Annotated in this window: 55 protein-coding genes (2 of these 55 only partly in view); 33 read left to right on the top strand and 22 right to left on the bottom strand. The window is 69.1% G+C overall.

The window, feature by feature from the left end:
• Both AMD30_RS03415 and AMD30_RS03410 read right to left on the bottom strand, forming a co-directional pair.
• Positions 1-328 carry the 5' portion of an HNH endonuclease gene (locus AMD30_RS03415; protein WP_055474703.1) on the bottom strand. It extends 35 nt beyond the left edge of the window, so only the first 328 of its 363 coding nucleotides appear in the window; its start codon is at positions 326-328; its stop codon lies beyond the left edge, outside the window.
• A 39-nt stretch (positions 329-367) separates the two neighbouring features.
• Positions 368-1,075 carry a TetR/AcrR family transcriptional regulator gene (locus AMD30_RS03410; protein ID WP_055474702.1) on the bottom strand — a complete coding sequence of 236 codons (708 nt, stop codon included), beginning with the start codon at positions 1,073-1,075 and terminating at the stop codon, positions 368-370.
• A 64-nt stretch (positions 1,076-1,139) separates the two neighbouring features.
• Here AMD30_RS03410 and AMD30_RS03405 point away from each other — a divergent pair, with 64 nt between their 5' ends.
• The 5 genes from AMD30_RS03405 to AMD30_RS03385 all read left to right on the top strand — a co-directional run bounded on the left by AMD30_RS03405 (position 1,140) and on the right by AMD30_RS03385 (position 4,952).
• The gene (locus AMD30_RS03405; RefSeq protein WP_055474701.1) at positions 1,140-1,457 is read left to right on the top strand and encodes a hypothetical protein; all 318 of its coding nucleotides are present in this window, start codon (positions 1,140-1,142) and stop codon (positions 1,455-1,457) included.
• A 66-nt stretch (positions 1,458-1,523) separates the two neighbouring features.
• Complete coding sequence (locus AMD30_RS03400; RefSeq protein WP_014926527.1) at positions 1,524-2,357, top strand: thymidylate synthase; 834 nt, start codon at positions 1,524-1,526, stop codon at positions 2,355-2,357.
• Positions 2,354-2,881, top strand: coding sequence for a dihydrofolate reductase (locus AMD30_RS03395; RefSeq protein WP_055474700.1), 528 nt, complete (start codon positions 2,354-2,356; stop codon positions 2,879-2,881). Before AMD30_RS03400 ends, AMD30_RS03395 begins: the two co-directional genes overlap by 4 nt.
• Positions 2,881-4,110: a winged helix-turn-helix domain-containing protein gene (locus AMD30_RS03390; RefSeq protein WP_055474699.1), complete on the top strand. Its 1,230-nt coding sequence runs from the start codon at positions 2,881-2,883 to the stop codon at positions 4,108-4,110. Before AMD30_RS03395 ends, AMD30_RS03390 begins: the two co-directional genes overlap by 1 nt.
• Before the next feature lie 62 nt (positions 4,111-4,172).
• The gene (locus AMD30_RS03385; RefSeq protein WP_035716973.1) at positions 4,173-4,952 is read left to right on the top strand and encodes an HAD-IIB family hydrolase; all 780 of its coding nucleotides are present in this window, start codon (positions 4,173-4,175) and stop codon (positions 4,950-4,952) included.
• Between the two features lie 12 nt (positions 4,953-4,964).
• Here AMD30_RS03385 and AMD30_RS03380 read toward each other — a convergent pair whose 3' ends face one another.
• Complete coding sequence (locus tag AMD30_RS03380) at positions 4,965-6,638, bottom strand: alkaline phosphatase D family protein (protein WP_055474698.1); 1,674 nt, start codon at positions 6,636-6,638, stop codon at positions 4,965-4,967.
• A gap of 159 nt (positions 6,639-6,797) precedes the next feature.
• Between AMD30_RS03380 and thyX the strand changes: the two genes are divergently transcribed.
• From thyX to AMD30_RS03360, 4 genes are read left to right on the top strand one after another with little or no spacing between them, the layout of a single operon-like run.
• Positions 6,798-7,550: an FAD-dependent thymidylate synthase gene (gene thyX / locus AMD30_RS03375; RefSeq protein WP_010840828.1), complete on the top strand. Its 753-nt coding sequence runs from the start codon at positions 6,798-6,800 to the stop codon at positions 7,548-7,550.
• Positions 7,551-7,588: 38 nt separating this feature from the next.
• Positions 7,589-8,494 carry a 4-hydroxy-tetrahydrodipicolinate synthase gene (dapA, locus tag AMD30_RS03370; protein ID WP_010840829.1) on the top strand — a complete coding sequence of 302 codons (906 nt, stop codon included), beginning with the start codon at positions 7,589-7,591 and terminating at the stop codon, positions 8,492-8,494.
• Positions 8,494-10,482, top strand: a complete 1,989-nt coding sequence (locus AMD30_RS03365; protein WP_055474697.1) for a ribonuclease J — start codon at positions 8,494-8,496, stop codon at positions 10,480-10,482. The genes dapA and AMD30_RS03365 overlap by 1 nt, the downstream gene beginning before the upstream one ends.
• A gap of 47 nt (positions 10,483-10,529) precedes the next feature.
• On the top strand, positions 10,530-11,162 hold the full coding sequence (locus AMD30_RS03360) for a TIGR03085 family metal-binding protein (protein WP_014926532.1): 633 nt from the start codon (positions 10,530-10,532) through the stop codon (positions 11,160-11,162).
• A gap of 68 nt (positions 11,163-11,230) precedes the next feature.
• On the opposite strand, the gene AMD30_RS25375 is transcribed toward AMD30_RS03360, so the two are convergent.
• Positions 11,231-11,512, bottom strand: coding sequence for a hypothetical protein (locus tag AMD30_RS25375; RefSeq protein ID WP_044506521.1), 282 nt, complete (start codon positions 11,510-11,512; stop codon positions 11,231-11,233).
• 16 nt (positions 11,513-11,528) lie between these two features.
• On the opposite strand from AMD30_RS25375, the gene AMD30_RS03350 reads away from it, so the two are divergent.
• Together AMD30_RS03350 and AMD30_RS03345 are read left to right on the top strand one after the other, a co-directional pair.
• Complete coding sequence (locus AMD30_RS03350; RefSeq protein ID WP_055474696.1) at positions 11,529-14,252, top strand: FtsK/SpoIIIE family DNA translocase; 2,724 nt, start codon at positions 11,529-11,531, stop codon at positions 14,250-14,252.
• Between the two features lie 221 nt (positions 14,253-14,473).
• The gene (locus tag AMD30_RS03345) at positions 14,474-15,514 is read left to right on the top strand and encodes a TerC family protein (protein ID WP_055474695.1); all 1,041 of its coding nucleotides are present in this window, start codon (positions 14,474-14,476) and stop codon (positions 15,512-15,514) included.
• Positions 15,515-15,548: 34 nt separating this feature from the next.
• Here the strand turns inward: AMD30_RS03345 and AMD30_RS03340 are convergent, their stop codons facing one another.
• Entirely contained in the window at positions 15,549-15,833 is a 285-nt protein-coding gene (locus AMD30_RS03340) for a YciI family protein (RefSeq protein WP_004021860.1), read from the bottom strand.
• Between the two features lie 2 nt (positions 15,834-15,835).
• Positions 15,836-16,351 carry an amino-acid N-acetyltransferase gene (locus AMD30_RS03335; protein ID WP_055474694.1) on the bottom strand — a complete coding sequence of 172 codons (516 nt, stop codon included), beginning with the start codon at positions 16,349-16,351 and terminating at the stop codon, positions 15,836-15,838.
• A gap of 188 nt (positions 16,352-16,539) precedes the next feature.
• Between AMD30_RS03335 and pgsA the strand changes: the two genes are divergently transcribed.
• The 7 genes from pgsA to AMD30_RS03300 all read left to right on the top strand — a co-directional run bounded on the left by pgsA (position 16,540) and on the right by AMD30_RS03300 (position 21,920).
• Positions 16,540-17,241, top strand: a complete 702-nt coding sequence (gene pgsA / locus AMD30_RS03330; RefSeq protein ID WP_010840836.1) for a CDP-diacylglycerol--glycerol-3-phosphate 3-phosphatidyltransferase — start codon at positions 16,540-16,542, stop codon at positions 17,239-17,241.
• A 142-nt stretch (positions 17,242-17,383) separates the two neighbouring features.
• Entirely contained in the window at positions 17,384-17,761 is a 378-nt protein-coding gene (locus AMD30_RS03325) for a helix-turn-helix domain-containing protein (protein ID WP_010840837.1), read from the top strand.
• A 122-nt stretch (positions 17,762-17,883) separates the two neighbouring features.
• The gene (gene pspA / locus AMD30_RS03320; protein WP_010840838.1) at positions 17,884-18,699 is read left to right on the top strand and encodes a phage shock protein PspA; all 816 of its coding nucleotides are present in this window, start codon (positions 17,884-17,886) and stop codon (positions 18,697-18,699) included.
• Between the two features lie 29 nt (positions 18,700-18,728).
• Positions 18,729-19,937, top strand: a complete 1,209-nt coding sequence (locus AMD30_RS03315; RefSeq protein ID WP_055474693.1) for a glycosyltransferase — start codon at positions 18,729-18,731, stop codon at positions 19,935-19,937.
• Positions 19,928-20,122, top strand: a complete 195-nt coding sequence (locus AMD30_RS03310; protein ID WP_055474692.1) for a DUF3046 domain-containing protein — start codon at positions 19,928-19,930, stop codon at positions 20,120-20,122. Before AMD30_RS03315 ends, AMD30_RS03310 begins: the two co-directional genes overlap by 10 nt.
• Positions 20,123-20,319: 197 nt before the next feature.
• Positions 20,320-21,363, top strand: coding sequence for a recombinase RecA (gene recA / locus AMD30_RS03305; RefSeq protein WP_055474691.1), 1,044 nt, complete (start codon positions 20,320-20,322; stop codon positions 21,361-21,363).
• A gap of 8 nt (positions 21,364-21,371) precedes the next feature.
• Positions 21,372-21,920, top strand: coding sequence for a regulatory protein RecX (locus AMD30_RS03300; protein ID WP_055474690.1), 549 nt, complete (start codon positions 21,372-21,374; stop codon positions 21,918-21,920).
• Between the two features lie 10 nt (positions 21,921-21,930).
• Here AMD30_RS03300 and AMD30_RS03295 read toward each other — a convergent pair whose 3' ends face one another.
• From AMD30_RS03295 to AMD30_RS03280, 4 genes are read right to left on the bottom strand one after another with little or no spacing between them, the layout of a single operon-like run.
• Entirely contained in the window at positions 21,931-22,821 is an 891-nt protein-coding gene (locus tag AMD30_RS03295; protein WP_014926543.1) for an amino acid ABC transporter permease, read from the bottom strand.
• Positions 22,818-23,495 carry an amino acid ABC transporter permease gene (locus AMD30_RS03290; RefSeq protein ID WP_010840844.1) on the bottom strand — a complete coding sequence of 226 codons (678 nt, stop codon included), beginning with the start codon at positions 23,493-23,495 and terminating at the stop codon, positions 22,818-22,820. The genes AMD30_RS03295 and AMD30_RS03290 overlap by 4 nt, the downstream gene beginning before the upstream one ends.
• A 15-nt stretch (positions 23,496-23,510) precedes the next feature.
• The gene (locus AMD30_RS03285; protein ID WP_055474689.1) at positions 23,511-24,503 is read right to left on the bottom strand and encodes a glutamate ABC transporter substrate-binding protein; all 993 of its coding nucleotides are present in this window, start codon (positions 24,501-24,503) and stop codon (positions 23,511-23,513) included.
• 1 nt (position 24,504) lies between these two features.
• Complete coding sequence (locus tag AMD30_RS03280; RefSeq protein ID WP_197282737.1) at positions 24,505-25,233, bottom strand: amino acid ABC transporter ATP-binding protein; 729 nt, start codon at positions 25,231-25,233, stop codon at positions 24,505-24,507.
• A gap of 134 nt (positions 25,234-25,367) precedes the next feature.
• On the opposite strand from AMD30_RS03280, the gene miaB reads away from it, so the two are divergent.
• Positions 25,368-26,900, top strand: coding sequence for a tRNA (N6-isopentenyl adenosine(37)-C2)-methylthiotransferase MiaB (gene miaB, locus AMD30_RS03275; protein WP_055474728.1), 1,533 nt, complete (start codon positions 25,368-25,370; stop codon positions 26,898-26,900).
• A 21-nt stretch (positions 26,901-26,921) separates the two neighbouring features.
• Complete coding sequence (locus AMD30_RS03270; RefSeq protein ID WP_231632631.1) at positions 26,922-27,572, top strand: Rv2732c family membrane protein; 651 nt, start codon at positions 26,922-26,924, stop codon at positions 27,570-27,572.
• Positions 27,573-27,593: 21 nt separating this feature from the next.
• Here the strand turns inward: AMD30_RS03270 and AMD30_RS03265 are convergent, their stop codons facing one another.
• Entirely contained in the window at positions 27,594-29,009 is a 1,416-nt protein-coding gene (locus AMD30_RS03265) for a DUF349 domain-containing protein (protein ID WP_197282731.1), read from the bottom strand.
• Positions 29,010-29,286: 277 nt separating this feature from the next.
• Between AMD30_RS03265 and AMD30_RS03260 the strand changes: the two genes are divergently transcribed.
• The 4 genes from AMD30_RS03260 to hflX are packed head-to-tail and all read left to right on the top strand — an operon-like array spanning position 29,287 to position 33,403.
• Positions 29,287-30,039, top strand: a complete 753-nt coding sequence (locus AMD30_RS03260) for a hypothetical protein (RefSeq protein WP_055474686.1) — start codon at positions 29,287-29,289, stop codon at positions 30,037-30,039.
• A complete protein-coding gene (gene miaA, locus AMD30_RS03255; protein ID WP_055474685.1) occupies positions 30,036-30,956 on the top strand; it encodes a tRNA (adenosine(37)-N6)-dimethylallyltransferase MiaA in 921 nt (306 codons plus the stop codon). Before AMD30_RS03260 ends, miaA begins: the two co-directional genes overlap by 4 nt.
• Positions 30,957-30,966: 10 nt before the next feature.
• A complete protein-coding gene (gene dapF / locus AMD30_RS03250) occupies positions 30,967-31,878 on the top strand; it encodes a diaminopimelate epimerase (protein ID WP_055474726.1) in 912 nt (303 codons plus the stop codon).
• Between the two features lie 52 nt (positions 31,879-31,930).
• A complete protein-coding gene (hflX, locus tag AMD30_RS03245; RefSeq protein ID WP_055474684.1) occupies positions 31,931-33,403 on the top strand; it encodes a GTPase HflX in 1,473 nt (490 codons plus the stop codon).
• An 18-nt stretch (positions 33,404-33,421) separates the two neighbouring features.
• Here the strand turns inward: hflX and AMD30_RS03240 are convergent, their stop codons facing one another.
• The 4 genes from AMD30_RS03240 to AMD30_RS03225 form a co-directional block, all read right to left on the bottom strand.
• Positions 33,422-33,682, bottom strand: a complete 261-nt coding sequence (locus tag AMD30_RS03240; RefSeq protein WP_010840854.1) for an HPr family phosphocarrier protein — start codon at positions 33,680-33,682, stop codon at positions 33,422-33,424.
• A gap of 110 nt (positions 33,683-33,792) precedes the next feature.
• Positions 33,793-35,898, bottom strand: a complete 2,106-nt coding sequence (locus AMD30_RS03235) for a PTS fructose transporter subunit IIABC (RefSeq protein ID WP_055474683.1) — start codon at positions 35,896-35,898, stop codon at positions 33,793-33,795.
• A gap of 74 nt (positions 35,899-35,972) precedes the next feature.
• Complete coding sequence (gene pfkB / locus AMD30_RS03230) at positions 35,973-36,938, bottom strand: 1-phosphofructokinase (protein WP_055474682.1); 966 nt, start codon at positions 36,936-36,938, stop codon at positions 35,973-35,975.
• Complete coding sequence (locus AMD30_RS03225) at positions 36,935-37,705, bottom strand: DeoR/GlpR family DNA-binding transcription regulator (protein WP_055474681.1); 771 nt, start codon at positions 37,703-37,705, stop codon at positions 36,935-36,937. Before AMD30_RS03225 ends, pfkB begins: the two co-directional genes overlap by 4 nt.
• A 150-nt stretch (positions 37,706-37,855) precedes the next feature.
• Between AMD30_RS03225 and AMD30_RS03220 the strand changes: the two genes are divergently transcribed.
• Entirely contained in the window at positions 37,856-39,565 is a 1,710-nt protein-coding gene (locus AMD30_RS03220; RefSeq protein WP_010840858.1) for a phosphoenolpyruvate--protein phosphotransferase, read from the top strand.
• On the opposite strand, the gene lexA is transcribed toward AMD30_RS03220, so the two are convergent.
• On the bottom strand, positions 39,543-40,247 hold the full coding sequence (gene lexA / locus AMD30_RS03215; RefSeq protein ID WP_010840859.1) for a transcriptional repressor LexA: 705 nt from the start codon (positions 40,245-40,247) through the stop codon (positions 39,543-39,545). The genes AMD30_RS03220 and lexA overlap by 23 nt on opposite strands.
• A 267-nt stretch (positions 40,248-40,514) precedes the next feature.
• Between lexA and AMD30_RS03205 the strand changes: the two genes are divergently transcribed.
• The gene (locus AMD30_RS03205; protein WP_010840861.1) at positions 40,515-41,054 is read left to right on the top strand and encodes a LysM peptidoglycan-binding domain-containing protein; all 540 of its coding nucleotides are present in this window, start codon (positions 40,515-40,517) and stop codon (positions 41,052-41,054) included.
• A 99-nt stretch (positions 41,055-41,153) separates the two neighbouring features.
• Positions 41,154-41,645 carry a transcriptional regulator NrdR gene (gene nrdR, locus AMD30_RS03200; protein WP_010840862.1) on the top strand — a complete coding sequence of 164 codons (492 nt, stop codon included), beginning with the start codon at positions 41,154-41,156 and terminating at the stop codon, positions 41,643-41,645.
• Here the strand turns inward: nrdR and hrpA are convergent.
• Complete coding sequence (hrpA, locus tag AMD30_RS03195) at positions 41,619-45,608, bottom strand: ATP-dependent RNA helicase HrpA (protein WP_055474679.1); 3,990 nt, start codon at positions 45,606-45,608, stop codon at positions 41,619-41,621. The two genes, nrdR and hrpA, sit on opposite strands and share 27 nt — an antisense overlap.
• 83 nt (positions 45,609-45,691) lie before the next feature.
• Here hrpA and AMD30_RS03190 point away from each other — a divergent pair, with 83 nt between their 5' ends.
• Positions 45,692-46,945 carry an aminotransferase family protein gene (locus tag AMD30_RS03190; RefSeq protein ID WP_035716976.1) on the top strand — a complete coding sequence of 418 codons (1,254 nt, stop codon included), beginning with the start codon at positions 45,692-45,694 and terminating at the stop codon, positions 46,943-46,945.
• Between the two features lie 77 nt (positions 46,946-47,022).
• Here the strand turns inward: AMD30_RS03190 and AMD30_RS03185 are convergent, their stop codons facing one another.
• Both AMD30_RS03185 and AMD30_RS03180 read right to left on the bottom strand, forming a co-directional pair.
• Entirely contained in the window at positions 47,023-47,556 is a 534-nt protein-coding gene (locus AMD30_RS03185) for an alkyl hydroperoxide reductase (protein ID WP_010840865.1), read from the bottom strand.
• 11 nt (positions 47,557-47,567) lie between these two features.
• Positions 47,568-48,155, bottom strand: coding sequence for a peroxiredoxin (locus AMD30_RS03180; RefSeq protein ID WP_010840866.1), 588 nt, complete (start codon positions 48,153-48,155; stop codon positions 47,568-47,570).
• A 125-nt stretch (positions 48,156-48,280) separates the two neighbouring features.
• Between AMD30_RS03180 and AMD30_RS03175 the strand changes: the two genes are divergently transcribed.
• Positions 48,281-49,213 carry a hydrogen peroxide-inducible genes activator gene (locus AMD30_RS03175; protein WP_010840867.1) on the top strand — a complete coding sequence of 311 codons (933 nt, stop codon included), beginning with the start codon at positions 48,281-48,283 and terminating at the stop codon, positions 49,211-49,213.
• Here AMD30_RS03175 and AMD30_RS03170 read toward each other — a convergent pair.
• Positions 49,210-51,201, bottom strand: a complete 1,992-nt coding sequence (locus AMD30_RS03170) for a DUF3516 domain-containing protein (protein WP_231632630.1) — start codon at positions 51,199-51,201, stop codon at positions 49,210-49,212. The genes AMD30_RS03175 and AMD30_RS03170 overlap by 4 nt on opposite strands.
• 158 nt (positions 51,202-51,359) lie before the next feature.
• Complete coding sequence (locus AMD30_RS03165; RefSeq protein WP_010840869.1) at positions 51,360-52,331, bottom strand: PAC2 family protein; 972 nt, start codon at positions 52,329-52,331, stop codon at positions 51,360-51,362.
• A gap of 223 nt (positions 52,332-52,554) precedes the next feature.
• Between AMD30_RS03165 and AMD30_RS03160 the strand changes: the two genes are divergently transcribed.
• Together AMD30_RS03160 and AMD30_RS03155 are read left to right on the top strand one after the other, a co-directional pair.
• Positions 52,555-53,217: a hypothetical protein gene (locus AMD30_RS03160; RefSeq protein ID WP_051129750.1), complete on the top strand. Its 663-nt coding sequence runs from the start codon at positions 52,555-52,557 to the stop codon at positions 53,215-53,217.
• Positions 53,218-53,310: 93 nt separating this feature from the next.
• Entirely contained in the window at positions 53,311-54,435 is a 1,125-nt protein-coding gene (locus tag AMD30_RS03155) for a DUF4192 domain-containing protein (RefSeq protein WP_055474725.1), read from the top strand.
• Between the two features lie 35 nt (positions 54,436-54,470).
• Here AMD30_RS03155 and AMD30_RS03150 read toward each other — a convergent pair whose 3' ends face one another.
• Positions 54,471-55,166: a metal-dependent transcriptional regulator gene (locus AMD30_RS03150; protein ID WP_010840872.1), complete on the bottom strand. Its 696-nt coding sequence runs from the start codon at positions 55,164-55,166 to the stop codon at positions 54,471-54,473.
• Positions 55,167-55,351: 185 nt separating this feature from the next.
• Between AMD30_RS03150 and AMD30_RS03145 the strand changes: the two genes are divergently transcribed.
• Both AMD30_RS03145 and AMD30_RS03140 read left to right on the top strand, forming a co-directional pair.
• Entirely contained in the window at positions 55,352-56,596 is a 1,245-nt protein-coding gene (locus AMD30_RS03145) for an acetoin utilization protein AcuC (protein WP_010840873.1), read from the top strand.
• On the top strand, positions 56,589-57,210 hold the 5' portion of the coding sequence (locus AMD30_RS03140; protein WP_156354133.1) for a bifunctional acetate--CoA ligase family protein/GNAT family N-acetyltransferase. It continues 2,216 nt past the right edge of the window; 622 of the gene's 2,838 nt are visible here — the first part of the coding sequence; the start codon lies at positions 56,589-56,591; its stop codon lies beyond the right edge, outside the window. Before AMD30_RS03145 ends, AMD30_RS03140 begins: the two co-directional genes overlap by 8 nt.

Raw genomic sequence — 57,210 nt, 5'->3', positions numbered from 1 at the left:
TGCTCACCTCGAATTGCCGGACCAGGAACGCCTTCTCGTCGAGCTTCTTGCGCCGCATCCACGTCGTGACCTCGGAATTGCACTTGCTGGCATTGCACGGACCGCAGCAGGGCACGACGTTGGCGACGGTGTACCGGCCGCCCCGGGAGATGGCCAGCATGCAGTCGCGCTGCAGGGCGACTCCGACGGCGCCGCAGTACGCGCACCCTCCCCAGGCCCGCTGCAGAGCGAGCCACTGGGTGTCGGTGAGGTCGTTGTCACGGGACGCGACCCGCTTGCGACGTCGCTTCGCGTAGCGGTTGGCGCGGGTCGTGCTGCGGGTGGCCACGAGAGCAGACTACCGCGAGGGCCACAGGAGTCACAGCAGTCACACGGGATGGGTGGGATCGCTGAGTAGTAGTCGGCACCACGCGTCGTGCAGCCAGTTCGAGAAGCGGTCCGGTGTCCAGCCGCGGTCCGTCACGAGCATCGAGTAGTACTCGGAGGAGTTCATCGTCCAGACGATGTCGGCGATCTCCTCGACGGTCAGATCCGTACGCGTGGCGCCGGTCGAGGCGAGGTCTGCCGCGAGCCGACGCATGTTCTCCGCGCGCCGCTCGGTGATCTCCTCCCACAGATCCCGCAGGTCGGTGTCGAGGGCCGCGGCGTCCCGAAGGACGAGAAACAACGGTGCGAGCCGTCCTTGGATCGCGGTGACAGCGTGGGCGTAGATCGCCAGTTTCCGGCGCGCGTCGTCCTCGGCGAGCATGCGTGCGACATAGTCGCGCTGCGTGCCGGGAACTGGTTGGTCGGTACCCGACAGCGCGAGTTCGATCAGTTCCCGGAACATCGCCGGTTTCCGGCCGACGACGGTGTAGACCGTGTCGGGCGAGACTGCGGCACCGCGCGCTATCGCGGCGACGGTCGTCGCCGCGTAACCCTGGGACAGGAACAGTCGACGAGCCGTGTCGAGGATGCGCGAACGGGTCTGCGCGGCCGCCGCGCGGCGACGGCTGGTGTCGTACCGGCGGGTGTGTTGACCTGGGGATCGGGATGTGGCCGCCCCGTCGGACCGGCCATTGACTGCGTCGGGCATCGGACCTAGTCTAGGGGCACACGAATTAATCCGATACATACTCGGATGAATTAAGGGGCGCACGATGGCATTCTTCGCATGGACCCAGGACGTCCCGATCGACGCCGAGATGTACGGGGAGATCGCCGACCGAATCGGGGACACCCCGATGCCGGGGCTGCTCGTCCACCTGGCGCTCGAGAACGCGGACAAGAGCGTGAGCTACCTCGACGTGTGGGAGTCCGAGGAGAGCTGCTTCGCGTCGCTCCAAAAGGTGGTCCACCCCGCGGTGCACCCGGTTCTCGAGGCTCGGGGCATCCATCCGCCCGGCGAACCGCCGCGCACGCCGGCCACTGTCCTCGAGGTGCGGTTCGGCGACGGGACGGCGCAGCGCCCGTCGTAGACCCGCGGGTCGGGTGGGGGTGCGGCCTCCGAGCTGTGGTGCGGGTCGGGCCGTAGACTGTCCCCCGTGAGTACGGCGATCCGCGACATGTCATCGACCGGGACCATTCCGACTCCGTACGAGGACCTGTTGAGCCTCGTGATGGAGACCGGGACACCGAAGGCCGACCGCACCGGTACCGGGACGCGCAGCCTCTTCGGCCGACAACTGCGTTACGACCTCGCCGAGGGTTTCCCACTGATCACCACCAAGAAGGTGCACCTCAAGTCGATCGTCTACGAGTTGTTGTGGTTCCTGCGCGGTGACTCCAACGTGCGATGGCTGCAGGACCGCGGTGTGACGATCTGGGACGAGTGGGCCGACGAGAACGGTGAACTCGGTCCTGTCTACGGCGTGCAGTGGCGGAGCTGGCCGACCCCGTCGGGCGAACACATCGATCAGATCGCTGCCGCCCTCGACCTGCTCAAGACCAATCCCGATTCGCGCCGGAACATCGTGTCCGCGTGGAACGTGGGGGAGATCCCGCAGATGGCATTGCCGCCCTGCCACGCGTTCTTCCAGTTCTACGTCGCCGACGGCAAGCTGTCGTGCCAGCTGTACCAGCGCAGCGCCGACCTCTTCCTCGGTGTGCCGTTCAACATCGCGTCGTACGCACTGCTGACGCACATGATGGCCCAGCAGGCGGGTCTCGAGGTCGGCGAGTTCGTCTGGACCGGCGGCGACTGCCACATCTACGACAACCACGTCGACCAGGTGACGCTGCAATTGTCGCGCGAGCCGTACCCGTACCCGAAACTGGAACTGCGCAAGCGGGATTCGATCTTCGACTACGAGTACGACGACATCACCATCGTCGACTACGAGTCCCATCCCGGGATCAAGGCGCCGGTGGCGGTGTGACGTCGGACCTCACGGGGGAGGGGTCGCGCTCGGTGCGACTGGTCTGGGCGCAGGGACGAGGCGGGGCGATCGGCCGGGACAACACGATCCCGTGGCGGGTCCCCGAGGACATGGCGCGGTTCAAGGAACTGACGGTCGGACATCCCGTCGTCATGGGCCGCCGGACATGGGATTCGCTGCCGCCGCGCTTTCGGCCGCTGCCCGGCCGAACCAATGTCGTCGTGACCCGCAATGCGGGTTGGTCCGCCGACGGTGCGGTCGTCGCGGGATCGGTCGCCGAGGCGCTCGACCTGGCCGGCGATGACCGGATCGGAGTCATCGGCGGCGGTGAGATCTACCGGTTGGCAATGGAGTTCGCCACCGAGCTCTGCGTCACGGAGATCGATGTCGAGGTCGACGGCGCCGACGCGTTCGCGCCGCCGATCACCGACGACTGGGCGGTGGCCGAACACGGCGAGTGGCAGACCTCGACGAGCGGGATCGACTACCGGTTCGTCGACTACCGGCGCGCCCGGCAGGTCTGATGCCGCCGGATCGTCTCTCGCTCGCGCAGGCACGTCGAACCGCCCTGGCCGCACAGGGTTTCGCCGACCGCAGGCCCGCTGGAGCGCCCACCATGACGCACCTGAAGCGGGTCGTCGGCCGGACGCGACTGTTGCAGATGGACTCGGTCAACATCGCCGCGCGCGCCCACTTCATGCCCCTGTACTCACGACTCGGTCCATACGACCCGGACCTGCTGCACCGCGCCGCCTGGCAGCCCGGGCGCGGTCGACGGCTGCTCGTCGAGTACTGGGCTCACGAAGCCGCGCTGATCCCGGTGACCGACTGGCCGCTGTTCCGCTGGCGGATGGACGACTTCGCCGACGGCCGGTACCGGCACACACGAGACGTGATGCGTCGCAATCGATCCCTGGTCGCTGACGTCCGAGCGGTGATCGAGGCCCTCGGCGCGACCACGCCCCGTGCCATCGAAGCGGAACTGGGCATCGAACGCGAACCCGGCGCCGCGGGCAGCTGGTGGCAGCGCGGGGAGGTCAAGCACCTGTGCGAGGCCATGTTCGCCGCCGGTGACCTGTCGGCGGTGCGCAACGGGAACTTCGTGCGCCACTACGACCTCACCGAACGGATCGTCGGCGCCGACATCGTCGCGCAGCGACCCGGCCGTGCCGACGCCCACCGAGAGCTCGTCGGCCGGGCCGCGCAGTCCCTCGGTGTCGCCACCGTCGCCGATCTCGCCGACTACTACCGGATTCGTCCGGCCGATGCGCGACCGGCGGTCGCCGAACTCGTCGAAGCCGGTGCGCTGCACGAGGTCTCCGTGGACGGCTGGCGGGACCCGGCCTATCTGGCCGCGGGTGCGCCGATGCCCCGGCGCATCGACACCTCGGCCATCCTGTCGCCCTTCGACCCGCTGGTCTTCTTCCGTCCGCGGGCCGAGCGTCTCTTAGACTTCCACTACCGCATCGAGATCTATGTGCCCGAACACAAACGGGTACACGGCTATTACGTGCTGCCCTATTTGCTGGGCACCGACATCGCCGCGCGCGTGGACCTGAAGGCCGACCGCAGGAATCGCACCCTGCTGGTCCTCGGGGCGTACTGCGAGCCGGGGCAGTCGCGCGACCTCGTCGCCGAACGGCTGTCCGCCGATCTGCGGACGTTCGCCGGCTGGCTCGACCTCGACGACGTCGTGGTCGCTGGGCGTGGTGACCTCGCGCCCGACCTGCAACGGATGGTGCACGCCGGGTGAGGCAGGCCGGGTGATGCAATGCTGATGACCGAGAATTCACGACCGCGATGGGAGACGAAGCGATGACCGTGTCGTATGAGGGCAACGACTACCGACTGGTGATGTTCGATCTCGACGACACCCTGGCGCCGTCGAAGAGCCCGCTCGACGACAAGATGGTCGAGCTCCTGCGTCGCATGCTCGACGTGAGTCTGGGCTGCATCATCTCCGGCGGCAACTTCACCCAGTTCGAGAAGCAGGTTCTCGCGCGGCTCGGCAGTTTCGACAGCGTCGGGAACCTCCATCTCATGCCGACCTGTGGAACCCAGTACGTGCGGTGGTCCGGCGCCGAGTGGGAGACGGTCTACGCCGAATACCTCACCGACGACGAGAAGCAACGCACGCTCGACGTGCTGGAGACCGGCGCGAGAGAACTCGGACTGTGGGCGAGCGAGACGTGGGGTGACATCCTCGAGGACCGCGGCAGCCAGATCACCTTCAGCGCGCTGGGGCAGAAGGCTCCCGTCGAGGCGAAGGCCGCCTGGGACCCCGACGGAGCGAAGAAGGAGTCGTTGCGTGCCTACGCCGCGGAGCGGCTTCCGGACCTCGAAGTCCGCAGTGGCGGCTCGACTTCGGTGGACGTCACCAAGAAGGGCATCGACAAGGCGTACGGCGCACTGAAGCTGATGGACATCCTCGGACTCAGCACCGCCGACATCCTGTTCTTCGGCGACAGGCTCGACGAAGGCGGCAACGACTACCCGGTCAAGGCCCTGGGGATCACCTCGATCGCGGTCCACGGCTGGCCCGACACCCACGCCAAGTTGTCGGCCCTGCTGGACCAGGTCGACCCCGTCGGCTGACAGGCCGGCCGGCTAGGAGACCGGCCCGCCCGCCGGAACGACCCGCTGGGTGCCGTTGGCGACCCGGTAGGACTTCGCGTAGTACTGGCCGGACCGTGGGTTCGTCTTGTCGTGCACGAAATACCAGTCCATCTGCGTGGCCGCCGGGGTCACGGTCAGGACCGAGTAGCCGTGCGCGTCGAACTCGCTCCAACGCACGTGGTGGTTGGTGGCGCCGAAGGCCGAGGACACCGCGACCCCCGCGGTGTTGGCGGGCACGTTCAGCATGTCGTCGATGTTGGTCGACGTGATCGACGTGCCGACCAGTTCCGTCGCGACGCTCCCGCCGCCGGGATAGTTCGCCGGGTCGGCCGGGATGTCGCAGGCCCACGACGAGTGGATGTCACCGGTGATGAACACGACGTTGTCGACACGGTCGCGCCGGAGCGATTCCAGCAGCCGTCGGCGATCGGCCGCGTAACCGTCCCACTGATCGGCGTTGTAGGGGATTCCCTCGCGCGGGACGCCCAGCAGCGCGGTGACCGCGCCGGTCGTCTGCGGGTCCAGCGGCGGGATCAGCACCGGGGCGATCATCACCGGGTTGCCGACGATCTTCCAGCGGGTCTCCGACGACGTGAGTCCGTTGGTCAGCCAGGACATCTGGGCGCGGCCGAGGATCGACCGGGCGGGATCGTCGATCGCCGCCGATCGGGAGCTGACCTGGAGGTCGCGGTAGGAACGCAGATCGAGCATGGACAACTCGAGGAGACGGCCGAAGCGGAGCCTGCGGAACAGGTGCCGGCCGGCGGCGTCGACGGCGGGGCGGATCGGCATCCACTCGGCGTACGCGCGCAGCGCCGCGGCGCGGCGCGCGGTCCAGGAGCCCTCGCCCGGCTGATGGTTCTCCGCACCGCCCTGCCACGTGTCGTTCGACGACTCGTGGTCGTCCCAGATGCAGATGAACGGCACCTCCCGGTGCAACCCGGCCAGATCGGGGTCGGTCTTGTACTGCGCGTGACGCGTTCGGTAGTCGCGCAGCGTGGTGATCTCGTGCCGGGGGTCGTGCGGCCGGACCGTTCCGGTCTTGCCGGTGTAGCGGCCGGTCTCGTATTCGTAGAAGTAGTCGCCGAGATGGACCACCGCGTCGAGCCCGGGCTGCGCGGCCAGATGACGATAGGCGGCGAAGTACCCGGCCTCCCAGTTCGCGCACGAGACGACGCCGAACCGGATCTTCGCGACGTCGGCGCCGGTCGCGGGCGCAGTGGATGTGTGTCCGACCGGCGACACCGCACCGGCGGCCGGACCGGACACCACGGTGAAGCGGTAGTGGTACCGGGTCCGCGGGCTCAGACCGGCGACATCGACCTTCACCGTGTGGTCGGCGTCCGCCGAGGTGCGGGTCTCGCCCGACGCCACGACAGCGCCGAAGCCGGGATCAGCGGCGACCTCCCAGCGGACCAGACTCTCCGGCCCGATCCCGGAACCGGGCGCCGACGCCGGGGTCGGCGTGAGTCGTGTCCAGAGGATGACGCCGTTCGGAAGCGGGTCGCCCGACGCGATGCCGTGGCGGAAGACCTCCGCGGACCCGGGTTGTGGAGACCCGGATCGGGGCGTCCCCGGCGCGGCCTGTGCGGCCACCGCGGGTGAGGCGAGCGCGGTGCCGGTCACCACCGCACCGGTGCGCAGAAAACCGCGTCGTGTCGTCATCGCATCCCACCCCCGGTCATCACGCACGCCTGCAGGGACTCTACCCGCGGACTGAGCCGGACGGAGCCCGAAAGTGCGGTACGGAGGCGGTGGGGGAGAATCGGGTACCGCAGGGCACGCGCAGGTGTGGCCGGACGTGAGGGACGACAGGAGACATGCGTGTCCGAATTGGTGCCGCTGAAGGTGCAGATGGTGGCGATGACCCAGTTCACCCCTCCGGAGGACGTGCCGTGGAGCACCGACGCCGAGGGCGGTGAGGCACTGGTCGAGTTCGCCGGCCGGGCGTGCTATCAGAGCTGGGACAAGCCCAACCCCCGTACCGCGACCAATGCCGGGTATCTGCGGCACATCCTCGAGGTCGGTCACCTGTCGCTGCTGGAGCACGCGTCGGTGACCTTCTACATCAGTGGCATCTCGCGTTCGTGCACCCACGAGCTGATCCGCCACCGGCACTTCTCGTACTCGCAACTGTCCCAGCGGTTCGTGCCAGAGCACGACTCCAACGTCGTGGCCCCACCGGCGATCGTGGGTGACCCCGAGCTCGAGGAGCTGTTCACCGCGGCGACCGACGCGAGCCGGGCGGCCTACACCGAGCTGCTCGCGGCCCTCGAGGCGAAGTTCGCCGACGTCCCCAACGCCATCTTGCGGCGGAAACAGGCACGTCAGGCCGCTCGTTCCGTGCTGCCGAACGCCACCGAGACCAAGATCGTCGTCACCGGCAACCACCGGGCCTGGCGGCACTTCGTCGGCATGCGGGCCACCGAGCACGCCGACGTCGAGATCCGCCAGCTGGCGGTGGAATGTCTACGCCAACTGATGCGCGTGGCGCCCACCGTGTTCGGCGATTTCGAGATCGGCACGCTGGCCGACGGGACCGAGGTCGCGACCTCACCATTCGTGCTGGAAGGGTGAGGATCGTCACGGACAGGGAGGCGGTAGCCTTGAGCACCATGAACGCAGTCCAGGAACCGCTTCACGAGCATCCCTTCGGGACGAACGTGGTTGCGATGGTCACCCCCTTCCACACCGATGGAAGCCTCGATCTGGACAAGGCCGCGGTCCTCGCCGACCACCTGGTCTCGAAGGGCTGCGACGGTCTGGTGGTGTCCGGCACGACCGGTGAGTCGCCGACCACCACCGTGCCGGAGAAGCTCGAGCTGCTGCGCGTCGTCCTCGACGCGGTGGGCGACCGGGCTCGAATCACCCAGGGCGCAGGCAGTTACGACACCGCCGAGAGTGTCCGGTTCGCGATCGAGTCCGAGAAGATCGGCGCGCACGCGCTCCTCGTCGTGACCCCGTACTACTCCAAGCCGCCGCAGGCGGGCATCCTCGCGCACTTCCGCACGGTCGCCGACGCCACCGCGCTGCCGGTCCTGCTCTACGACATCCCGCCGCGCTCGGTCGTCCCCATCATGAACGAGACGATGCTCGCCCTCGCCGAGCACCCGAACATCCGGGGTGTCAAAGACGCCAAGGGCGATCTGCATTCGGCCGCGGGCCTCATCGCGAGCACCGGTCTCGAGTACCTCTCGGGCGAGGACGCGCTCAACCTGCCATGGCTGTCGATCGGTGCAACCGGATATGTCAGCGTCATCGGGCACCTCGTCCCGGATCGGTTGCGGGACATGCAGATCGCCGTCGAGAAGGGTGATCTGCACGCGGCGCGCGCGATCAACACCTCCATGCTCCCGCTCGTCAACGCCATGGGCCGGCTCGGCGGGGTCACGATGGTGAAGGCGGCACTGCGCATCCTCGGGCTGGAGGTCGGCGACCCGCGCCTGCCGCAGGTACCCGCGAACGCGGCGCAGATCGAGGAACTGATCGTCGATCTCCGAGCGGCAGGTGTGCTGGTCTGATGACGGACAACGACAACACCGGCCCCGATGCCGGGACCGACCGCCCCCGGACCCGACGCCGGGCGGCCGCCCGCAAGGCCGGCCCGCCCAGTCCGCCGCCGGCCGTGACCACGCCGCCGGCCGTGAGCACGCCGCCGGCTGTGACCACGCCGCCCGCCGGTGCCTCGCAGCAGAAGTCCGACGCGAACGCGCCGAAGCACGCGGCCAAGCGTCCGGCGAACCCCGGTTCGAATGCGCGCCGCCCCCGCCACGAACGTGGCGACGCGCGTGGCGGCCGCCGACCCGAACCGGCGACCCCCGCGCCCGTGGACCGGCTGGGCACGCCGCGGCGACTGCCCAAGGGCGGTCTGCGTGTGGTGGCGCTCGGCGGCATCGGCGAGATCGGCCGCAACATGACCGTCTTCGAGTACAACGGCCGGCTGCTGATCGTCGACTGCGGCGTGCTGTTCCCGGAGGACCAGCAGCCCGGCGTCGACCTGATCCTGCCGGACTTCAGGTACATCGAAGACCGCATGGACGACGTCGACGCGGTGATCCTGACGCACGGTCACGAGGATCACATCGGCGCCATCCCGTTCCTCCTACGGCTGCGCAGCGACATCCCGGTGATCGGGGCGAAGTTCACGCTCGCGCTCGTCGACGCGAAATGCCGTGAGCACCGGCTGCGGCCGAAGCTCGTCGAGGTGATCGAGGGGCAGACGACCTCCCACGGCCCGTTCGAATGCGAGTACTTCGCGGTCAACCACTCGATCCCGGACGCACTCGCGGTCGCGATCCGCACTCCCGCCGGGGTCGTGCTGCACACCGGCGACATCAAGCTCGATCAGCTCCCGCTCGACGGCCGACTCACCGACCTCGCCGGATTCAGCCGCCTCGGTGACGAGGGTGTCGACCTGTTCCTCGTCGACTCGACCAACGCCGAGGTGCCGGGCTTCGTGACCCCCGAACGCCAGATCGGCGGGGTCCTCGACCAGGTCATCGGCAAGGCCAAGCAGCGTGTCATCGTGGCCTCGTTCGCCAGCCATGTCCATCGCATCCAGCAGATCATCGACGTGGCGCACACCCACAACCGCCGGGTCACCTTCGTCGGCCGTTCGATGGTGCGCAACATGCAGATCGCGCAGGATCTCGGCTACCTGTCGGTGCCCGACGGCGTCGTCGTCGATCTCGACACCGCGGCGAGCCTGCCGGACCATCGCGTCGTGCTGATCTCGACCGGCTCACAGGGCGAGCCGCTGTCGGCGCTGTCGCGGATGGCGCGCGGAGAGCACCGGCAGATCAACATCCGGGCCGACGACCTCGTCGTGCTGGCGTCCTCGCTCATCCCTGGCAACGAGAACTCGGTCTTCGCCGTCGTGAACGGCCTGGCCAAACGCGGCGCGACCGTCATCACCCAGCAGAGCGCGAAGGTCCACGTCTCGGGCCACGCCTCGGCAGGCGAGCTGCTCTACCTCTACAACGCGGTGCGGCCCTCGAATGCGATGCCGGTGCACGGCGAGTGGCGGCACCTGCGCGCCAACGCCGCACTGGCCGTCGCGACCGGGGTACCCGAGGACCGGGTGGTCCTCGCCGAGGACGGCGTCGTCGTCGACCTGGTCGACGGCCGCGCCGACATCGTCGGGCGGGTTCCGGTCGGCCACGTCTACGTCGACGGCCTGTCGGTCGGTGACGTGGGGGAGTCGACGCTCTCCGAACGTCTCGTGCTGGGGGAGGGCGGTTTCATCGCCATCACGGTTGCCGTGGACGTGGCGACCGGCCGTGCGGTGAGCACGCCCGAGGTCTCCGGTCGCGGGTTCTCCGACGATCCCGACGCGCTCAAGGAGGCGGCGAACATCGTCAACCAGACGCTCGATTCGCTGGCGGCCGAGGGCGTCACCGACACGCACCGGATCGCCCAGGGGATCCGCCGGGCTGTCGGACGCTGGGTGTCGACCGCCTACCGCCGCCGTCCGATGATCGTGCCCACCGTGATGGCCGTGGGGGACTGAACCGGCGTCAAGGAACGGATTGCCGGCGATGTCGCTACCGTGGTCGTGTGACCGGTGCGCAGAACGAAAGAGCAGCCCTCGTCGAGACCTTGACGAAGGTGGGCCCCGACGCGCCCACCTTGTGTGAGGGCTGGACAACTCGCGATCTCCTGGCCCACCTCGTCGTCCGCGAGCGGCGGCCGGACACCGGCCCGGGCATTCTCATCCCCGCCTTCGCCGGCCACACCGAGAGGGTTCGGGCACAGGCGGCGTCGAAGGACTGGGATGCCCAACTCGCCCTGCTGGCGTCGGGTCCGCCGATCTTCTCACCTCTCAAGCTGGTCGATCGATTCGCCAACCTGGCCGAGATGTTCGTCCACCACGAAGACGTGCTGCGCGGCGGCGCCGATCCCGACGGACCCTGGACCCCGCGAGTCCTCGCTCCCGAACTCGAGGCGGAGCTCCGGACCCCGGCGAAGACCATGGGCAGGATGACGCTCAAGAAGGTCCCGGGACGTGTGACGCTGCGTACCCCCGACGGCGAGGATCTGGTCACCGCGGGATCGGGCGACGAGGTCGTCGTCACCGGTCGTGTCGGTGAGCTGGTCCTGTTCGCATTCGGTCGCTCACCCGTCGACGTCACGTTCGACGGCGCCGAGTCGGCGATCAAGGGCGTCCGGGAGAGCTCGCGGGGCTTGTAGGGCGGTCACAACTTCGACACGTACCCCGTTGTCCGTGTTGCCCGTGTGACTGATGTGATCGCTGCCCACTAGTCTGTCGGTATGGCTTCGAAGGCAAGCACGGGTACGCGCGCGTCCTCTTCGCGCGGCGCCGCCGGTTCTCCACGCGGGAGTTCGACGCGTGCCGGATCGGCGCGTGGTGGTTCGACGCGCGGGAGTTCGACAGCGAGCCGGCGCTCGACGAGCGGTGGGGCGAAGGGCGGGGGTTCGAAGAGCAACGGTTCGAAGAGCAGCGGTTCGACGGGCCGATCGAAGAGCGGGGCCTCGACGAGGTCGAAGGCCGGTGCGTCGCGGGGCAGCGCGCGGTCCAACCCACGTTCGGAGTCGGTGGATCTGCATCGTCGTTCCGTCGCCGCGGCCGGGGCGTCCGCGGTCGGCAAGGGCATCGGCGCCGGATGGTCGCTGTTCGCGCGTGGAGTCGGTAGTGCCGCCCGGGCGGGGTCGGGCGTCGGACGCGGACCGCGCACCGAAGTCGTCGGGGAGTTCGACGACATGGACGATGCCGACTTGGATCAGGACCTGGTCGACGACGACTCCGGGCCGGACGGGCGTGGCCGTCCCGGGGCCGGCGGTCACAGCCATCGGCGGGACGGCATTGCGCTCGGTCTGCTCGCCTTCGGACTGCTCGTCGGCGCCAGCGTCTGGTTCGGCGCGGCCGGTCCGGTGGGTGCGTTCATCGAGGCCCTCATCCGCGCGGTCATCGGCGCCGCGGCCGTGCTTGTCCCGATCGGTCTCCTCGCGCTCGCGATCATCTTGATGCGCCGCCCGGCCGCCCCGGAGCGTCGTGGACGCTACCTGGCCGGCGGGTTCCTGGTCGCTCTGCCGCTGCTCGGTCTGATGCACCTCATCGCCGGGGCACCGGTGGACCTCCCGGGCCGTTCCGAGGCGGCCGGGTTCGTCGGCTTCGCGGTCGGCACGCCGTTGACGGCGGGTGTCACCGCCTGGGTCTCCGTACCGATCCTGTTGCTGTGCATGGCTTTCGGTGTCCTCATCCTCAGCGGGCGGACCGTCCGCGAGGTCGTCGACGCGGCCGCCGGCTACCTCGGCCTCGGTATGGGGCACGACGACGCGCCCTGGGACGACGACGAATGGGATGCCGACGCGGAGAACTACGACAATCCCGACTTCGGCGATCCGACCGACGCCGACGCCGACGCCGACGCCGACGTCGACGCCGACCCGTGGGATTCCGGAGCGCTCGATTCGCGGTCCCGGCGCCGCCCGTATTCGTCGAACCCGTACGACAACTACCCGCCGGATTCGGCACCCGCGCGGACCGCGGGACGGACCTCCCGGCGCAAGCCCGCCGAGGTCGCCGACGTCACCCCGCTCGAGGAGGCCGTGACCGAGAATCTCGCGGACCCCACCGAGAGTGTCGCCGAGCAGGTCACCGAGGTGATCGCGCCGAGCCCCCGCTCGCGTGCCACCCCCGCCCGACGGGCGGCCGCGCGGCCCGCGCCGCGTCCCGCGCCCGAACCGGAGCCCCAGCGCGAACCCGAGCCCGACGACGCGATCGCCGACGACGAGGCATTCGTCCCGTCCGACCCGACGGCGGACGGAGACTACCGGCTGCCGCCGCCCGATCTGCTCCTCGAGGGCGATCCGCCCAAGATGGGCAGCAGCGCCAACGACGACATGATCGACCGGATGACCGGCGTGCTCGAGCAGTTCAAGATCGACGCCGCGGTCACCGGATACACCCGCGGACCGACCGTCACGCGGTACGAGATCGAGCTCGGTCCCGGCGTCAAGGTCGAGAAGATCACCGCCCTGCAGCGCAACATCGCCTATGCCGCCGCGACCGACAACGTCCGCCTGCTCGCTCCGATCCCCGGCAAGTCCGCGGTCGGCATCGAGGTCCCCAACTCCGACCGGGAGATGGTCCGGCTGGCGGACGTCCTGAACTCGCCGTCGACGCGGAAAGACAAGCACCCGTTGGTGATCGGGCTCGGCAAGGACATCGAGGGCGATTTCGTCAGCGCGAACCTGGCGAAGATGCCGCACCTTCTAGTCGCCGGTTCGACCGGCTCGGGCAAGTCGAGCTTCGTCAACTCGATGCTCGTGTCGCTCCTCAGCCGCGCGACCCCCGAGCAGGTGCGGATGATCCTCATCGACCCGAAGATGGTCGAACTCACCCCGTACGAGGGCATCCCGCACCTCATCACACCGATCATCACGCAACCCAAGAAGGCGGCCGCGGCCCTCGCATGGCTCGTCGAGGAGATGGAGCAGCGGTACCAGGACATGAAGGCGTCGCGGGTGCGACACATCGACGACTTCAACTCGAAGGTCCGATCCGGTGACATCACCACACCGCTGGGCAGCGAACGCGTCTACAAGCCGTATCCGTACATCCTCGCGATCGTCGACGAGCTCGCCGACCTGATGATGACCGCACCCCGGGACGTCGAGGACGCGATCGTGCGCATCACGCAGAAGGCCCGCGCCGCCGGCATCCATCTGGTGCTCGCGACGCAGCGACCGTCGGTCGACGTCGTCACCGGTCTGATCAAGACCAATGTGCCGTCGCGGCTGGCGTTCGCGACGTCGTCGTTGACCGACTCACGCGTCATCCTGGACCAGCCGGGCGCCGAGAAGCTGATCGGCATGGGCGACGGCCTCTTCCTGCCGATGGGTGCCAACAAGCCGATTCGCATGCAGGGTGCCTACATCACCGACGAGGAGATCGCGGCGGTCGTCGACTTCTCCAAGGAGCAGGCCGAGCCGGAGTACACCGAGGGTGTCACCGCGGCGAAGGCGGGCGACAAGAAGGACATCGACAGCGACATCGGCAACGACCTCGACGATCTGCTGCAGGCGATCGAACTGGTCGTGTCGAGCCAGTTCGGGTCGACGTCGATGCTGCAGCGCAAGCTGCGTGTCGGCTTCGCCAAAGCAGGCCGGTTGATGGACCTGATGGAGACCCGGGGAGTGGTCGGTCCGAGCGAGGGGTCGAAGGCGCGGGAGGTGCTCGTCAAGCCCGACGATCTCGCGGGTGTGATCGCCTCGATCACCGGCGGAGGCGACGAAACGGACACTTCCGACACCTGAGGCGGGCGTCTGACCAGGGGTTTCTGCGCGTCACCGGGAGTTTGTATAAGGTGACCAGAGATCCATGAGGGGAGTATCCCCAAAGCGGCGTTTCCGTCAATACGGTCACGGTCAGCGACGATGCCGATCATCGTCGCGGCCGGGGCCCGGAGCGTCGGCCCCCGTTCGGTGGGAGAGACCTCTGGCTCGTCAGCTCATGCTGCCTGCTGGAGGTTCTTGTAATGGATGTGTCCCTGTCCGTCTGGCTGATCACCTGTGCGGTGATCGTCGGACTGTTCGTGTTCGACTTCTTCACCCACGTGCGTGTGCCGCACGCCCCTTCGCTCAAAGAATCGGGCATCTGGTCGGCGGTGTACATCTCCATCGCCATCCTGTTCGGTCTGTTCGTCTGGTGGCAGTGGGGATCGACGTACGGCGGTGAGTACTTCGCCGGCTACGTCACCGAGAAGGCGCTCTCGGTGGACAACCTGTTCGTCTTCGTCATCATCATGGCGAAGTTCGCGGTGCCCAAGGAGTACCAGCAGAAGGTCCTCCTGCTCGGCATCCTGATGGCCCTGGTCATGCGCGGTATCTTCATCGCCGTCGGCGCGGCCGCGATCAACGCCTACAGCTGGGTGTTCTACCTGTTCGGCGCGTTCCTGATCTTCACCGCCGTCAAGCTGCTCCGCGAGAGCGACGACCCGGTCGAGCACGAGGAAGACCGCGAAACCCGCCTGGAGCGCTTCGTCAAGCGCTACCTGCGTACGCACGACAGCTACGACGGCGACAAGCTGTTCACCCGCGTGAACGGCAAGCGCCTCGCCACCCCGATGCTCATGGTCTTGATCGTCATCGGCTTCACGGACATCCTGTTCGCGCTCGACTCGATCCCGGCGATCTACGGCCTCACCTCCGAGCCCTACCTGGTCTTCACCGCCAACGCCTTTGCCCTGATGGGTCTGCGTCAGCTGTTCTTCCTCATCGGTGGGCTGCTCGATCGTCTGGTGTACCTGTCCATCGGCCTGTCGATCATCCTCGCGTTCATCGGCGTCAAGCTGGTGCTGCACGCCCTGCACGAGAACACCCTGTCGTTCATCAACGGAGGCGAGCATGTGGCCGTCCCCGAGATCTCGACCGGGTTGTCGTTGTCGGTGATCCTCGGCGTCCTGGTGATCACGACGGTGGCGAGCCTCATCAAGAGCCGCGGGGCGGCCAAGACGCCGCAGGTCGACTCCGCCGATGACTCGACCGATGCCCCGGTGCCGAAGTCGAAGGACGTCTGACCGCTCCGACCCCGACCGGCGGGTGGACGTGGGATCAGGCCGGGAACGGCCCGAACACCTGCGTCCACTCGTCGATGCGGATGGCATCGACGGCCTGATGTGCCTGGAACGGGTCGTTCGCCAGGAACGCCTCGGCTGCCTCGAGGTCGGCTGCCCGGATGACGATGAGTGCGCCCGAGCCGTCGGGGTAGGGGCCGGCGATCAGCACGTTGCCGGCCGAGTGCTCCTCGGCGAGCCACTCGCGGTGCAGCGGCCGGTGCTGATCGCGCAGCGCTGCCTTGGCGGGGCGGTAGGTGTACTGCACGGCGAAGAACGGCATTGTCACTCCTGCTCGATGGTTGCCAGCATCCTGGTGTTGCCCAGGGTGTTGGGTTTGACATAGCTGAGGTCGAGGAACTCCGCGACGCCGGTGTCGTAGGACCGGCACATCTCCTCGAAGACCTCCCGCGTGACGGGAGTGCCCTGGATCTCGACGAAGCCGTGCCGCCCGAAGAAGGCCGTCTCGAAAGTCAGCACGAAGACACGGGAGAGCTGGAGATCGCGCGCGACCGCCATGAGGCGGTCGACGAGGAGGTGGCCGACGCCCCGCCCGGCGTGCGCGCTGTCGACGGCGACGGTGCGGACCTCGCCGAGATCGGCCCAGAGCACGTGCAGCGCACCGCAACCGACGACCACCCCGCCGACGTCGGCGACCCAGAACTCCTGGACGGACTCGTAGAGCGTGACGAGATTCTTCTCCAGGAGGATCTTGCCGGCGTACTGATCGATCAGTTCCTTGATCCGCGGGACGTCGGAGGTGCGCGCACGACGGATGACGACGTGTTCGGCGGGGGACATGGGAAATCACCTTAGTCCTGTCCGCCGCGGGCGCTCGTCGGCGCGACGCGGACCGCGTCGTCGGCACCGACGCGTGCGCGCTGGGCCGACCTGTGCACCGCGTCCCCGGGGCCTGCCGATACCCTGATGGGCGTGTACATGAGAACCGCCCTGAACTGCGGCACGACGCCGCGATCGGGGGCGGGTTCATGACCGACCGGATCAGGCGGGCCGTCGACGAGAAGGGTATCGCCAACGTCGGCCGCGGGCCCGATCACATCACCGACCCGGTCGACCCGGTTCCGGTGGTCAACATCGCCAACGCGCTCACGGTGTTCCGGATCATCCTGGTCCCGGTGTTCCTCGTGGCGCTGTTCATGGATTCCGGCGAGTCGACGCTGTGGCGCGCGGTCGCGACGATCGTCTTCGGCGTCGCCGCGCTGACCGACCGCTACGACGGGATGATCGCCCGACAGCGTGGCCTGATCACCGACTTCGGGAAGCTGGCCGACCCGATCGCGGACAAGGCACTCATCGGCGGCGCGCTCGTCGGACTCTCGACGCTCGGCATCTTGCCGTGGTGGGTGACCGTGGTGATCGTGGCGCGCGAGTTGTGGGTGACCGCGCTGCGCTTCTGGGTGTTGCGGCACAAGGTGATCCCGGCCAGCCGGGGCGGCAAACTGAAGACCCTGCTGCAGGCGCTGGCCATCGGCCTCTATCTGCTCCCGCTGGGCGGCCCGTGGCAACTCGCCGCCGACATCCTCATGGGACTCGCGGTCGTGGTGACCATCTACACCGGGCTCGACTACACCTGGCAGGCGATCAAGGTCCGGTCCGACAGCGCTGATCGGCGACCCCGACCGTCTGAGCCGCCTCGACGTCCTGTGGGAGGAACCGGCGGCGGTCGCTGAGTTCGACTATCGTCGACCAGACGGTACTGCGAAGGCCCAGCGGTGTCGCGGGAACTCGTCGACGCCGCGGAGCGTTGGGTAGGGAAGCAGACGCGCCGCCGTGAGGTGGGCGCGGCGAGATGTGCAGTAGGGAGGAGACTCGATGGCGAAGCTCTTACGCGAGGCGCTCGGCGACAGCCTGCGTCGGGTCCGCACGCAGCAGGGCCGAACCTTGCGCGAGGTGTCCACCGGAGCGCGAGTGAGCCTGGGGTACCTCTCGGAAGTCGAGCGCGGCCAGAAGGAGGCGTCGAGCGAACTGCTCGCCGCGATCTGCGACGCTCTCGACGTGGAGATCGCCGACCTGCTCCTCGACGTCGGCAGTGCGATGCGTCCGGCGGGTGCCGAACCGGTCGTGGTCGGTGCCGAGCCGATGGGCGAGGCCACCGGGGTGGACGCGGTCGAAGCCGGACTCACCGCCACGAAGGTCGTCATCCCCGCTCCGGCCGGCAGGCGCGACGCCACGGCTCTCGCGGCTGCCTGACCCCCGACCCGTCCGAAGGACGCCGGTTGCACCATCCGAACGACGACACCGATTCAACGGGGACTCACAGACGCTAGATTGGTCACCAGAGTTCTCAGACCCCGGAATGGAGTACGACGAGCATGGCGAACCCGTTCGTGAAGTTGTGGCGCTACCTCTCAGCACTCGGCAACGCGAAGATCGACGAGCACGCTGACCCGAAGGTGCAGATCCAGCAGGCGATCGAGGACGCCCAGCGTCAGCATCAGGCGTTGTCGCAGCAGGCGGCATCGGTGATCGGCAACCAGCGCCAGCTCGAGATGAAGCTGAACCGGCAGCTCGAGGACATCGAACGGTTGCAGGCCAACACGCGGCAGGCACTGACTCTTGCCGACCAGGCCGCCGCCGCGGGCGACACCCAGAAGGCGACCGAGTACACCAACGCCGCCGAGGCGTTCGCGGCCCAGCTGGTGACCGCCGAGCAGAGCGTGGAAGACCTCAAGTCGCTGCACGATCAGTCGCTGCAGGCCGCGGATCAGGCCAAGAAGGCCGTCGAGCGCAACGCGATGATCCTGCAGCAGAAGCTGTCCGAGCGTTCGAAGCTGCTCAGCCAGCTCGAGCAGGCGAAGATGCAGGAGCAGGTCTCGGCCTCGCTCAACCAGATGAGCGAACTGTCGGTGCCCGGCAACACGCCGAGCCTCGATCAGGTTCGCGACAAGATCGAGCGGCGCTACGCGAACGCGCTCGGCTCGGCCGAACTCGCCAAGAACTCCGTCCAGGGTCGCATGCAGGAGGTCGAGCAGGCCGGGGTCCAGATGGCCGGGCACTCCCGCCTCGAACAGATCCGCGCCAGCATGCGCGGTGACGCGCTGCCCTCCGCCGGTGCCACCGCACCCGGCCTGCAGAAGCCCGCGACCCAGGCCGCGCCGCCGACCACCGAACCACCCCAGCAGAACTGACGCATCCCGGACGCGCGCACGGTGAACCCGTGCGCGTCGCGATAGTCGCCGGTTCCGATGCCGGGCACGCATTCCCGGCCTTCGCACTGGCCGAACGGTTCCGCGCGGCCGGCGATGCGCCGACCGTGTTCACCTCCCTCGGATGGTCGGATGCCGCGCGACGCCGGGGCATCGACATCGCCGATCTCCCCGGATTACGTGCGGAGGACTCCGACGACGACACCGACGCGGGCGCCAAGCTGAGCGTCCGCGCCGCGCGCATGGCCCGGCAACTGGTCGAACCACTGCGTGCGACAGGCACCGAGGTCGTCATCTCCGACGTCATCACGGTCGGCGGCGGCTGGGCGGCCCAGCTGTGTGGCCTGCCGTGGATCGAGCTGTCGCCGCACCCGCTGTACCGGCCGTCCCGGGGACTCCCGCCGATCGGTTCCGGACTCGAACCGGGCCGCGGCGTCGGCGGTCGGCTGCGGGACACGCTGATGCGGGCCGCCACCGCATCCTCGATCCGGCAGGGCGAACGGCAGCGCCGTATCGCCCGTCGTTCCATCGGACTGGGCGAGCTCGACGCGGAACCGTCGGCGCGTCTGATCGCCACCCTGCCCGGGCTCGAGGTGTCGCGTCCGGACTGGCCGGCGGACGCCCATCTCATCGGCCCGCTGGTGTGGGAGCCGACCGACGAGCTCTTCTCCGTACCACCCGGCGACGGCGACAGTCCTCTCGTCGTCGTCGCACCGTCGACCGCGCACACCGGTGCCGCCGACATGCTCGGCGTGGCGCTCGACGCGCTGTCGCCGGGGTCGCTGGGCCGGACGGTTCGGGTGGTGGTCTCCGGGCTGCGGAGCCCCGCCGACGCCGATCTCGCGCGGTTCGACGGTGAGCTGATCACCGCCGGGCCGGGCAGGCAGGACGAGGTGCTCACGCACGCGGATGTGCTGATCTGCGGCTCCGGGCACGGGATCCTCGCCAAGGCGATGCTGGCCTCGGTGCCGGTCGTGGCAGTGCCCGGCGGGGGCGATCAGTGGGAGCTCGCCACTCGTATCCGACGTGCCGGCGCGGGCCGGGTGGTGCGCCCGGTCACCACGGCCGCCGTCGCCGAGGCCGTGCGCGCGGTGCTCGACGATCCGGCGCATGCACGTGCGGCGGGTGTGATCGGGGACTCGGTGACCGACGTCGTCGACCCGGTGGCGGTCGCGCGCCGCGTCGTGGGGTCGTCACCTAGGCTGGACCCGTGCGTCTGACCGAGTTCACCGAGCTGATGACCGCCGAATTCGGTGTGCCCTCGGCGGATTCGATCCTGACCGATCACATCCTGATCGATGTCGGCGGACGCACCGGCGCCCAGGCGATCGACGACGGGGTCGACCCGCGCGACGTCTGGATCGCGATCTGCCGCGACTTCGACGTGCCGCGCCATCGCTGGTGACACGCCCCGCGTGTCACACTTGCCATCGAACAGGTGTTCGTCCATTCTGGTGGCCAGAGGTGAACATCAGACGGAACCGCACGGGCCGCGTCTGCGTCTGAAGAGTTGTCGGACCCACCGGCTACCTTCATCCCATGAACGCCCGGACCGCACAGACCGCCCGCCGGAAATCCGGCTCACAACCGAGGAGAACTCCCATGGCACCTGCGCCCCAAGACCGCGAGAAGGCTCTCGACCTCGCCCTCGCGCAGATCGACAAGAATTTCGGCAAGGGCTCGGTGATGCGGCTCGGCGAGGAGACCCGTCAGCCGATCGAGATCATCCCCACCGGATCGATCGCCCTCGACGTCGCCCTCGGTATCGGCGGGCTGCCCCGCGGCCGCGTCGTGGAGATCTACGGTCCGGAGTCCTCGGGTAAGACGACCGTCGCCCTGCACGCGGTGGCCAATGCTCAGGCGCAGGGCGGCATCGCCGCGTTCATCGACGCCGAGCACGCACTCGATCCCGACTACGCCGCCAAGCTCGGCGTCGACACCGACGCGCTCCTGGTGTCCCAGCCCGACACCGGTGAGCAGGCGCTCGAGATCGCGGACATGCTGATCCGTTCCGGCGCGCTCGACATCCTGGTCATCGACTCGGTGGCCGCGCTGGTCCCGAAGGCCGAGATCGAGGGCGAGATGGGCGACAGCCACGTCGGTCTGCAGGCCCGTCTGATGAGCCAGGCGCTGCGCAAGATGACTTCCGCGCTGAGCCAGTCGAAGACCACCGCGATCTTCATCAACCAGCTGCGCGAGAAGATCGGCGTCATGTTCGGTTCGCCCGAGACCACCACGGGCGGAAAGGCATTGAAGTTCTACTCCTCGGTGCGCCTCGATGTCCGTCGGATCGAGACCCTGAAGGACGGAACCGAGGCGGTCGGAAACCGCACGCGCGTGAAGGTCGTCAAGAACAAGGTCGCGCCGCCGTTCAAGCAGGCCGAGTTCGACATCCTCTACGGCCAGGGCATCAGCAAGGAGGGTTCGCTGATCGACATGGGCGTCGCGGAGGGCTTCATCCGCAAGTCCGGCTCGTGGTTCACCTACGAGGGCGATCAGCTCGGCCAGGGCAAGGAGAACGCCCGTAAGTTCCTGCTCGAGAACATCGACATCCGCGACGAGATCGAGAAGAAGATCAAAGAAAAGCTGGGCATCGGCGCCACAGTCGACGCCGATGACATCGCCCCGGCTCCGGTGGAGTTCTGAGGCAGGTCTTGAGCGAGGCATCGGACCCCGAGCAGACGCGCAGGCGTCGGGACAGCGATCCCGACCGCAAGGGACCCAGCGCATGGGACTCGGCACTGCGGCTGCTCGGGGTCCGTGCGCGTTCTCGCAACGAGATGCGGGAACGGTTGATGCGCAAGGGTTTCGAGGCCGACGTCGTCGATGAGGTGATGGCCCGCCTGGAGCGGCACAACCTGCTCGACGACGAGGAGTTCGCCTCCGAGTGGGTGCGGTCCCGTCACCTCAACTCCGGCAAGGGACGTCTGGCGTTACGGCACGAGCTGCGCACCAAGGGCGTCGACGAATCGATCATCTCCGAGGCGCTCGCCGACATCGACCCCGACGATGAACGGACCATCGCGTCCGGGCTGGTGGCCCGCAAACTCACGCCCTCGGTCGTCGACCGCATCGGTGATGATCGCGCCGAACGCGACAAGGCCATGCGCCGGCTCGTCGGGATGCTGGTGCGGCGCGGCTACTCCCAGTCCCTCGCCTTCGAGGTCGTCGGGGAGGCGCTCAGCGCGCTACGCAGCGGCTGAGCGCCTCGGGTCACCTACCGGTCGGCAGGTTCTCCGACGCGGCGAGTTCCGTCGCCTCCGGGTCCGCGGTCGGTCCGGACGATCGGCGCCCCTGCCGAAGCCGGCGTTCGAGAGCGGTGGCGAAGGTCGAGAGCCCGAAGTTGATCAGGATCATGATGATGGCGACGACGATCAGCGCGGGGATGTAGTTGCCGTAGCGCGATGCCGAGAGCAGGCCGCTGCGCACCACCTCGGAGTACCCGATGATGTAGCCCAGTGCGCTGTCCTTCAACGCCACGACCATCTGCGAGATCAGGGCAGGCATCATCGCGGTGATCGCCTGTGGCAGAAGGACGATACGCATCATCTGGCTCTTGCGCAGACCCAGCGCCATCGACGCCTCGGTCTGTCCCTTGGGCAGCGAGTTGATACCCGACCGCAGGATCTCGGCCATGACCGACCCGTTGTACAGGGTGAGGCCGGTGACCACGGCCGCGAATGCCAGTGCCGACGACGGGAAGATGCCGTAGATGGCGAACAGGAACCAGGTGAACACCATCAGGATCAGCACCGGGATGGCGCGGAAGACCTCGACGAACAACCCCGCGAGGGTCCGCACCCACAGATGGTCGGAGAGCCGGCCGATGCCGAGGACGGCACCGAGCAGCAGCGACAGCACGATGGACACCGCTGCGGCCGCCAGGGTTCGCCACAGTCCCGGCAGGATGTAACCGGTCCAGGTGCTCCAGGTGACGAACGGCGACCACTTCTCCGCGGTGAACTGTTCGTTGGCGGCGAGGACGGCGATCACATAGATCGCGATCGCGGCCAGAATCGCGAGAAAGCCGATGGCCAGCAGGCGATTTCGAGCCCGGGCGCGTGGCCCCGGGACGTCGTAGAGGACGCTCGAGTCGGCGCTCATCGTTTCACCGCCAGTCGCTTGGCGAGGTAGCCGAAGACGGCACCCTCGCTGAGTGTGATGATCATGAATCCGACCGCGATGACGCCGAAGATGACGAACAGCTGATCGGAGTAGGTCTCGATCTCGGTCTTCATCAGCGCCGCCGCCTCGGCGACGCCGATCACCGACGCGACCGTGGTGTTCTTGGTGAGCGCGATCAGGACGCTGCCCAGCGGGCCGATCACCGACCGGATCGCCTGCGGCAGCACGATGATCCCGAAGACCTGGGTGAACGACAGACCGAGGGACCGAGCGGCTTCGGCCTGGCCGAGCGGGACCGTGTTGAAGCCCGACCGCAATGTCTCACAGACGAACGTCGAGGTGTACAGGACGAAGGCCAGCACGGCGAGCCAGAAGTTGTTCGACTCGATCGTCGGCGCGAACGTGAGTCCCAGGTTCTGGTACAGGCCGATCGCACAGAACAACACCACCAGTGTCAGCGGTGTGTTGCGGACGATGTTCACATAGACCTCGGCGAACCCGCGCATCACCGGCACGGGGGAGACCCGCATGGCCGCGAGGATCGTGCCCCAGACCAGCGAGCCGATCGCCGAGTAGAAGGTCAGCTGGATGGTCACCCAGAAGGCGGGCCACAGCTCTGGACCCATGCTCTCCCACAGAGAGACGTCATTCATCGGTTGCTCCGTCGTTCACTGGAGCCCGGGCGGGCACGGTGTGGAGGGCGAGTCGAGGAAGTCGAGGTCGCCGGGGTCGGGCAGGTACGGGAACTTCGAGTCCGGCCGGTCCGCGCGGGCGATGATCTCGTCCACGTACGGGTTGCCGAGTGCCTTGCGCAGCGCGGCGTTCCACGCGGACTCGCCGTCGACCGCAGGCGCGAGCATGGCGTCGAGAGCCTTGTTCACGGCCTCCTGGGACGCGGTGTCGTCCAGGGCGAGCCCCACGCCGTAGCGCTCGGTCGAGAACGGGCTGCCCGCGGTCTTCAGGGCATCCTTGACGCAGGCGTCCTTGAGGTAGGTCATCTCGACGAGCTTGAACTCGCCCTCCCAGAAGTTGGAGTAACCGGCCAGGATCGCCTCATCGGTGGTCACCGCGTCGACCTTGTCGCGGCGCAGCGCCTCGACGCACGCCGAATAGGAGTCGTATTCCTGCAACTGGACCGCGGGCAGCTGTGCCTTCACGTTCTGCGCCGGCGTCGAGCCGGTCACCGAACAGAGCTTCTTGCCCTTGTCGAGGTCGGCGAGCTGGTCGATCGAGGTGTCGTCGGCGCGCACCATCAGACCCTGGTAGGTGACGAGATACGGGCCGCCGAAGGACACCTTCTTCGAGCGGGCGGCGTTGATCGAGTACGTCGCCGCGATCAGGTCGACCTCGCCGTTGTCGATCATCGCCTCGCGTCGTGCCGACGGCGTCTCGCGCCAGGTGACCTCCGGATGGGGGACACCGAGGTCGTCGGCGATGTGGTTGACGACATACCGCGACACCGAGGCGTCGAATCCCTCGACGTTGCCGTCCGGTTCGTACAGACCGAGACCCGGCTGATCGAACTTCACGCCCAGCACGACCGAGCCCTCGCGGATGGAGTCGAGCAGGTTGCGGGGTTCGGTGCTGCCACACGCCGACAGCACGGTGGCGAGCAGCGCGCCGACTGCCAGGATCAACCCGGCCGTGCGTACCTGTCTCATGTCAGTGCCCCAGGATCTTGCCGAGGAAGTCCCGGGCGCGATCGGTCGAGGGATTGCTGAAGAAGGTCTCCGGGTCGGAGTCCTCGATGATCGCCCCGTCGGCCATGAAGATGATGCGGTCGGCGGCCTTGCGCGCGAAGCCCATCTCGTGGGTCACCACCACCATCGTCATGCCCTCTTTCGCGAGGGACACCATCACGTCGAGCACCTCGTTGACCATCTCCGGGTCGAGCGCGGAGGTCGGCTCGTCGAACAGCATGATCTTGGGGTCCATCGCCAGCGAGCGGGCGATCGCCACCCGCTGCTGCTGGCCGCCGGAGAGCTGGGCGGGATACTTGTCCTTCTGACTGGCGATGCCGACCCGCTCGAGCAGTTCGAGCGCGCGCTTGCCGGCCTCGTCCTTGCTCTTCTTGCGCACCTTGATCGGTGCGAGGGTGACGTTGTCGAGAATCGTCTTGTGCGAGAAGAGGTTGAAGGACTGGAAGACCATGCCGACATCGGCTCGGAGCCGGGCGAGATCCTTGCCCTCGGCGGGCAGGACCTCACCCTCGACGAGGATCTCACCGCCGTCGATCGGCTCGAGGCGGTTGATCGTGCGGCAGAGGGTGGACTTGCCCGACCCGGAGGGTCCGAGGACCACCACGACCTGACCGGCGGGGACCTCGAGATCGATGTCCTTGAGGACGTGCAACGACCCGAAGTGCTTCTGCACCCCGCGCATCGTGATCATCGGCTCGGACCCAGGGTCCGCGGACTTCCTCGGCGAAATGGTCATTGCCGAACCCTATCCGCCGACCTGCGTACGGGTGTCCTGTGGGAGTCGATTTGCCTGCGCCCCGTACCCTCGTAAGGGTGAGTATCGAGTTGTCGGATCGGCCTGAGCAGGCAGCACCCGCCGCGCGTAGCTATCAGGTTCGCACCTACGGCTGCCAGATGAACGTCCACGATTCCGAGCGGATCGCCGGTCTCCTCGAGGACGCGGGGTACGTGCGCGCCGCCGAGGACGACGCCGCCGATCTCGTCGTCTTCAACACCTGCGCGATCCGCGAGAACGCCGACAACAAGCTGTACGGCAACCTGTCTCATCTCGCGCCGGTCAAGTCGGACCGGCCGGGCATGCAGATCGCCGTCGGTGGATGCCTCGCCCAGAAGGACAAGGACACCGTGCTGTCGCGGGCGCCGTGGGTCGACGTCGTGTTCGGCACGCACAACATCGGATCGCTGCCCGCGCTGCTCGATCGTGCCCGCCACAACGACGCCGCCCAGGTCGAGATCCTCGATGCGCTCGAGCGGTTCCCGTCGACCCTTCCGGCCAAGCGGGACTCCGCCTACTCGGGCTGGGTGTCGGTGTCGGTCGGGTGCAACAACACCTGCACGTTCTGCATCGTGCCGTCGCTGCGTGGCAAGGAGGTCGACCGCCGGCCGGGTGAGGTGCTCGCCGAGGTGCAGGCCCTCGTCGACCAGGGCGTCGTCGAGGTGACCCTGCTCGGCCAGAACGTGAATGCCTACGGCATGTCCTTCGCCGACCCCGACCAGCCCCGCAATCGCGGTGCCTTCGCCGAGCTGCTGCGCGCGTGCGGTGACATCGAGGGGCTCGAACGCGTCCGGTTCACCTCCCCACATCCCGCCGAGTTCACCGACGATGTGATCGAGGCGATGGCGCAGACGCCGAACGTGTGTCCGCAACTGCACATGCCGCTGCAGTCCGGGTCGGATCGGATCCTGCGTGCGATGCGCCGCAGCTACCGGCAGACGAAGTTCCTGGGCATCCTCGACAAGGTCCGCGAGGCCATGCCGCATGCGGCGATCACGACCGACATCATCGTCGGGTTCCCCGGCGAGACCGAGGAGGACTTCCAGGCCACCCTCGACGTCGTGGAGCGGGCCCGCTTCTCGAGTGCGTTCACCTTCCAGTACTCGCCTCGCCCCGGCACCCCCGCCGCGACGATGGCCGACCAGGTCCCGCCCGACGTGGTCGCCGACCGCTACCGCAGGCTCATCGCGTTGCAGGAGCGGATCTGCCTGGCGGAGAACGAGGCACTGGTCGGGACCGAGGTGGAGTTGCTCGTCGTCGCCGACGAGGGGCGCAAGTCGGCGAAGACACAGCGCATGACCGGCAGGGCCCGCGACGGCCGGCTGGTGCACTTCGCACCTGGCACGGCGTCGGGCATCCGCCCCGGCGACATCGTGCACACGCAACTCACCGCGGCCGCGCCGCACCATCTGATCGCCGATTCAGGCGTCCTCGCGCATCGCCGGACCCGCGCAGGTGACGCGCACGAACAGAGCCGCACCCCTACCACCGCGCCCGTCGGCGTCGGGCTCGGACTGCCGGGGGTCGGTGCCCCCGCTCCGGTGCCGGCCGACGCCGGTTGCGGCAGTGCCTGTGGCAGCTGACCATCATTTCGAAGTGAGGCGATGACCATGTCCGACCCCGATAAGAAGCCCGAGCCCGAGAGCATCTCCGGCCCCGAGAACAAGGCCGACACCGAGAAGTCGACGTTCGCGGAGTACGAGAGCGACCTGCGCAAGGCCGAACGCCGGGTGGCCGGCGAGATCGATCCGGGAGCACGGGCGGTCGTCGTCGCCGTGGCCGTCGTCCTCGCCATGGTGTCGATGGTGTTGCCGCACACCGGATCGGTCACCGGCCTCGACGTCCTCACCTTCACGCCCGAGGCGGCCGCCGAGCGCGTCACGATCGTGTCGAGGATCTTCGTCTACCTGGTGACGATCTTCGGAATCGTCGTCTCGATGCTCGCGCTGCTGACCCGGCGCTGGTTCCTGGCCTGGATCGCCCTGTGCGGGTGCGCCATCGCGTGCGTCGCCGGGATGCTGGCGTGGTGGTCGCGCAACACCCCGGGCGTCGGCGGCATCGAGCCGCCGTCGGGCGTCGGCATCGGTCTCGTGCTGGGCTGGATCGCGGTCTTCGTGCTCACGTTCCACTGGTCGCGCGTGGTGTGGGCCCGGAGCTCCTACCAGCTCGCGCTCGAGGACGAACGGCGTCGCCAGGCCGCCGAGCAGGAGGCCTACGCCGCGGCGCTCTACCACAAGAAGCCACACCAGCCCTGACCCGGCGAACGCCGGTCCGGCTCAGCGGTCGGTGACGGCGTTCTCCGCGGCGTCGGCCCACTCGCGCCACTGCGCCGCCTGGTCGCGTAGCTTCGCGGCGTCGCGGTCCTTGCCGCGTTCGGCGGCCTTGCGTGCCTGGTCCTCGAGCTGAGCGGCGCGGTCGGCGAACTGCGCCGCACGCGCCAGCGCCTCGGGATCGGTGCGCTGCCACTGCGCGTCCTCGGCGTCGCGGATGCGCTTCTCCAGCGCCCGCGCACGGGCCTCGAGGCTGTGCATCTGGTCACGTGGGACCTTGCCGAGTTCGTCCCACTGGTCGCGGAACGACCGGAACTCGCGCCGGGCGGCGTCGAGGTCGGCAGCCGGGTCGATGGCCTTCTCGGCGGCGTCGAGCAGCGCGATCTTGGCGGTCGCATTCGCGCTGAACTCCGCGTCGCGTTCCGACGACGCCGCGTTGCGAGCTCCGAAGAACACGTCCTGGGCGGCCTTGAACCGCTGCCACAGTGCCTCGTCGGTGTCGCGCGGTGCGCGGCCGGAGGCCTTCCACTCGGCGAGCAATTCCCGGAACTTCGCCGAGGTCGGACCCCAGTCGGTCGAGCCGGACAGTTCCTCGGCTCGCGCGATCAGCGCCTCCTTGCGTTCCTTCGCACCGGCGCGCTCCCGATCGAGTTCGGCGAAATGCGCACCGCGCCGGCGGTTGAAGGCGTCGCGCGCCTTCGCATAGCGCTTCCACAGCGCGTCGTCGGTCTTGCGGTCGACGCCCTTGATCGACTTCCACTCGTCGAGGATCTCGCGCAGGCGGTCGCCGGCACTCTTCCAGTTGGTCGCGTCGGCGCCGATCTGTTCGGCCTCGGTGGCGAGGACTTCCTTGCGGGCGACGGCATCGGCCCGGGTCTTCTCGCGTTCGGCGCGGATCGTCTCGGCCACCTCATCGGCGCTGCCGACGATGGCCTCGAGCCGGCGCTGCAGCGCGGCGACGTCACCGATGACGTGCGCGTTGGGCAGCCCTTCGAGCAGGTGCTTGGCGGCGCCCTGCGCCTTGCGCGGATCGCCCGACCGTGCGGTGAGCCGTTCCTCGAGGATTTCGACCTCGGTGGCGAGATCGTCGAACCGGCGTCCGAAGTGCGCGAGTCCCTCTTCGACCGTGCCGGCCTGCCACGAACCGATCTCACGTTCCCCGTCGTCGGTCTTCAGCCACACGACACCCGATTCGTCGATCCGGCCGAAGCGGTGCGGATCGGCGGTGACGAGGTGCGTGACGACCGGCTCTGACGCGACGCCCGGTCGCGGACCGGGTTTGGGGCGCGGACCGGGTTTCGGTGAGGGCGGCGGTGCGCTCTGGCTTGTCGGCTGGCTTGCCGACGTTGCCTCCGTATCGGGTGACGTTCCGGTCGGGGCTGACGATTCGGTCGCGGGTGCCGATTCGGTCGGGTTGGTCATCTGCACGTGTCCTGCCGCTCTGTGGTGCCGCGCGTCACGGCTGCCGGTCGCTGGAGTCGATCCTCGCTGGGCATCCGATGCCCCGCGATCGCCGACGAGTACCGTTCCATTCAAGCAGTTCAGGCCCGTCGATGTGGCGTCCGTGCCGAGTTTGTGGGTCGCGGAGCGAGCGGGCCGAAAGTTCCGGCGCCGGGAGCGGAGCGAGCGGGCCGAGTGTCACGGCGCCGGGAGCGGAGCGAGCGGGCCGAGTGTTCTCGACTAGCGTCGTGGTGTGCTTGTGGCCGTCGTCTTCGTTCCGAGTGCTCCGCTGCTCGTTCCCGAATTGGCCGGTCCGGCCGCGTCCGACACCGAACCGGTGCGTCGGGCCGTGCTCGACGCGGTCGCAGGCGTGGGCGAGCTCGGTGTCGACCGATGGGTGGCTCTGGGGACCGCCGACGAGGCGACCCCCGGCAGCGTCGGCGAGCCGGTGCGAGGGACCTTTGCGCGTTTCGGTGTCGACATCCCCGTCATCACGGACACCGAAGCCACAACGGAAACGGCGGTCGACGGCGCGACGCGCCGGATGAGCCTGTCGGTCCTCATCGCCGGCTGGGTCGCCCAGCGGATGTCACTCGGCCCGCTGCGCGTGTGCAGCGTCGGGTCGACGACGCCGCCCGCGGACTGCGTGGCGCTGGGTACGGAACTGTCCGCGCGCCTCGACGACGCGACCGAGCGGGTCGGGGTCCTCGTGGTGGGTGACGGATCGACCGCGCTGACGGACAAGGCCCCCGGCGGGGGTCGTCGGGAATCCGCCGTGGAGCTGAACGACGCGGTCGTCGTCGCGCTCGCTTCGGCGGACACGACTGCGCTGGCGGCGCTCGATCCGCAGGAGTGCGATGCCGAGGGCGTCGGTGGCCGGGTCGCGTGGCAGGTGGCGGCCGGGCTCGTCGCTGACCGGCCGGTCCGGGCGGAGCTCGACTTCGCCGACGCGCCCTTCGGGGTCGGGTACGTGGTCGCGAGGTGGACCGTCGAGAACGGCAAGCGCCGGTGAGTACGCCGCCCGTGCCCATCGCGGTCGTCGGCCCCACGGCCGGTGGCAAGTCCGACCTGGCCCTCGACCTGGCCGAACGGCTCGGCGGGGAGATCGTCAACATCGACGCCATGCAGCAGTACCGCGGTATGGACGTCGGGACCGCCAAGCTCCCGCCCGGTGAGCGCCGCGGCATCCCGCACCATCAGCTCGATGTGCTCGACGTGACCGAGGTGGCGACCGTCGCGCGCTATCAGGAGGCCGCACGCGCCGACGTCGACCGGTTGCGCGCCGCGGGGCGGGTTCCGGTGATCGTCGGCGGATCGATGATGTACGTCCAGGGACTCCTCGACGACTGGCAGTTCCCGGCGACCGACCCCGAGGTCCGCCGACGCTACGAGGACATGCTCGACGAGCGGGGAGTGGGCGCGATGCACCGGTTGCTCGCCTCGGTCGACCCGGCCGCTGCGGCGACCATCCTCGACACCGACGCTCGCCGTATCGTGCGGGCGCTCGAGGTGGTCGAGTTGACCGGTGCGCCCTTCTCCGCGTCACAGCCCGTGATCGGCGAGCCGCGCTGGGGCACGATCATCCTCGCCCTCGACCGGGACACCGAGGAACTCGACGACCGGATCCGGCGGCGCACTCGGGCGATGTTCGAGCAGGGCCTCGTCGACGAGGTGGAGGATCTCTGTTCCCGCGGTCTGCGGGAGGGACGCACCGCGTCCCAGGCCATCGGCTACAAGCAGGTGCTCGCGGCCCTCGACGGCGAGTACGACCTCGCGCAGGCCGAGGAACTGACGTTCATCGGCACCCGGCGGTATGTCCGTCGGCAGCGGTCGTGGTTCCGGCGCGATCATCGGGCCGTGTGGCTCGACGCCGCCGCACCCGACCTCCTCGACCGAGCGCTGCGTGTCGTCGACCCCGACGCCCCGTAGGCTGTTCAGCGTGACTTCCGCCCCGCAGAGCAGTGCGCGCGACGGCCTGCCTTTCGTCAAGGGCCATGGCACCCAGAACGATTTCGTGATCCTCGCCGACCCGGACGCCGCTCTCGCGCTCGACGCCGAGATGGTGGCCGCGCTGTGTGACCGGCAACGAGGGATCGGGGCCGACGGATTGCTGCGCGTCGCACGCTCGGATGCCCTGCTCGCCGCCGGCGTCCTCGACGCCCTGCCCGACGGGGTGTCGGCCGACGACTGGTTCATGGACTACCGCAACGGCGACGGCTCGGTGGCCGAGATGTGCGGCAACGGGGTACGCGTGTTCGCGCACTTCCTGCGAGCATCGGGACTCGTCGACACCGACACGTTCCCCGTCGGTTCCCGCGCGGGCGCCCGGGGAGTCACCATCCATTCGTTCGACGCGGTGCACGCCGAGGTCACGGTCGAGATGGGCGTGGCACGCCTGGACGGATCGTCGGTGGTCCGCATCGGCGACGACATCTATCCCGGCGCGATGGTCGACGTGGGCAACCCCCACCTGGCATGTGTCGTCGCGGACATGACCCCGGCCGACCTCGAGGCGGTCGACTTCGGCGCCGGCGTCACCATCGAGGCCGACGACTTCCCCCACGGCGCGAACGTCGAATTGCTGACCCCGCCCGTCGAGGGCCCCGATGGGGGTCTGAGCGCGCGGATGCGGGTCTTCGAGCGGGGCGTCGGCGAGACGCGCAGCTGTGGGACCGGGCTGGTCGCGGCGGCGCGGGCGGCGCTCGACGCCCGTGGCGCCGATGCGGGGGAACTGCGCATCGGCATCCCCGGCGGTGAGGTCACCGTGACGATCCGTCCCGACGGATCGACCCTGCGCGGACCGTCGATGCTCGTCGCCGACGGGGTGCTGCGGCCCGGCTGGGCGCGCTGAGCACGATATTCGCGTGCTCGTATCCGGGCGGACATGAGACCATGGACCGCGTATGACCGAATCACGAGAAGACATCATGACCGCAGCCGATCTCGGTGTCCGGGACACCGCGGATCCGACCGGTGCGGGTCCGACCGGTGCGGACCCGACCACCGGTGAACTCCAACTGTCCGAGCGTGCGTCTCTGCAACGCGTCGCGGGACTCTCCACCGAACTGACCGACGTCACCGAGGTCGAGTACCGGCAGCTCCGGCTGGAGCGGGTGGTCCTGGTCGGCGTGTGGACCGAGGGCAGCGCGGCTGCGGCGAAGGCCAACATGGCCGAGCTGGCCGCGCTCGCCGAAACAGCCGGCTCGCAGATCCTCGACGCGGTGATCCAGCGTCGGTCCAAACCCGATCCCGCCACCTACATCGGCAGTGGCAAGGCCGAGGAACTCCGCGAGATCGTCCTCGCGACCGGCGCCGACACCGTCGTCTGCGACGGTGAACTCACCCCCGCCCAGCTGAACGCGCTGGAGAAGGTGGTGAAGGTGAAGGTCATCGACCGCACCGCACTGATCCTCGACATCTTCGCCCAGCACGCGACGTCGCGGGAGGGCAAGGCGCAGGTCTCCCTCGCCCAGATGGAGTACATGCTCCCGCGGCTGCGCGGCTGGGGTGAATCGATGTCCCGGCAGGCCGGTGGCCGAGCGGGAAGCAACGGCGGTGTGGGCCTTCGCGGTCCCGGTGAGACCAAGATCGAGACCGATCGTCGCCGGATCCGGGAGCGGATGGCCAAACTGCGCCGCGAGATCCGCGGCATGAAGAAGGCCCGGACGACGAAACGTGCTGCGCGCAAGAGTGGTTCGATCCCGACGATCACCGTCGCCGGGTACACCAACGCCGGTAAGTCCAGTTTGGTCAACGCGATGACCGGTGCCGGGGTCCTCGTGCAGGACGCGTTGTTCGCGACCCTGGATCCCACCACGAGGCGCGCCACCCTCGACGACGGCCGCGCCGTCGTCTTCACCGACACCGTCGGGTTCGTCCGACATCTGCCCACGCAGCTCGTCGAGGCCTTCCGTTCGACCCTCGAGGAGGTCGTCGACGCGGACCTGCTGCTCCACGTGGTCGACGGCGCAGATGCCTTCCCGATGGCACAGATCTCGGCCGTCCGTCAGGTCATCAACGACATCGTCGCCGAGGAGGGCGTCACCGCGCCGCCGGAGTTGCTCGTCATCAACAAGATCGACGCCATCGACGGCAACCGCCTCACCGAGTTGCGCGGGGCGCTCGGCTCGGATGCGGTGTTCATCTCGGCCCGCACCGGTGAGGGACTGCCCGAACTCTTCGGGCGGGTACGCGAATTCGTCGGGCGCGAGGACGTGGAGATGACCATCGAGGTGCCGTTCGATCGCGGCGACGTCGTCTCTCGCGTCCACAGCGAGGGCGAGGTCATCTCCTCCGAGCACACCGAGGCCGGCACGACGATGAAGGTCCGCGTCCCGGCCGCATTCGCGGGCGAGATCGCGGACCTCCGGGTCTGAGGGCCCCGCCGTCCGGGTCTAGTCCGCGTCGAGGTCCTTCTCGACGAGGGTGACGATGGCGTCGAGCGTGGCCTGATCGTCGGCCGTCACGACGACCCGGGTGCCCTTCTCGGCTCCCAGCGTCATGATCATCAGCGCCGACCCCGCGTCGACCGGGTCGCCGCCCTCGAGGCCCAGCGTCACCGGGTTCCCGGCTTCGGCGACCGCCTCGGCGATGATCGTGGCGGGGCGGGCGTGGAGGCCGACGGCGGAGCCGACGGTGGCGGTGGTGCTGGGCATGGGAACTCCTTCGGGTGGGTTGGGGTGTCGCGTGCGGTGGGTTGTGGTGCGATCCGGTGCCGGGGTCCGACCCGGATGTCGCGGGGTCGTGTGAACGTGTCGTCGTGGCGTCAGGCGGCGACCGCCTCGAGTTCGTCGAAGGCGACGGCGTCGCGACTGCGGTGGACCTGCTTGGCCGCGATCACCAGGACGGCGGACAGGACGGTACCGGCGACGAGCGCGACGAGGAACAACACCCAGTTGTTCATCGCGAAGAAGACGAAGATGCCGCCGTGCGGGGCGCGGAGTTCGACGCCGAACGCCATGATCAGTGCGCCGCTGAGTGCGCCGCCGGCCATCATCGACGGGATGACGCGGAAGGGATCGACCGCCGCGAACGGGATGGCGCCCTCGGAGATGAAGGACGCGCCGAGAAGCCATGCGGCCTTGCCGTTCTCGCGCTCCGGTTCGGTGAACAGGCCGGGACGCAACACCGTGGCGAGGGCGAGCGCCAACGGGGGGACCATGCCGGCGCACATGACGGCGGCCATGATCTGGTACTGCGCGGTGCCTGCGGTCGCCGCGTCGGCGATGCCCGCGGTGGCGAACAGATAGGCGGTCTTGTTGACCGGTCCGCCGAGGTCGAAGCACATCATCAGGCCGAGCACGACGCCGAGGGCGATGGCTGATCCGCCGGACATGCTCTCGAGACCGCTGTTCATCTGCTCGGTCAGCCACGCGAGAGGTTTGCCCAAGACCATGTAGAGCAGTCCGCCGACGATCATGCTGCCGAACAGCGGGATGACCACGACCGGCATCAGGCCACGCGCCCACTGGGGCACCGGGGTTCGAGCGATCCACAAGCACACCACGCCGGCGATGAGACCGCCGATCAGTGCGCCGATGAAGCTGGCGCCGACCGCGAGCGAGACGATGCCGGCCACGAAACCGGGTGCGATGCCCGGGCGGTCGGCGATCGCGAAGGAGATGTAGCCCGCGAGCACCGGGACCGCCAGCCCCATGATCCCCGAGCCGATCGCGAAGCTCACCGCGCCCAGATACTGCAGGAGTCCGCCCGACGGCAGGTCCCAGAGGCTGTTGTTCAGCGCGATGAAGGCACCGTCGCTGAGGGTGCCGCCGTCGTCGAGGGTCGTGTTGGCGACCTCGTAACCGGCGAGGAGGAATCCGAGTGCGATGAGCAGGCCGCCGGCGGCGACGAACGGGATCATGTAGCTCACACCGGTCATCAGCGCTTGGCGCGTGCGGCCGGCGAGGCCGACACCTGATCCCGACGACTCGTCCCCGCCGGCGTCCGCGCCGTCGGCGGTGACCCGTGTCGCATTCGGGTTGCGTCCCGCCGCGACCGCCTCGGCGATCATCGCGTCGGGCTCGTTGATCGCGCGTTTCACCCCGGACGCGATGACGGGTTTGCCGCTGAACCGGTTGCGGCCCTTGACCCCGACGTCGGTGGCGAAGATGACCGCGTCGGCCGAGGCGATCACGTCCGGATCGAAAGCGGTCGTGGCCGAGGACCCCTGGGTCTCCACCGCGAACTCGACACCGGCCCGTTCGGCGGCGTACTTCAGTGCATCGGCGGCCATGTAGGTGTGGGCGATCCCGGTCGGACACGCGGTGATCGCGACGATCCGCGGCTTCGACGGTGACTGGTCCGGGGTCTGGTCCGAATCGCTACGTACCGGCGAGCTCTCGGCCTTCGCGGTCGACACCGCCGTGTCCGCGGTCGCCGGGGAAGCGGTTGCCGGGGCAGCCGGAGCCGGCGGCGCGGGATCGACGGCCTCGTTGACCAGCTCGATCACGCGCTCCTCGTTCTCCGCCGCGCGCAGCGAGGCCACGAAGTCGGGCCGGACGAGCGAGCGGGCCAGCGAGCTGAGGAGTTTCATGTGCGCGCTGGCACCACCTTCGGGGGCGGCGATGAGGAAGACCAGGTCGGCCGGCCCGTCCGGTGCGCCGAAGTCGACCTTGCGGGACAGTCGCGCCATGGCGAGACTGGCCGCGGTCACCGACGCGGTGCGGGCGTGCGGGATGGCGATGCCGCCGGGAAGTCCGGTCGCGGACTTGGCCTCCCGGTCGAGAGCGGCCCGCGCGAGATCGGCGGGATCGGTGGTCCGGCCGGCCGCGGCGAGCGCATCGGCCAGGGTCGTGATGACGGCGGCGGGATCGCCGCCGGCGTCGACGTCGAGACTCACCGTCTGTGCGGTGATGATCTGCTCGGTCATGGGATGTCCTTCGGTGAACGGGGTGGAACAGGGCGGGGGTATCGGGCGGGCGGTCCGGGTTACGGGATGTGGCGTCAGGTCATGCGGGCGGCTCCCGACAGTTCGGTCACCCGGACGCCGGGGAGGTCGAGGTGGTCGGGAGTCGGAGCCTGTGTTCCCGCCAGTGAGGCAGCCGCGGCGCCATACGCCACCGCAGACCGGAGGCACTCGGCGGGCGAGGCCCCGGTGCTCTGTGCGATGAGGAAACCGGCGAGCGAGGAGTCGCCCGCGCCGACGGTGCTGCGCGGGACGATCGGCGGAGGCGTCGCCGACCAGGCGCCCGACGCGGTGACCAGGACGGCGCCGGCGGACCCGAGCGTTGCCAGGACGTTGCCGCCGATCTCCTCCGCGATCGTGGTCGCGGCCTCCACCACGGGTCCGAGATCGTTGCGGGAGAGAGCGTCTCGGAGTATGGCCGGGTCGGCGCCGGTCAGCTCGGCGAGCTCGTCCTCGTTGGGTTTGATCAGGTCGACGCGACCGGCGACGACGGCACGGAGCGGAGCGCCGGAGGTGTCCACCGCGACCCGGCATCCGGCGAGGACGAGGTCGTCGGCGATCGAGCGGTACCAGTCATCGGGAACGCCGGGCGGCAGCGAGCCGCAGAGGGTGACCCAGTGCGCGGAGTCGGCGTGAGCGCGGACGAGTCCGACGAGTGCTTCGCGATCCTGCGTCGTCAGGGCGACGCCCGGCGCGTTGATCTTGGTGGTCGTCCCGTCCGACTCGGCGATGGTGATGTTGGAGCGGACCTCGCCGTCGACGGGCACCGCGTCGTAGGGGAGTCCGAGGTCGTCGAGTGCGGTGCGCAGCGGATCGCCCGACCGGGCGGGGAGCAGGGCACGGGTGGACAGACCGGCGGCCGCGACGACGCGGGACACGTTGACACCTTTGCCGCCGGGTTCGGTACGGACCACGCCGGCACGCTGCACCTCGCCGCGGGCGAGCGGTGCGCCGAGTTCGAGGGTGCGGTCGAGGCTCGGGTTCGCGGTGACCGTCACGATCATGCGATCACCACCTCGACGCCGCGCGCGGACAGGGCCGCCGAGAAGGCCGGGTCGATCCCGGAGTCGGTGATGAGGACGTCGACGTCGTCGAGCCCGGCGAACGAGGACAGATCTTCGCGGTCCATCTTCGAGCTGTCGGCGAGCACCACGACGCGTTGTGCGGCCGCCACCATCGCCGCCTTCACCGCCGCCTCGTCGGGGTCGGGGGTCGACAACCCGTGGGACTCGCTCAGACCGTTGGTGCCGAGGAACGCGGTGGTGACGCGCAACCGGCGGAGTGCGTCCACCGTCTCGACGCCCACGGTGGCCTGGGTGAGACCGCGGACGCGTCCGCCGAGAGCATGGAGGCCGTCGGGATGGGTGCCGGCCAGCAGACCGGCGATGGGCAGGCTGTTGGTGAACAGGGTGAGTCTCCGATCCGGCGCGGTGGCCTCGGCGGCGCGGTAGGTCGTGGTGCCGGCGTCGAAGAGCACGGAACCGCCGTCCGGCGGCAGGAAGCGGATCGCCGCGCGGCCGATCGCGGTCTTCTGTTCGATCTGGCTCGACTCGCGCTCGTCGATCCCGAGTTCGCCCAGAGCCCGCATGACCTCGGCGCGGACGGCACCTCCGTGGACACGCTGCAAATGCCCGGCACGCTCCAGAACGGCGAGGTCTCGACGGACGGTCTCGCTGGTGACGTCGAATTTCTCGGCGAGCGCGGCCACGGATGCCCGCCCCGCGACGCGCACCTCGTCGACGATCGCCTGTTGTCTCTCCTCGGCGTACACATCGCTCCGATCTGAAGGTTCCAGCCACCCCGCTTGTTGAGGCGTGTGGGATTGGATGTTGTAGTAATTGTGTTTACGCCTGTTTGTGTTGACAAGTCAAGCACTTTTTGTAACGGTGGTCACATCGATAGTCGAGTGAGAGGCAAGACGATGGCGCAGATCCTGACAGGGACCCCGGTGGTCGGCGGACTGGCGCACGGTCCGGCGCTGTGGCCGGGCGAGCGGCCCGATCACTCGCCGGAGACGCTCGGCGTCGGCGTGGAGATCCCCGAGGAGCGCCGCGCCGACGAGGTGACGCGCTTCGCCTCGGCTGCCGGGGCCGTCGCTGCGCGACTGCGCACGCGCGCCTCCCAGAACACCGGGGTGGCCGCGGAGGTGCTCGCGGCGACCGCGGGGCTGGCCGAGGACCGGGGATGGATCGGTTCCGCGACGGCGCTCATCACCAAGGGCGCCTCCGCCGAAGCCGCGGCCGTCGCGGCCACCGAGCAGTTCGCGGCGGTGTTCACCAAACTCGGCGGGCTGATGGCCGAGCGGGTCACCGATCTCAACGACGTCCGCGACCGCGTGCTCGCCGAACTGCTCGGCCTGCCCGAGCCGGGTGTGCCGACACCGCAGGTGCCGTCGGTGCTGCTCGCCGACGATCTTGCGCCCGCCGACACCGCCGGCCTCGACCCGGCGAGCACGATCGCGCTCGTCACCCGATTGGGCGGCCCCACCAGTCACACCGCGATCATCGCGCGGCAGCTGGGGATCCCATGCGTCGTCGCGGTCACTGATCTGGCCGAGATCGAGCCCGGCACAACCGTTCTCGTCGACGGAACAACCGGTCGCATCGAGGTCGAGCCCGATGCGGACACGGCCCGGGCACGCGTCGAGGAGGACCGGCGACGCGCCGAGGTCGTCGCCGGCTGGACGGGTCCGGGGCGCACCGCCGACGGCGTGGGTGTGTCAGTGCTCGCCAATGTCGCCGACGGATCGTCGGCACGGGCCGCGGCCGGACACCCCGTCGAGGGTGTCGGACTCTTCCGCACCGAACTCGCCTTCCTCGAACGCGCAGACGAACCGTCGGTGGACGAGCAGGCCGGGATCTACCGTGAGGTCCTCGGTGCTTTCGACGGGCGGAAGGTGGTGATACGCACCCTCGACGCCGGCTCGGACAAACCGCTCCGCTTCGTGACGCATCCCGACGAGTCCAATCCGGCGCTGGGGGTCCGTGGGGATCGAATCGCCCTGGCGCATCCCGAGATCCGCGCACATCAGCTCGACGCGATCGCGCTGGCCGCCGTCGGCTCGAAGGTCGCGCCGTGGGTCATGGCGCCGATGATCGCCTCGCCGGCGGAGGCGCGGGTGTTCGCCGCGGAGGTCCGGGGTCGGGGTCTGGTCGCGGGGGTCATGATCGAGGTGCCCGCGGCGGCGATCCTCGCCGAGGCCGTGCTCGCGGAGGTGGACTTCGTGTCCATCGGTACCAACGATCTGACGCAGTACACGATGGCGGCCGATCGGATGTCGGCCGATCTCGCCGGGCTGACCGACCCGTGGCAACCCGCCGTGCTCAGCCTGATCGCGGGTGTTGCCGCCGCGGGTGTCCGACAGGGAAAGCCGGTCGGGGTCTGCGGTGAGGCGGCCGCCGATCCGAATCTCGCCTGCGTCCTCGTGGGTCTCGGGGTGACCTCGCTGTCCAGTGCGCCCGCCGCGGCCGCCGCGGTGGGGGCCAGGCTCGGTGCGGTGACCACACAGGACTGCCGTGCTGCCGCCGACGCCGCGCTGGCCACGTCCGATCCTGCCGCGGCGCGCGAAGCGGCCGCGGCAGTGCTCGACCGTTCGGTCGGCGGAGAGGTCAGATTCGCCGCATCACGGTGACGACCTTGCCGAGGATCACGGCGTCGTTGCCCGGGATGGGATCGAACAGTTCGTTGTGCGGCATCAGCCACACGTTGGCGCCCTGACGCTTGAAGGTCTTCACCGTGGCCTCGCCGTCGATCATCGCCGCGACGATGTCGCCGTTGTCGGCGACGTTCTGCTGCCGGACCACCACCCAGTCGCCGTCACAGATGGCCGCGTCGATCATCGATTCGCCCACGACGCGCAGCAGGAACAGCGAGCCCTCGCCGACCAGCTCGCGAGGAAGCGGGAACACGTCCTCGACCGCCTCCTCGGCCAGGATCGGACCACCGGCCGCGATACGACCGAGGACCGGCACGAAGGTCGGCTCGGGTAGTTGACCGGCCGAGGGGGTCTCCGGCGACGGCGGCTCGCTCGGGGCGATGTTGACCGCGCGGGGCCGGTTCGCATCTCGCTTGAGCAGGCCCTTGCGTTCCAGCGTTCGCAGCTGGTGGGCGACCGACGATGTCGAGGCGAGCCCGACCTCGTCGCCGATCTCGCGGATGCTGGGCGGATAACCGCGCTCGCGAACCGAGCGGCGGATCACCTCCAGGACCCCGAGCTGTCGCGGGGTGAGTGAGGCCTCGGCGGCGGCGACGTCGATCGGGGCCTCGTCGTCGACTCCCCGCGCTCGGCCGCGCCTGTCGCCGGTGTCACTCATGTTCAGTTCCTCTCGTCTTCGGAACGTGCAGGTAGATGGCCCGTGGGATGTCCGGTGGGGATGTTCAGCCGGGTCCGAGCCTAGCGGAGTGCGACCCTCACCTCAAACATTTGTTCGATGTGTCGCGAGACTTTGTCGGTGCGCCGTGCTACAAATTCGAACATCAGTGCATCGAACACCTGATCGAAGTTCGAACACCGACAGCACCACACACCACACCAGAAGATCTCACCCAGAGGATCTCGCACCGAACACTCGGAGGGCACCATGCGCACCGACACTCTCGTCGCTCCCGTCCGTACCGACCGTCCCGACACCGTTCGGGCGCGTACCGATCGCGCCGATCGCGTCCGGACCCGTGCCCCGCTGTCCGACGGTCGCCGCCCGGTCGACAACCGGCCGGCAGGCAACCGTCCGGCGGGCGGGTCACCGCTGACCCCGCGTGTCGGCGCCACGAGCTGCGGCTCGGCGGTGGGGTCCAGGGGCCGGGGCCCTCTCGCGCCGGATGCCGCGGTGTTCCGTCGCCGTCGCCGCACCGCGGTGGCGGTCCTCGCCGGCGTCGGGCTGGCGTTCGTCGTGTGGGTGTTCGGCGTCGTCGGCCAGAACTACTCGGACTCGATGACCCCTGCCGCCGTGAGTGCGGAGGTCGTCCACGTGCGCGCGGGGGACTCCCTGAGCACGATCGCCGGCCGGGTGGCGCCGGAGATGCCGCGCGAGATCGTGATCGACGAGATCGTCGCGATGAACGATCTGCCCACGAGTGCGCTGCAGGTGGGCCAGCCCCTGCTCACCCCCCGGTACCGCTGAGGCCGGGCGGTATCCTCGATGTCACAGGGGCCGGCCGAGAAGCGGCGGGGCGCACGGATTCGGTGCGTTCCAGCGTCCCGCGACCTGCGTGAGGACACGATGCGCTGCCCCTTCTGCAAGAACGACGACACCAAGGTCATCGACTCGCGTGTCGCAGACGAAGGGCAGGCCATCCGACGCCGCCGCTCGTGCGTGGAGTGCGGCCGCCGTTTCTCGACCGTGGAGAGCGCCGTGCTCGCCGTGGTCAAACGCAACGGTGTGACCGAGCCGTTCAGTCGCGAGAAGGTGATGCGCGGTGTCCGACGCGCCTGTCAGGGCCGACACGTCGCCGAGGACGCACTCGCCCAGCTCGCCCAGCAGGTGGAGGACACCGTGCGCGCCAGCGGATCGGCCGAGATCCCCAGCAACGAGGTCGGTCTGGCGATCCTGGGTCCGCTCCGCGATCTCGACGAAGTGGCGTACCTGCGGTTCGCCTCGGTGTACCGGTCGTTCGACTCGGTGGAGGATTTCCAGCGCGAGATCGACGACCTGAAGTCGGCGTCCGGCGGGCGGGCCGACACCGTCTCAGCCGAGCCGGTCCAGAGCTCGTAGGACCCGTTTCTCCGAGACGGGAAACGCGGTACCGAGACGCTGGGCGAACAATCCCACGCGTAGTTCCTCGACAAGCCACTGCGCTTCGTCGTCGACGATCGCCCGTCGGTGTTCCGGCACCTGTTCGAGTCGTTGGGCCCACCGTTCGACTACTCGATCGATGACCGCCACACCGGCCTGGTCGCGCGATGCCGACCCGGGCAGCGCCTCCAGACGTGCCTGCGCACCTTCGAGGTAGCGCGGCAGGTTCTCCAGGTGCCGTCGGGCGGTGGCTGCGACGAATCCGTCGAACACGAGGTGGTCGATCTGCTCGGCGACGTCGTCGGCGGCCAGCGAACCGGCGTGCCGGTCGATCGCCGCCCGGACCGGCGCCATTCGTTCGAGCGCCGCGACGGCGAGCGAGAAGTAGTCCGGTGCGGCCTCGGTGATCCGTGGCCGGATACGCTCCAGGAAGCCCGAAAATGCCTGTGGTGAGCGAAGAGCCGTCAGCTCGGCGTCGTCGACGCCGGCGACGGTGTCCCGGATGGCCCGTCGTGTGCAGTCGGCGAGCAGCGCCTCGGTGTCCGCATACGGGCTCTGGCTCAGGGCGAGTCGGGCCGCCGGGCCCAGGGATCCCGCGATTCGCTTGTGCAGCGGTGGTATCGCCAGATCGAGGAGGGCGACGATGCCGCGACGCAGCAGCCGGTCGCGGGTCTCGGGAGTCGCAGCGTCGACGGCGAAGACGCCTCGCGTGCGTCCCTTCTCGTCGGACACCGCGTCGATCGTCGGGTACCTGGTCAGCCGTTGTCCGGCGACGTCGACCGTCTTCTGGTCGGCGAGCGTGCCGATCCCGTCGGCGGTCCAGTTCCGGTACAGCGTGCGTGACACCGTTCTCGGTGCCGCCGGCGTCCGGGTCTGCTGTAGCTCGGACAACGAGTCGGCCCGGGCGATGATCTGTCCGGATCCGTCGGCGACCGCGAAATGCATCCGAAGGTGTGCCGGTACCCGGTCGGTGTCGAAATCGGCTGCGGTGACCGTCATCCCGGTGATCGCGGAGAGTTCGCGAGCGAGCCCCGCGGTCAGCGGTTCCTTGCGCGGGGTGAGCCGGCCGAGGGCCGCCTCGGCGAACCGTTGGGCGGGGGACATGCTCTTGCGCAGCTGTTTCGGCAGGGTCTTGACCAGCGCGGTGGCCAGTTCGGTACGCATCCCGGGGACCGACCAGTCGAAGCCGACCGGGCGGATGTGGGGGAGCAGTGCCTGTGGGATGACGACCGTGACCCCGTCGTCGGGTGCGCCGGGCTCGAACCGGTACCGCAGTTCGAGTCGTGTGTCGCCCTGCTGCCATGCGCCGGGGTAGTCCGTCGGAGCCACCTCGGTGCCACCCGTGACGTCTTCGGGACGCAGGTCGAGCAGATCGGGCTCGGCGCGCCGGGCCTTCTTCCACCAGGTGTCGAAGTGACGTGCGGAGGTGATGTCGGGCGGTAGGCGCCGGTCGTAGAACTCGAAGAGCTGATCCTCGGTGATCACGAGACCGCGGGTGCGCGTGCGGTTCTCGACATCGGTGGCGGCGTCGAGGAGATTGCGGTTGCGCTCGAAGAACCCGTGTTGCGTCCGCCAGTCACCCTCGACCAGGGCGTGCCGGATGAACAACTCGCGCGAGACCTCCGGGTCGATGGGGCCGTAGTCGACGCGCCGACGGGCGACGAGGGGGACCCCGTAGAGGGTGACGCGCTCGTAGGCCATGGCCGCGCCGCGTCGGGCGGACCAGTGCGGCTCGCTGTGGGTGCGTTTGACCAGGTCGCCGGCGAGGCGCTCGGCCCACAGGGGATCGATACCGGCGACGGTGTGCGCGAAGAGCCGCGACGTCTCCAGGACCTCGGCGGCCATGATGAAGGCCGGCGGCTTCTTCGCGAGGGACGAGGCGGGGAAGATGAGCAGTGTCGTGTTGCGCGCGCCGGTGAACTCGCGGCCCTCGGTGTTGCGGGCGGCGATGTTGCTCAACAACCCGGACAGGATGGCCCGGTGGACGGCGTCGGCGTCGAGCTCGGTCGCCGCGACCGACCAGTCGAGGTCCTTGACGATCTCGGTCAGCTGTCGATGGAGGTCCTGCCATTCCCTGATGCGCAGGAAGTGCAGGTACTCACGCTCGCACATCCGACGGAAACCGCTGCTGGACATCGCTTTACGCTGTTCGCCGAGGTATCGCCACAGCTCCACGTACGACAGGAAGTCCGACTGGGGCACGACGAAGCGCCGGTGCTGGGCGTCGGCGGCCTCGCGGTGTTCGGCAGGCCGTTCCCGGGGGTCGGGGAGGGACATCGCGGCGGCGATGACGAGAAGGTGATCGAGGCAGCCGAGCTCGTGCCCGGCGATGAGCATCCGGGCGACCCGGGGATCGACCGGAATCCGCGACATCGACCGGCCGATCGGGGTCAGTCGCGGGGGGCCGCCCTCACTCGGGACGGTGATGGCGCCGAGTTCGGTGAGAACACCCATCCCGTCGCGGATCGCCCGGTCGTCGGGCGGTTGGACGAACGGGAACTCGGCGATCTCACCGAGCTTGAGGGAGGTCATCTGCAGGATGACGGCGGCGAGATTGGTGCGCAGGATCTCCGGGTCGGTGAACGCAGGCCGGGACTCGAAGTCGTTCTCGCTGTAGAGGCGGATACACACACCCGGCGCGACGCGACCGCAACGACCGGCGCGCTGCCGGGCGCTGGCCTGCGACACCGGTTCGATGGGAAGGCGATTGACCTTCGTCCGGGTCGAGTATCGACTGATCCGGGCGGTGCCGGTGTCGATGACATACCGGATGCCGGGCACGGTGACCGAGGTCTCGGCCACATTGGTCGCCAGCACGATCCGGCGCCCGTCGGAGGGGGCGAACACCTTCTGCTGCTCGGCGATCGACAACCGCGCGTACAGCGGCACGATCTCGGCAGCCGGCCCCTTGCCGCCGACGGTGCGGCGACGCAGCGCGTCCGCGGTCTCCCGGATGTCCCGTTCGGTGGGCAGGAACACGAGGATGTCGCCGCGGCCACCCGCCCACAGTTCGTCGACGGCGGCGTCGATGCCCTGGATCTGGTCGAGGTCGGCGTGTTCGCCACCGCCGGCGTCGTCACCGTCGTCGGGCCGCTCCTGCAGGCTCAGCGGACGGTAGCGGATCTCGACCGGATAGGTACGGCCCGACACCTCGATGACGGGGACCGACGCCGAGGGGGTGCTGAAATGCCGCGCGAACCGGGCCGGTTCGATCGTCGCCGAGGTGATGATCACCTTGAGATCCGGCCGCCGGGGCAGCAGCCGGCGCAGGTATCCGAGGATGAAGTCGATGTTGAGGCTGCGCTCGTGCGCCTCGTCGATGATGAGGGTGTCGTAGCGGCGCAGCATCGGGTCCGTGGCGATCTCGCGCAGCAGGATGCCGTCGGTCATGACCCGGACGAGGGTGTCGGCACCGGACCGGTCGGTGAACCGTACGGAGTAGCCGACCGCGTCGCCGAGTTCGGTCTCGGTCTCGTCGGCGATGCGTCTGGCGACCGAGCTCGCCGCGATCCGGCGGGGCTGGGTGTGGCCGATCGACCCACGGATGCCGCGGCCGAGTTCGAGGCAGATCTTCGGCAGCTGGGTGGTCTTTCCCGAGCCGGTCTCGCCCGCGATGACCACGACCTGGTGGTCACGGATCGCCGCGGCGATCTCGTCCCGGGCCGCCGAGACGGGGAGCTCGTCGGGGAATCGAAGGACCGGTACGCTCGCCCGTCGCCGGTCGAGACGGGCATGTGCCTTGTCGACGTCGGTGACGAGCTGCTGCCACTTCGCGGCATCGGGACGCGCCGAGAGCCGGTCGATGCGACGCCGCAGCCGGTCGGCGTCGACGAGGCCCACGTCGTCGAGTGCGCCGAGGAGGTCCGCGCGCGAGACGCTCGATGCATCTGTGGACGAGGCACTTCCCGAGGACGGGGAGGGGGAGGAAGACGGGGCCGACATGATCTCTCCAGGATATGGGTCGGTGCGGACCGGAGTTCACCCCAGTGGCCGCGCACGGCGCGCAGACCGGCATCATTGGGGCCATGGCTGATGGTTCGAGCACGGGAACTCCCGGATCGCTGTGGCACGGTTTCGCCGACATGGGGGCGGTGACCGCGAGTGGACCGTTCGTCGTCACCAGGGGCGAGGGCGCACGGATCTTCGACCGCGCCGGCAACTCCTACCTCGATGCGACGGCCGGGCTCTGGTTCACCAACGTGGGCCACGGACGTACCGAGATCGCCGACGCCGTCGCACGACAGCTCGGCACCATCGCGCACTACTCGAACTTCGGTGACATCGCGAGCGACCCGACGCTCCGCCTCGCCGAGGAACTCGGCGGGATCGCACCCGTGCCCGGGTCGAAGATCTTCTTCACCTCCGGCGGCAGCGACTCGATCGACACCGCGGTCAAGCTCGCCCGCCGCTACTGGGTGGAGCAGGGACGCGAGTCCAAGCGGGTCGTCGTCAGCCGCACCAAGGCCTACCACGGGATGCACGCCGCGGGCACCTCGCTGGCCGGCATCCCGCTGAACCACGACGGGTACGGCGAGCTCATGCACGACGTCCAGAACGTCGACTGGGACGACGCCAAGAGCCTGCTCGGACTCGTCGAACGCGTAGGCGCCGACAACATCGCCGCATTCTTCTGCGAACCGATCATCGGCGCCGGGGGCATCTACCTGCCGCCGGAGGGGTACCTCGCCGAGGTGCGCGCCATCTGCCGGGACCACGACATCCTCTTCGTCGTCGACGAGGTCGTCACCGGATTCGGCCGTATCGGCGGCGAATCCTGGTTCGCCTCAACGCGATTCGGACTCGAACCGGACATGATCACCACCGCCAAGGGGCTCACGTCCGGGTATGTCCCGATGGGTGCGGTGTTCATCGCCCCCTGGATCGCCGAACCGTTCTTCGCCGGCGGCGTGTGGTGGCGGCACGGCTACACCTACGGGGGGCACGCCGGCGCGGCGGCGGCCGCCCTGGCCAATCTCGAGATCATCCGGCGGGAGAACCTCCTGGCCGAGGCGACGCGTCTGGAAGGCGATCTCGCCGCGGCGTTGTCACCACTCGCCGACCTCGACTCGGTCGCCGAGGTCCGGACCGGGCTGGGCGCGGTCACCGCGGTTCAGCTGGCCGACCCCGCGACGGCCCCGGCGGCGGTGCTGAAGTTGCGCGAACACGGGGTGAGCACCCGCGCCGCCGGGCAAGGAGCGCTGCAGGTCTCGCCCGCCTTCGTGATGACGACCGCCGAGGTCGGCGAACTCGCCGACCGGATGCGCGCGGCGCTGAGCTGACGCACCAGACCACGACATACGACAGGGCCCGGCTGCTGAACGCAGCCGGGCCCTGTCGTTGTTCCACGTGCGGTGCATCAGGCGTTGGCGAGCACCTCGGTGGTCGCGATCGCCTGGGCGACGCCGCTGACGATCGACGCGACCTTGAGCGCCTCGAAGATCGCCTCACGGTCGACGCCGGCCTCGCGCAGGGTGTTCTCGTGTGCGGCGACGCAGTGGCCGCAGCCGTTGATCGAGGACACCGCGAACGACCACAGCTCGAAGGCGGCCTTGTCGACGCCGGGGTTGCCGATGATGTTCATCCGCAGGCCGGGCCGCAGGTCGTCGTACTTGCCGTCGAGGAAGCCGCGACCCCGGTAGAACACGTTGTTCATACCCATGATCGACGCGGCGCCGAGCGCCGCGTTGTAGGCCTCCGCGGAGAGCGTGTCGGCGGCCTCGTCGGCGATCTCGCTGAGCACCTTCGCATTTCGCGTGGCGGCAGCGGTCGACAGCAGGGTTCCCCACAGCTGTTCCTCGGTCAGCGCGGTGGTGCGGCTGATCGAACCGAGGTTGAGCTTGAGATCCTTGGCGTACTCGGGGAGTGCTTCCTTGAGATTGTCGATGCTCATCTGGTCTCCTCTCAGACGCCGGCCGTCATGAGCTCGCCGGCGTCGATCGTCGGGTCGCCCTTCTTCCAGTTGCAGGCGCACAGTTCGTCGGACTGCAGCGCGTCGAGGACACGCAGGACCTCGTCGACGTTGCGGCCCACCGAACCCGCGGTGACCGACACGAACTGGATCTCGTTGTTCGGATCGACGATGAAGGTGGCGCGATCGGCGACCCCGTCGGCGTTGAGAACGCCTGCCGCGGTGGCCAGTTCACGCTTGAGGTCGCTCAGCATCGGGAACGGGAGGGTCTTGAGGTCCTCGTGCTGTGCGCGCCACTGGAAGTGGACGAACTCGTTGTCCACCGAGGCGCCGAGCACCTGGGTGTCGCGGTCGGCGAACTCGTCGTTCAGCTTGCCGAAAGCGGCGATCTCGGTCGGGCACACGAAGGTGAAGTCCTTCGGCCAGAAGAACACGACGCGCCACTGGCCGGGGTGGTCGTCGGACGAGACGGTCGTGAAGTAGTCGTCGGGCTGCTGGGCATTGACCTTGCTGAGGTCGCCACCGATGACGGCGGTGAGGTTGTAGGCGGGGAACTGGTCACCGATGGTGAGCAGGGGCATGTTTCGCTCCTTCAGCTGGTGAATGTAGTGAAATTGCGCGCGAACGAGTTTCGCGAGGTACGAGTACCATCGTGCCGGATATCGGCCAAAAGCGAAACGTGATGATTAGCACTACACTGATAGGCATGCCCGATAGAACTTATCAACCGACCGTCGCGGGTCTGCGTGCCTTCGTCGCCCTGGCTCACCGTCGCCACTTCGGAACTGCCGCAACAGATCTCGGTGTCAGTCAGCCCTCGCTGTCGCAGGCGCTGTCCGCGCTGGAGGCCGGTCTCGGAGTGACCCTCGTCGAACGCACCACACGGCGTGTCCAGTTGACCGCCGACGGTGTCGAGCTCCTGCCGCGGGCGATCGCGGTGACCGAGGCCGTCGACGAGTTCACCTCGGCGGCCGCGGGCGCCGGACAGCCGCTGCACGGGGCGCTGCGGCTGGGTGTCATCCCGACGGTGGCGCCGTATGTTCTGCCGACACTGCTGCGCGGGCTCTCCAGGCGGTTCCCCGACCTCGTGCCCCGCGTCGTGGAGGAACAGACCGCGCGGCTGGTCGAACAGCTGCGTACCGGCGTCCTCGACGTGGCACTGCTCGCCCTCCCCGTCGACATGCCCGGCATCGTCGAAGTCCCGATCTATCGCGAGGATTTCGTTCTCGCGCTCCCGTCCGGGCATGCGCTCGCCGGACGCCGCCGCGTCGACCCCACCGCACTCGCGGAACTGCCCCTGCTCCTCCTCGACGAGGGACACTGCCTGCGTGACCAGGCCCTGGAGGTGTGCCGGCTCGCGGGCGTGCGGCCCGATCTCGGACAGACCCGGGCAGCGTCGCTGACCACGGCGGTGCACTGCGTCGTCGGTGGTCTCGGCGTGACCCTCATCCCGCAGACGGCGGTCGCGTCGGAGACGGCGTCGGGCGATCTGGCCACCGCGACGTTCGCGGCCCCCCGTCCGGGTCGACGGATCGGCCTGGTCTTCCGGGCCTCGGCCCGCCACGACGAGGCTTACCACGAACTCGCCTCTGTCATCGGCGATCTCGTCGGTGCAACCGGCGCCGTGACCCCGCTCTAGACCGGGTCGCCGGCCGGCTCGGTCGACGCGGCGGCGGCTGCCTGCGCGGCGAGGGCCTCCCATTCGTCGACGAGGCTCGAGTCGACATCGCGGACCATGGTGCCCAGATCTTCGACGATCCGCTCGATCTCGGGCGTCACCACGCTCGTCGGCACACCCTGGCGCAGGACGCGATAACAGTCCGACAGATAGCGCAGCAGCACGCCCTCGCTGCGGGCGAGCCCGTACGCGGAGATCAGCTCCGTGAACGTCATGGCCTTCTCCAGCATCTCGCGGAGAACGGATTTCGGCGCCGGCGGGAACGACGACACCCATGGATGGCCGCGACGATAGATGTCGAAGGCGGCGAAGATCTCCTCGGCCAGCGGCTGCGGCCAGGTGATCTCCTCGAGTCGCGACATCCGTTCCTCGTACTCGATCCCGTCGGCCTTCATCTCGGCGATCGCGGCGTCGCGCGCGACCTTGCGCTGCGCGAGCAACAGCGGCCGCGGGTTCTCCAGCGTCGATTCGAGGACGGAGACCACATCGAGCGCGTAGGTCGACGACTCCGGGTCGAGGATCTCGAAGGTCGCCAGCGCGAAGGCGGACAGCGGGTTGGTCAACGCGAAGTTCTCGGGCATGTCGACGCTCAGGGCGATGTGCCGGCCGGTGTCGTCGGGTTCGTCGAGTTGCACGACGATGCCCGCGTCCCGCAGCCCGCGATAGAGCTCGATCGTGTGCTTGATGGTGCGCAGCTGCCGATCGCGCGGCTCGTGGTTGTCCTCGAGGAGGTGGCGTACCGCGGCGAAGCAGTCACCCGGCCGCCCGAGCACCTCGAGCAGCATGGCCGTCGTCATCTGGAAGTGGCTGCGCAGCGGCTCGTCGGGAGCGTCCATGAGCTGGGTGAACGTCTTCTCACCCCACGACACGAAACCCTCGGGGGGCTTCTTGCGCACCAGCTTTCGCAGCTTCTTGGGATCGTCGCCGGCCTTGGCCACCGCCCGGGCGTTCTCCACGTCGTGATCGGGGGCCTGGGCGACGACGTATCCGATCGTGTCGAACCCGGCACGCCCGGCGCGACCGGCGATCTGGTGGAACTCGCGGGCCCGCAGACGACGGACCCGGCGTCCGTCGTACTTGCTCAGGGCCGCGAACAGCACCGTGCGAATCGGCACGTTGATCCCGACGCCGAGCGTGTCGGTGCCGGCGATGACCTTCAGCAGGCCCTGCTGGGCCAGACGTTCCACCAGGCGGCGGTACCGCGGGAGCATGCCGGCGTGATGCACGCCGATACCGGCGCGCAGCAGTTTGGACAGGGTGTTGCCGAAACCGGTGGAGAACCGGAAGTCGCCGATGGCCTCCGCGATCGCCGCCTTCTCGGTCTTGTCGCAGATGCGGACGCTGAGCAGGGCCTGCGCGCGCTCGACGGCGGCGGCCTGGGTGAAGTGCACCACATAGACCGGCGCCCGGCCCCGATCGACCAGTTCCTCGATCGTCTCGTGGATCGGGGTCATCGCGTAGGAGTGCTCGAGGGGGACCGGTCGCTGCGCGCCGGTGACCTCGACGGTCTCGCGGCCGGTGCGGCGGGTCAGATCGTCGACGAAGAACGACACGTCGCCCAGCGTCGCCGACATCAGCAGGAACTGCGTCGACGGCAGTTCGATGAGCGGGACCTGCCACGCCCAGCCGCGGTCCGGTTCGCCGTAGTAGTGGAACTCGTCGGCGACGAGGGTGCCGATGTCGCTCTCACCGCCCGCGGCGAGCGCGAGGTTGGCGACGATCTCGGCGGTGGCGCACACGATGGGCGCGTCCGCGTTGACCGCGGCGTCGCCGGTCAGCAGACCGACCTGGTCGGCGCCGAACATCGCGCACAGCTCGAAGAACTTCTCGCTGACGAGCGCCTTGATCGGGGCGGTGTAGAACGCGCGCTCGCCGCGGCAGCGCGCGAAGTACAGCGCACCCGCCGCGACGAGTGATTTGCCCGAGCCCGTCGGCGTCGCCAGGATCACGTGGCTGCCGGCGAGGAGTTCGAGGAGCGACTCCTCCTGATGGGCGTAGAGGTCGAGTCCGTGCCCCGTCCACCAGTCGGTGTACCGCTCCAGGGCGGCGTCCTCGTCGTCGGTGGGGACCAGGACGTGGGGTGCGGGAATCGGGGCGGTGTCCGAGATCAGATCTGTGATCGTGGACCCTCGTCCCCGGGGCCCGCCTCGCCGTCACCGGTGTGCTCGGCCAGGAACCGCTCGAGTTCGGCTCCGAGTTCGTCGCCGCTGGGCAGCGATTCCTCGGCGGCGAGCAGCGATGCCCGTTCCTGTGCGGCCTGGGTGAACGTGTCGTACTGGGTCTCCAGCGCGGCCACCACCGACTCGATCTCGGTGTTTCCCTCGACCTCGGTGTCGACCTGTGCGCGCACCTTTTCCGCGGCGCTGTCGAGAGCGGCGAGCGGGAGGTCGAGGCCGGCGAGTTCGGCGACCGCCGCCAGCAGCCGTGCCGACGCCGCCGGATAGTTGGTCTGGGCGAGGTAGTGCGGGACGTGCACGGACAGACCCGAGGCACGGTAGTCGTGCTCGCCCATCCGCAGCTCGAGCAGCATCGACGCACTGGCCGGCAGTTTCATCGCCGATCCCCAGCGGGGCAGGTCGCCCAGGGCGTCGGGATCGCTGCCGTGTGCCGTGATCGACGGCGGGCGGGTGTGTGGCACGGCCATCGGGATCGCGTTGAGACCGATGACGTCGGTGACACCGAGACCGTCGCTGAGGCGACGGACCGCATCGACGAACTGTTCCCACCGCAGGTCGGGTTCGGAACCGGCGAGGAGCAGGAAGCCCTTGCCGGAGTTGTCGCGGATCGCGTGCAGGGCCAGCGACGGCATCTCCACGTCCGTGAAGGTCTCACCGCTGAACGAGATGGTCGGCCGGCGCGAGCGGTAGTCCATCAGCTCGTCGGAGGAGAAGGTGGCGACCAACTCGGACTCGAGGCTGTCACGCAGGTGCGCGGCGGCCAGTGCGACCGCGTGTCCGGCGTCGGCGAACCCCTCCAGCGCGTGGATCAGTACCGGTCCCGTGCCGTCGGTCCGGCTCACCTGCGGAGCGGGAAAGGCGAGTTCATACAGCGCGTCGTCGCGCGCAGGCTGCTCGTCCACGTCGTCCCTCCTTCTGCTGCCAGCTGTCTGAAGAGACAGCTGAACGTCCATTGTCTCGCACCCGGGTGCCGAGCGTCATCTGGGTGCAACCACCTCGACACGCCGGTGATTCCCGCGCTGATCCGGGCGGTGTGTCGGAGGGCCTGCAGGGTCGGAACCGATGGCACAGTAGACCGTTGTGACCGAGCCGCGTGCGCCCCGACTGTGCTTGTCCCCTCTGCGCTTGTCCCCTCTGACGGCGGCCGCCTGCCTGGTGGCCGCCGCGGTCCTGCTCTCCGCATGCTCGGTCGCCGGGGAACCCGCGGCGTCCAGTCCGGACCTCTCCGCCCGATCGGTGACGGCCGAGGACTTCCCCGAGGGGGCCGCGAGCAGGATTCCGTCGTCGGCGGTCGCGAACGCTCTGGCCGACGTGACCGGCGCACCGATGCCCGGACAGACGGGCACCCGGGTGTCGCCGCCGGACTGTGCACCGGCTCCCGTCTCCGCCGACGGCGCGGTCGCGTTCCTGGGCCCCGGTCCGGGGGAGCGGTCCACGCTGACCACGGTCGTCGCCGGTGTCGACTCGCCGCTCGAGGACGTGGTCGACCTGGCCGAGCGGTGCCCGCAGACCACGACGACGACATTCGGGGCGTCGTCGACGATCACCACCGAGGTCCTTCCTCCTCCGCCGGGCATGGACGGGGTCGAGACCGCCGCCATCCGTCGCACCATCGTGACCGGCGGCGGCGCCCCCATGACGACGAGTGCCCTCACCCTGCTCGGCGAGCGTGACGGCGTCCGCGTGTACGCCGAATACCGGTGGGCCACAGCGGGCCCGGTGCCGGCGGACGCGGCCGCCGCACTCGATGCGCTCTTCGTCGAGGCGAACGCCGCCGCGTTCGGCTGATCCGTACTCCGCCTGTGCATGACCCGGCCCGGGTTGTCCACAGCCTGCGATCGCCGCGGTTGCGGCGTCCGGCACCGGGTGAAGCTGGCGTCCATGCAGATCCTGGATTCGGGTCCACAGGGCCCCCACGACCCGTCGACGCTGCTCACCTCCATCCCCGCGCGTCTCGGCTTCCTCCCGGAGCGGTCGATCATCGTGATCGCGTTCGCCGCCGATCGCACCGTGAACGCGACCATGCGACACGACCTCGTGCTCGAGGCCGACGGCAGCCCGACCCGGGAACTCGTCGCCGTCCTCGCCGGACTGGGCGAGATCACGTCCACCTACGGCGTCGAGGAGATCGTGGTCGTGATCGCCGATGACCGGTACCCCGTCGACGATCACCGCTATCGCCGAATCCTGGCGATGAGCGACCGGTACTTCGGCGAGGTCGGCGGGGTCGCGGCCGGATTCGGACTGGCGGCGTTCGACGCCGGTGCCCGGTGGACGACCATCTGGTGCCCGGAGGATCGGGCCTGGTCTGTCGTCGTGTCCTCGGAAGCGGCCGGATGTCTCGCCGACCCGCACACATCCCCGACGGCGATCGCGGAAGCCGTGCGCTCGGGCCGACGAATCCTCACCCGGCGCTCGGAGATGCGGTCCATGCTCGAACCGCTGGACTCCGAGTGCGGCCCATCGCGTCCGCGGCCGGATTGTCATCACTGCCGCGGCCACGATCTCGACGAGACCGATCGCGGCCGGCCCGACCCCGGTCCCGAGGACATCGAGGAGTCCGCACGGGCGCTGGATCTGGTGATCGGCGCGGTGCTCGGCGCGGACCGGCCGCTGGACTGCGCAGAACTGGACCGGCTGGAGCGGGCCATCCTCCGCCCCGACGTGCGCGACGCCGCACTCGCCCTGTCCGTCACCGAACTCCGGGGCGCGGCCGAACGCCTGTGGCGAGAACTGACCCGGCGCTTGAGTGGGCGCGGAAGGGCAGCTGCCGCAACACTTCTCGCGCATCTGCACTACATCGGCGGGGACGGCGCCTACGCCGGTGTCGCACTCGACGTCGCGCTCGGGTGCGCGGAACCCGGAACGCTGGCCAGGCTGCTGGACACCGCCCTCCGAGCAGGCGTACGCCCGGCCAGGCTGTGGGGCACGATCGACAAGTCGTATGACGCAGCGAAGCGACTCGGCGTCGTCATCCCGGCGGTGACGCTGCGCACCGCCGGGTGACGGTCAGACCTTCACCGTGTCAGACCTTCGCTGTGTCAGACCTTCTCGACCACCCGCTCGACGAACAACGAGTGCGCCATCTCGGGTGAGAGCTCGAGGCCGTCGTGACCGGGTGTGTCGATGGTGATCGTGCCGGCCGTGTTCGACACCGTCACGCGGGCGTTGGGAACCACGCCCGCCTCACGAAGCGCGGCGATGAGTTCGGTGTCGGACTGCGCGTGCTCCGACAGCCGGCGCACGATCACCGGCACCGTCTCACCCGGCGGGAGGTCGGCGAGGCGGGTGGCGCCGTCGTCGGAACTCGACGCCTCCACTCCCAGAAGTTCCAGGCCCGGGATCGGGTTGCCGTAGGGCGACGTCGTCGGGTATTCCAGCACGGCGAGCAGTCGACGTTCGACGTTCTCGCTCATCACGTGCTCCCAGCGGCACGCCTCCTCGTGGACCTGGTCCCAGGGCATCCCGATCACGTCGACCAGGAGGCGCTCGGCCAGGCGATGCTTGCGCATCACCGCGACCGCGAGCGAGCGGCCGCGATCGGTCAGTTCGAGGTGCCGGTCTCCGGCGACGCGCAGAAGCCCGTCGCGTTCCATCCGGGCAACGGTCTGCGAGACGGTGGGACCGGACTGGTCCAGCCGTTCGGCGATGCGCGCCCGCAGCGGCACGATGCCTTCTTCTTCGAGATCGTAGATCGTTCGCAAGTACATCTCGGTGGTGTCAACCAGGTCGTTCACTATGCGCAATCCCTTTCGTCCCCGCCAAGATTACCCTGTTTGCGGGCGGTGACCGCGATCTCACCGCGGCCGTGGGCCCGCGGGTGCGATATGGCGCGGGCCCGCCCGTGTCCGACGCGACATCCGTGGCCGCTGCGCGAGGTGTACCACTAGCCTGAGGTCGTGATCAACACTACGAGTGCCCGATGACGACAGCTGTCATCTGGAGCGAGGACTTCCTGTCCTATCGCTGGGCCCACACGCACCCGATGAACCCGGTCCGACTCGCCCTCACGATGACCCTCGCGCAGAGTCTCGGTGTCCTCGACGGCGTCGAGACGGTCCCGCCGCAGGTCATCGACGACGACGCGCTGACCGTCGTGCACAGCCGCGACTACATCGACGCGGTGCGCGCTGTCGGGTCCGGGACGGCGTCGTTGTCGGGTCCGCTGCTCGAGCGTCTGTTCGGGCTCGGCGATGCCGACAACCCGGTCTTCGACGGCATGCACGAGGCCGCGCGGCTGCTCGTCGGTGGCACGCTCGCCGCGGCGCAGACGGTGGTCTCGGGTGCTGCGACGCGCGCGGTCAACATCGGTGGCGGCATGCATCACGCGATGCGCTCGCGCGCCGCCGGATTCTGCATCTACAACGACTGCGCCATCGCGATCAGGTATCTGCTCGACCACGGATACGACCGCATCGCATACATCGATGTCGACGCCCACCACGGCGACGGCGTCCAGGTCGAGTTCGCGGCCGACCCGCGCGTGATGACGGTGTCGCTGCACCAGCACCCGGCCACCCTGTGGCCGGGCACCGGATGGCCGACGGAGGTGGGTGACGGCGACGCGGCGGGCAGTGCGGTCAACCTGGCCCTCATGCCCAACACCGAGGACCGGCTGTGGCTGCGCGCCTTCCACGCCGTGGTGCCGTCGCTCGTCGCCGAGTTCCGGCCGCAGATCATCGTCAGCCAGTGCGGCGCCGACAGCCACCGGGCCGATCCGCTGACCGACCTGTCGCTCACCGTCGACGGCCAGCGCGCGGCGATGATCGCCATGCGCAACCTGGCCGACAAATACTGTGAGGGTCGCTGGATCGCGGTCGGCGGCGGTGGCTACGGCGTGGTGAACGTGGTGCCGCGCAGCTGGACGCACCTGCTGGGGGTCGCCCTCGACCGCGAGGTGGACGTATCGTCGGTCATCGATGAATCCTGGTGTGCCACGGCCGAACAGATCTCCGAGCAGGTTCACTCCGACTATGCCGCCCCGCCGGTTCGGGTCATGGGTGACGGGGGCATCGTCGACTACCAGCCGTGGGCGGGCGACGCCGGCCAGGAGCCACCAGAGGGCGTCGCGGCCAACGCCCAACGCCAGACCGACCGCGCGATCCTCGCCACCCGGCGCGCGGTGTACCCGCTCCATGGTCTCGACCCGGAGGATCCTCGTGACTGACGACGCCACCACCGCAGCATCGGACACCACCGGCGCGGTCGCCGACCAACCTGAGCCGCGCAGCCCCTGGGACTACCCGCGGCACTGGATCGCCGACGTGCTGGCCTCCGACGGCGGCGTGGTGCACCTGCGGCCGATCGTGCCCGACGACGCCGACCGTATCGTGGCGTTCCACTCCAAGCTCTCGGAGCGAACGCGCTACATGCGCTATTTCGGTCCGACACCCACACTGCCGCCGCGCGAGGTGGCGCGGATGACGACCGTCGACCACCAGCAGCGGGTCGCCATCGTCGCCGAACTCGGCGGCGAGATCATCGCGGTCGGCATCTACGAAGGACTCGGCTTCGACGGGAAACCCGAATCGGCCGAGGTGGCGTTCGTCGTCGCCGACGAACACCAGGGCCGCGGCCTCGGACCGATCCTGCTCGAACATCTCGCCGGGGCGGCCGCGGAGAACGGCTTCGCCCGCTTCGAGGCCGAGGTCCTCAGCGAGAACCCGAACATGGTCGCCGTCTTCCGAGACGCCGGGTATCAGCTCGCGCGCAGCTTCGACGGCTCGACCGTGCACGTCGAGTTCCTCATCGACCCGACCGAGGCGCTGCTGTCGGTGCGCA

Source organism: Gordonia sp. HS-NH1, assembly GCF_001418765.1.
GTDB lineage: Bacteria > Actinomycetota > Actinomycetes > Mycobacteriales > Mycobacteriaceae > Gordonia.
Note: the sequence above shows the minus strand (reverse complement) of the source record. Positions and strands in the feature narration are given on the sequence as shown.

Bases quoted from the DNA above. Each gene is read 5' to 3' on its own strand.
- AMD30_RS03385 (WP_035716973.1), top strand. From the start codon at position 4,173: ATGACCGTGTCGTATGAGGGCAACGACTACCGACTGGTGATGTTCGAT.
- AMD30_RS03365 (WP_055474697.1), top strand. From the start codon at position 8,494: ATGACGGACAACGACAACACCGGCCCCGATGCCGGGACCGACCGCCCC.
- AMD30_RS03285 (WP_055474689.1), bottom strand. From the start codon at position 24,503: ATGAGACAGGTACGCACGGCCGGGTTGATCCTGGCAGTCGGCGCGCTG.
- AMD30_RS03290 (WP_010840844.1), bottom strand. From the start codon at position 23,495: ATGAATGACGTCTCTCTGTGGGAGAGCATGGGTCCAGAGCTGTGGCCC.
- AMD30_RS03235 (WP_055474683.1), bottom strand. From the start codon at position 35,898: ATGACCGAGCAGATCATCACCGCACAGACGGTGAGTCTCGACGTCGAC.
- hflX (WP_055474684.1), top strand. From the start codon at position 31,931: ATGACCGAATCACGAGAAGACATCATGACCGCAGCCGATCTCGGTGTC.
- recA (WP_055474691.1), top strand. From the start codon at position 20,320: ATGGCACCTGCGCCCCAAGACCGCGAGAAGGCTCTCGACCTCGCCCTC.
- AMD30_RS03190 (WP_035716976.1), top strand. From the start codon at position 45,692: ATGGCTGATGGTTCGAGCACGGGAACTCCCGGATCGCTGTGGCACGGT.
- pfkB (WP_055474682.1), bottom strand. From the start codon at position 36,938: ATGATCGTGACGGTCACCGCGAACCCGAGCCTCGACCGCACCCTCGAA.
- lexA (WP_010840859.1), bottom strand. From the start codon at position 40,247: ATGAGTGACACCGGCGACAGGCGCGGCCGAGCGCGGGGAGTCGACGAC.
- AMD30_RS03280 (WP_197282737.1), bottom strand. From the start codon at position 25,233: ATGATCACGATGCGCGGGGTGCAGAAGCACTTCGGGTCGTTGCACGTC.
- AMD30_RS03325 (WP_010840837.1), top strand. From the start codon at position 17,384: ATGGCGAAGCTCTTACGCGAGGCGCTCGGCGACAGCCTGCGTCGGGTC.
- dapA (WP_010840829.1), top strand. From the start codon at position 7,589: ATGAACGCAGTCCAGGAACCGCTTCACGAGCATCCCTTCGGGACGAAC.
- nrdR (WP_010840862.1), top strand. From the start codon at position 41,154: ATGCGCTGCCCCTTCTGCAAGAACGACGACACCAAGGTCATCGACTCG.
- AMD30_RS03390 (WP_055474699.1), top strand. From the start codon at position 2,881: ATGCCGCCGGATCGTCTCTCGCTCGCGCAGGCACGTCGAACCGCCCTG.
- AMD30_RS03405 (WP_055474701.1), top strand. From the start codon at position 1,140: ATGGCATTCTTCGCATGGACCCAGGACGTCCCGATCGACGCCGAGATG.
- pspA (WP_010840838.1), top strand. From the start codon at position 17,884: ATGGCGAACCCGTTCGTGAAGTTGTGGCGCTACCTCTCAGCACTCGGC.
- AMD30_RS03175 (WP_010840867.1), top strand. From the start codon at position 48,281: ATGCCCGATAGAACTTATCAACCGACCGTCGCGGGTCTGCGTGCCTTC.
- AMD30_RS03345 (WP_055474695.1), top strand. From the start codon at position 14,474: ATGGATGTGTCCCTGTCCGTCTGGCTGATCACCTGTGCGGTGATCGTC.
- AMD30_RS03155 (WP_055474725.1), top strand. From the start codon at position 53,311: ATGCAGATCCTGGATTCGGGTCCACAGGGCCCCCACGACCCGTCGACG.
- AMD30_RS03180 (WP_010840866.1), bottom strand. From the start codon at position 48,155: ATGCCCCTGCTCACCATCGGTGACCAGTTCCCCGCCTACAACCTCACC.
- AMD30_RS03270 (WP_231632631.1), top strand. From the start codon at position 26,922: ATGACCATGTCCGACCCCGATAAGAAGCCCGAGCCCGAGAGCATCTCC.
- AMD30_RS03410 (WP_055474702.1), bottom strand. From the start codon at position 1,075: ATGCCCGACGCAGTCAATGGCCGGTCCGACGGGGCGGCCACATCCCGA.
- hrpA (WP_055474679.1), bottom strand. From the start codon at position 45,608: ATGTCGGCCCCGTCTTCCTCCCCCTCCCCGTCCTCGGGAAGTGCCTCG.
- AMD30_RS03265 (WP_197282731.1), bottom strand. From the start codon at position 29,009: ATGACCAACCCGACCGAATCGGCACCCGCGACCGAATCGTCAGCCCCG.
- AMD30_RS03145 (WP_010840873.1), top strand. From the start codon at position 55,352: ATGACGACAGCTGTCATCTGGAGCGAGGACTTCCTGTCCTATCGCTGG.
- AMD30_RS03220 (WP_010840858.1), top strand. From the start codon at position 37,856: ATGGCGCAGATCCTGACAGGGACCCCGGTGGTCGGCGGACTGGCGCAC.
- AMD30_RS03240 (WP_010840854.1), bottom strand. From the start codon at position 33,682: ATGCCCAGCACCACCGCCACCGTCGGCTCCGCCGTCGGCCTCCACGCC.
- AMD30_RS03185 (WP_010840865.1), bottom strand. From the start codon at position 47,556: ATGAGCATCGACAATCTCAAGGAAGCACTCCCCGAGTACGCCAAGGAT.
- AMD30_RS03380 (WP_055474698.1), bottom strand. From the start codon at position 6,638: ATGACGACACGACGCGGTTTTCTGCGCACCGGTGCGGTGGTGACCGGC.
- AMD30_RS03340 (WP_004021860.1), bottom strand. From the start codon at position 15,833: ATGCCGTTCTTCGCCGTGCAGTACACCTACCGCCCCGCCAAGGCAGCG.
- AMD30_RS03335 (WP_055474694.1), bottom strand. From the start codon at position 16,351: ATGTCCCCCGCCGAACACGTCGTCATCCGTCGTGCGCGCACCTCCGAC.
- pgsA (WP_010840836.1), top strand. From the start codon at position 16,540: ATGACCGACCGGATCAGGCGGGCCGTCGACGAGAAGGGTATCGCCAAC.
- AMD30_RS03295 (WP_014926543.1), bottom strand. From the start codon at position 22,821: ATGAGCGCCGACTCGAGCGTCCTCTACGACGTCCCGGGGCCACGCGCC.
- AMD30_RS03205 (WP_010840861.1), top strand. From the start codon at position 40,515: ATGCGCACCGACACTCTCGTCGCTCCCGTCCGTACCGACCGTCCCGAC.